Raw genomic sequence first — 56,789 nt, 5'->3', positions numbered from 1 at the left:
TGCGCCATCTGATGTTGTCCGGGCGTTGTGGGTAACGTGGTTGCTCGTGGATCGCTTTGGCTGGTGATAGCCAGATAGCGAAAGAAGCGCTGGGTTAATTGTCTGGTTAAGGGCGAGGCCATAGTGATTCCTTCTTAATTTATTATTTCGGGTGTTTGCAATCTGGCTTTAGTGTTATCTATGGGCAATAAAACAAAAAGCTATTCATTAGTCAAAAAATGAAAAGGGAAACGCATGCAACGCACATCTACTTCAATAGCTCTGACGATAGCGGCATTAGCGGTGAGTTCTGCCGTGAATGCGAAAACACTGGTTTATTGCTCTGAAGGCTCGCCGGAAAACTTTAATCCGCAGCTTTATACTTCCGGGACCAGCGTCGATGCCAGCGCGGTACCGATATATAACCGGCTGGTGGACTTTAAAGTTGGCACCACGGAATTGCAGCCCAGCCTGGCGGAAAGCTGGGAGGTGAGCGAAGACGGTAAAGTTTATACTTTTCACTTACGCAAAGGCGTTAAATTCCAAAGTAATAAATATTTTAAACCGACCCGTGATTTTAATGCTGATGACGTTATTTTTTCGTTTATGCGGCAAAAAGATCCGAATAACCCCTATCATAATGTCTCTAATGGCAACTACTCCAATTTTGAAAGCCTGGAGTTTGGTTCGTTAATTACCGCAATTGATAAACCGGATGAATATACGGTGCGTTTTACCCTCGCGCACCCCGAGGCGCCTTTTGTCGCTGACCTCGGCTGGTATTTTGCTTCAATCCTCTCTGCGGAATATGCCGATGCAATGCTGAAAGCCGGAACCCCGCAGCGCGTCGATATGGATCCCATCGGCACCGGGCCTTTCAAGCTGGCGCAATACCAAAAAGATTCGCGGATTTTGTTTACCGCATTTCCTGATTACTGGCAGGGAAAAGCGAAAATCGATCGTTTAGTATTCAGTATCACGCCTGATGCCTCGGTGCGTTACGCTAAGCTCGAGAAAAATGAGTGTCAGGTCATGCCATTCCCCAATCCCGCCGATTTACCGCGGATGAAAAAGAACCCGCAGATCAATCTGATGAGCAAAGCCGGGCTTAATACCGGTTTCCTCGCCTTCAACACGCAGAAAGCGCCGCTGGATAATGTGAAGGTGCGCCAGGCGTTGGCGATGGCGATCAACAAACCGGCAATTATCGATGCGGTGTTCCACGGTACCGGTACGGTAGCGAAAAACCTGCTGCCGCCCGGGGTCTGGAGTGCCGATGCCGATCTGCAGGACTACAGCTGGGACCTGGAAAAAGCAAAAGCGCTGCTGCGCGAATCCGGTGTGAAGAGTCCCATCACCATCGACCTGTGGGCGATGCCGGTTCAACGCCCCTATAATCCAAATGCGAAACGGATGGCGGAAATGATCCAGGCTGATTGGGCTAAAATCGGCGTGCAGACCAAAATAACCACCTATGAATGGGGCGAATACCTTAAGCGGGTGAAAGACGGCGAGCATCAGGCGGCGTTGATGGGCTGGACTACCGCGACCGGCGACCCGGATAACTTCTTTGGCCCATTATTTACCTGCCAGTCGGCCAACGGCGGTTCTAATTCGGCCAAATGGTGCTATGCGCCGTTTGATAAAATTATCGCCGAAGCTAAAACCATCACCGACCGGCCGCAACGAGAAGTTTTGTATAAACAGGCGCAGCAGATGATGCACGATCAAATGCCGGCCGTGATGATTGCGCACTCAACTATTTTTGAACCGGTGAGTAAATCGGTGACCGGGTATGAAATCGACCCATTTGGGAAGCATATTTTTTATCAGGTGGACGTAAAATAAGCATCGTAAATAAATCCGCCGCATTGGCGGATTTATTTTTTGCAAGGAGTTGACGGACCACCATTTTTGTCACAAAACTAAGCGTGAAATTTTGTTATAAACCTTGCCGACAAACTGCATTTACAGGGATTATCCATGCGTACAAAAATGTTATTTAAAGTAGCCGCTCTGGCCGGGCTACTGGCATTAACTGGTTGTGCATCCAAACTGGCGCAACCGGAGCAGTACTCCGGGTTTTTAAAAGATTATTCTAAGTTAAAAGAGACCACTTCGGCTTCCGGCAAACCAGAACTGCGCTGGATCTCCCCGGACTACAATCCGAGCAACTATGACAACGTCGTCTACCGTCCAATCACCTACTACCCGGTGCCGAAACCAACGACCCAGGTAGGGGAGAAAGCGCTGCAGGACATCCTTAATTACACCAACAAGCAGATGAAACAGGCCATCAGCGAACGTAAGCCGTTGGCGACCACGGCCGGCCCGCGCAGCCTGATTTTCCGCGGCGCAATCACCGGTGTTGATACCAGCAAAGAAGGGCTGCAGTTCTATGAAGTGATCCCGGTGGCGATGATTGTCGCGGGTACCCAGGCGGCAACCGGCCATCGCACGATGGACACGAATCTCTACTTCGAAGGCGAACTGATCGACGCGAAGACCAATAAGCCGGTTATTAAGGTTGTGCGTAAGGGCGAAGGTAAAACGCTGTCTAATGAGAGCACGCCGCTGACCGCTGATACGTTGAAGCAGGTGATTGATGATATGGCGATCGATGCGGTGAAATTCGATCCGTCGCAGAAGTAATTGATGCGTTAAGCCCGTCTTGCGAGTTGCCTGACGGGCTTATTATTAAGCCAGCCGGCGGCGCATAAACAGCTGTTCGGGGCGGGCGAACATCACCAGATTTCCTACCAGTATTAACGCCAGACCTATCACCGCATTGCTATGCCAGACGTAACCTTCGTAGAAGGTGGAGATAGTTAACGCCACCAGTGGGAAAAGCAGCGTGCTATAGGCCGCTTTGCTGGCCCCGATACGGCCTACCAGAGTGAAATAAGCGCCGAACGCGATCACCGAACCGAACAACGCCAGATACAGCAGGGCGCCCATATAACTCCAGGTCCACTGCGGCGTAAAGTTATCGCCGCGCAGCAGCGCGATCGCGCCCATGACCAGGGTGCCGTAAAACATGGCCCAGCTATTGGTGGTCAATGTCTCAAGCCCGCGGCGTTGGTGGCGAATACTCAGCATGTTGCCCAATGAAAAACCGTACGTTCCCAGGGCGCTCAGGCCGATTCCCCACAGCAGCGACGCGTTCAGACCATTGGCGAGGAGATCGTCCCAGAAGAGGGTGACAATTCCTGCGAGCCCCAGCGCCGCTGCCAGCCAAAAGCGCCCCGGCGGCTGCTGGCGGAAGAAAATAAAACTGTTGATCGCGTTAAATAAGACCGCCATCGAAAAGATGACCGACTCAAGGCCGGTATTGATATGCGCTGCGGCGGTATAAAAACACCAGAAGTTAAAGCAAAAGACGCAGCAGCCTTGCAGCATGCAAAAGAGATGATCGCGCATCGCCAGCGGGCGCAGGCGGCGGGTCATCAGCAAAATCGTCAGCATGGTGACGCTGGCGACGGCAAAACGCCAGAAAATCGATACCGGCGCGGCGACGGGGCCTTGTTGTAAAAAGATTGCAATCCATGTGGTACCCCAGATAACCACCACCAGCCCGTAGAGTAATGCGTTCAAAATGTCTCTCCTTTAAAATGCCTGGCGTAAGTGTGCGATTTTTCCAGGCAAAGCGCTGTCACCGTTTTGTTGCTGACTTGCAAAATCTTGCGCTTATTTTTCACAAGCTCATGGTCAATGCTGGTAAGCGGTGATGACAATTCATAGACTAAAGGTCTGCGGATTAAAAACGATGTGAAGGCTATGGCATACGGGACGTTCGAAACATTACAACAACAAAATGCGGTGCTGCGGGGGACCGTGGAACTCAATTCCGGGATCCAGCTTGCCGCGTGGTACAACGACCTTGACCGGATCACGGTGCGCAGCGACCACCACACGTTGAGCCTGTATGTCGCCGATGGTTACGAAAGCTACCAAAAAACACCGTACGGCTGGAAGAATGGCGGCGGGCCGGACCGTTTTTGTCTGATGCCAAAGGGCGATGAAAGCACCTGGGATATTCGCGGCGATCTCTCTTTCGTTCATCTCTATTGCACCGATGAGCATCTGCGTCGCGTCGGCGAGCAAATTTGGGATCGCAGCCCGGCGTCTTTCACCTTGCAGGAAAAAACCTTTGCCAGCGATGACAAAATTACCGCGGTGTATCGCCAGTTTCTGCTTGATAACGACTGGCGCCAGCAGGCTAATCAACTGCTATTAAGCTCCGCCAGTACGTTGCTGTTAACACATCTGATTCAAAACTATTCGAACGTGCAGTGGCGCCTGCCGACGGTTACCGGTGGCCTGGCGCCGCATCTTTTGCGTAATCTGTTGGCGTGGATTGAGGAGCACCTCGAGCAGCCGCTTACGCTTGCCGATCTTGCCGCACAGGCGTCGCTTAGCGAGTACCATTTTGCGCGGATGTTCCGCCAGTCAATGAATATGGCGCCGCACCAGTATGTGATGCAGCGGCGGATGATCAAGGCGCAAAATCTGATTTGCCACACCCAACAGCCGTTGACCGAGATAGCGCTGGCCTGCGGATTTAGCTCCGCCAGCCACTTTAGTCATCGGGTTAAGAGCGCCACGGGTCTTACGCCAAGCCAGCTACGTGCGGCGCAGCGTGGTTAACAGCATATAGCTGATACCGCCGAGGACCAGCCCCCAAAAGGCCGAGCCGACGCCTGCCAGAGAGACGCCGCTGGCGGTGACTAAAAAGGTTACCACTGCGGCATCGCGCTCGTTTTCTTGCCCCAGCGCTTGATAGAGGCTGCCGCTAATGGTTCCTAACAATGCCAGCCCCGCCAGCATCTGGATCCACACCGGCGGTAGCGCCGCCATAAGCGCGGTTATCGAACCGCCAAATAGCCCCGCCAACAGATAAAACACACCGGCCGCCGCTGCGGCGAGCCAGCGCTTATCCGCATCCGGATGCGCATCCGGACTTTGGCAGATGGCGGCGGTAATGGCGGCGATGCACACGGAATAGACGCCAAATGGTGAGAATAACAACGCCAGCGCGCCGGTAAATACGATTAGCGGCGAGACCGGAACCCGATAGCCTGATGCCTGAATGGTCGCCAGGCCGGGCGCATTCTGTGACGCCATGGTGACAAGGAAAAACGGTACACCGACGCTGAGCAGTAGCGAAGGGGTGAACTGCGGCGTAATCCACTGCGGAGCAACAAAAACCATATCGTTTGCCACTGGCGACAGCGCGCCGGTTAGCAGGGCAATGATCCCGCCTGCCGCTAACGCCGCAACGACCGCAAAACGTGGGTAGAGCGCTTTGCATAACAGCCAGGCGGCGAACATCCCGCCGCATAGCGGGAGATTATCCTGCAAACTGCCAAATGCCTGCAGACCAAAACGCAACAGGATCCCCGCCAGCATTGCCGCCGCCAGCGAATGCGGAATGATCTTCATGAGGCGGGCAAACAGTCCCGTCACGCCGCATAGCAGGATCAGCGCGTTGGCGAAAACAAATATTCCCACCGCCTGCGCTAGCGTCGCTCCCTGTAATCCACTGACCAGTAAAGCCGCGCCTGGAGTTGACCATGCGGTGAGGAGGGGGACTTTACGCCATAGCGTTAATACCAGCGTGCTGACGCCCATCGCCAGGCCAAGGGCGGTCATCCAGCCGGCTATTTGCCCGGCGTCGGCGCCAGCGGCGGCGGCCGCTTGCCAGATAATGGCGGCAGAACTGGCATAGCCTACCAGCACGGCGACAAATCCCGCGAGCAGCGTGGGGATGGGAAGGGTAAAGGAGCGCATGAACACCTCTTGTGCGTTATAACATACGACGAAGGTAGCATTGTGCGTTATAGCGTACAACTGGTAATATCAAGAAAATGATGAGGAGCCATCCATGAATATTGCGCAACATCTGGCAACGACGCTGAAAAGCCTGCGTCAGCAGCGCGGCTGGAGTTTGTCGCGGCTGGCGGAAGAAACCGGGGTATCGAAAGCGATGCTCGGGCAAATTGAACGTAATGAATCCAGTCCAACGGTCGCGACGTTGTGGAAGATAGCCACCGGCCTCAATGTGGCGTTTTCGACGTTCATCGTTGCCGATGAGACGGCTGCGCCCGCCGCCTTCGACCCGCAGCAGCAGGCGATGGTAGTGACGCCGATTTTTCCCTGGGATCCTGAGCTACGTTTTGACCATTTTTCAATTACCCTCGCCCCCGGCGCGCTGAGCGAATCGACGCCGCATGAGACCGGCGTCATTGAACATGTCGTGGTCATTAGCGGTACGCTGGATTTATGTCTGCAGGGGCAGTGGCATTCATTGCAGGCGGGAGAAGGGCGGCGCTTTGCCGGCGACCTGACGCATGCTTACCGCAATAGCGGCGCGCAGACGGCGCACTTTCATTCACTGATTCATTATCCAAAAGAAAAAGCCGCGGACTAATCCGCGGCCAATCAAGATGACTGAGACTAAAATTCACAACGTGACGAGGAAAATCCGGAATACGCAGCCACTGTAACCTTGCCGGGTTTTCATGAGAAATAGCTTTTTCTTCAATGCTTTGCCGATTTCTGCAAATTCGCTGTGCGGGCGCGGCGGAAAATGTTTTCGTCTACGCCCAGTTCTGACTACAATAGCCGCCATTTCGACCCCTATAACGGATAACGACGAGCGTATGCGCCTGCAAAACCATCATCTTGAACTTCTTAGTCCTGCCCGCGATGCCGGGATCGCCCGTGAAGCGATTTTACACGGCGCCGACGCGGTCTATATCGGCGGGCCGGGCTTCGGCGCGCGCCATAATGCCAGCAATAGCCTGAGCGATATCGCCAACCTGGTGCCGTTTGCGCATCGCTTTGGCGCTAAGGTGTTTGTGACGCTGAATACCATTCTTCATGATGATGAACTGGAACCGGCGCAACGTCTGATTACCGATCTGTACGAGACCGGCGTTGATGCATTGATCGTGCAGGATATGGGGATAATGGAGCTGGATTTGCCGCCGATTGAGCTGCATGCGAGCACCCAGTGCGATATCCGCAGCGTTGAGAAAGCGAAGTTTCTCTCTGATGCGGGCTTCAGCCAGATTGTTCTGGCCCGCGAACTCAACCTCGATCAAATTAAAGCGATCTACGATAATACCGACGCGACTATCGAGTTCTTTATTCACGGCGCCTTATGCGTAGCCTATTCCGGTCAGTGCTATATTTCTCACGCGCAAACCGGACGTAGCGCCAACCGCGGCGACTGCTCTCAGGCTTGCCGCCTGCCTTACACCCTGAAAGACGATCAGGGGCGCGTTGTGGCCTATGAAAAACATCTGTTGTCGATGAAAGATAACGATCAGACCGCCAACCTGGCGGCATTGATCGACGCCGGCGTGCGCTCCTTTAAGATTGAAGGGCGCTATAAAGATATGAGTTATGTGAAAAATATCACCGCTCACTATCGTCAGATGCTGGATCGTATTATTGAAGACCGCGGCGATCTCGCGCGTTCTTCCGCCGGGCGCACAGAACACTTCTTCGTGCCGTCGACCGATAAAACGTTCCATCGCGGCAGCACCGACTATTTTGTTAACGCGCGTAAGGGCGATATCGGCGCGTTTGATTCGCCGAAATTTATCGGCCTGCCGGTAGGCGAAGTATTAAAAGTCGGAAAAGATTATCTCGATGTTGAAGTGACCGACGCATTGACGAATGGCGACGGCCTCAATGTGATGATAAAACGTGAAGTTGTCGGCTTCCGCGCCAATACGGTGGAAAAAACGGGGGAAAATCGTTATCGCGTCTGGCCAAACGAAATGCCGGCAGACCTGCATAAAGTGCGTCCGCACGAGGCGCTTAATCGTAACCTCGACCATAACTGGCAGCAGGCGCTACTGAAAACTTCCAGCGAGCGCCGCATTGCGGTTGATATCGCGCTGAGCGGCTGGCAGGAACAGCTGGTGCTGACCATGACCTGCGAAGACGGCGTCAGCGTCACGCATACACTGGATGGCGAATTCGCCGAAGCGACCCAGGCGGAAAAAGCGCTGGCCAATTTACGTGATGGCGTGGCGAAGCTCGGCCAGACCATTTACTACCCGCGTGATGTGCAGATTAATCTGCCGGCGCTGTTTGTTCCGAACAGTATGCTTAACCAACTGCGCCGTGAAACCGCAGAGATGCTCGATCAGGCGCGCCTCGATGCCTGGCAGCGCGGAACGCGTAAACCGGTCTCCGTACCACCGCCGGTGTATCCGGAAACGCATCTGTCGTTCCTGGCGAACGTTTATAACCACAAAGCGCGCGCTTTCTACCAGCGCTATGGCGTTCAGCTGATCGATGCGGCGTATGAAGCTCATGAAGAGAAAGGCGACGTGCCGGTGATGATCACCAAGCATTGCCTGCGATTCGCCTTCAACCTGTGTCCGAAGCAGGCCAAAGGTTCGATAAAGAGCTGGAAGGCGACGCCGATGCAGCTGATTCACGGTGACGAAGTGTTAACCCTGAAATTTGATTGCCGTCCGTGCGAAATGCACGTGGTGGGTAAAATCAAAAATCATATTCTCAAAATGCCCCATCCGGGCAGCATCGTCGCCTCCGTCAGTCCTGACGAACTGATGAAAACGCTGCCCAAGCGTAAGGGCGCGTAAGAACCATTCTCACGGCGGGCAGTTATGCGCCTTTGCTTTGCGCGCGTACTGCCGGTGATAATGTTCGCGCAGCGAGCTGGCGGTGTCCTCAGCCCGGCTGCGTAGTTCATCGCAATCAGCCTCGTGCAGTAATCGCTGTTCGAGGCTTTGCACCGGGAAATAATCATGCCCCTGACGCTGGGCGAGCAGATGCCCGGAGAATAATCCGCACATCAGCACCACTGCCGCTATTCCTCTCCGCCACATATCATTTTCCATATCAATAGATAACGCGGGATTAATATGATTGATTTAATATTAGTTTTTTTATGGCGTTATCAAAGAAGCGCAAGGCTTTGTCAGGCGTGGCTGAAGAAGATGAAAAAAGCCTGACGCGATGAGCGCCAGGCTGGAGATGTGTTATATCAGGCACGAAGCCCGGCGGCGTTCATCAGCAGGCGGAAAATCATACTGACGGCGCCCAGCGCCAGCACGCTAGCGCCCCATATGGCTGCCAGCCATAGCAGACGTTTTATCCATGAATGCTCCATCAGTGATATCCCTCGCCAGTTTGAACTTTGCCGCGGAAAACGTAGTAGCTCCAGAAGGTATACCCAAGAATGACGGGAATAATCAGTAACGCGCCAACCAGCATAAAGCCCTGACTTTGCGGCGGCGCCGCGGCCTGCCATAACGAAATCCCTGGCGGAATAATATTCGGCCAAATGCTGATCCCAAGTCCGCTAAACCCAAGGAAGACGAGCCCCAGCGTCAACACGAACGGCAGGGTGTGAGCATCTCGTTGCCCAAGCGTGCGCCATAACCAGACGCTGATGGCGATAACCAATAGCGGCACCGGCAGCAGGTAAAACAGATTCGGCAGACTAAACCAGCGCTCGGCGATCGCCGGCTGGGAGAGCGGCGTCCATAGGCTAATCACGGCTATTATCATCAGTAAGGCCAGCAGCAGAAGGCGTGAAATTCTGCGCATGATATTCTGCAGCGGATTCTCGCTCTTCATTACCAGCCAACTAGCGCCCAGTAACGCGTATGCAACGGTGAGGCCGAAACCGCAGAATAGGGTAAATGGCGTCAGCCAATCCCACATTCCACCGCTAAAGCTGCGACCGCTGACCGGAAAACCATGAATGACCGCGCCGACGACCATGCCCTGGGTGAATGTCGCCAGTAGCGATCCGCCCAGAAAAGCTTTATCCCAGAAAGGACGGTGCGAAGGGGTCGCTTTGAAGCGAAACTCGAAGGCCACACCGCGAAAAATTAGGCCAATCAGCATCAGGGTTAAGGGTACCGACAGCGCGTCGATAATCACCGCATAGGCCAGCGGAAAGGCGCCGAAGAGACCAGCGCCGCCAAGCACCAGCCAGGTTTCATTGCCATCCCATACCGGGGCGACGCTGTTGACCATCACGTCGCGCTCATCGCCGCCGCGTACGGCGGCAAACAGAATGCCGATCCCTAAGTCGAAACCGTCCATGACGATATACATCAGGGTGGCAAACACGATGATAACAAACCAAATAACCGATAAATCAATACCCATTAGCGGGACTCCTTGTGCTGAAAACCATCCGTCGCGGCAGAAAGCGGACGCGCCGGCGTACCTGATGGCACAGGCGTCTGCTCTTGCGGGCCTTTGCGGATCAGGCGCAGCATATAGCTATAGCCAACGCCGAATACCGAGCTGTAGACGGCAATAAATGCCAGCAGGCTAATGGTCATATGCAGATCACCGTGAGCTGATACGGCCTCGGAGGTGCGCTGTATACCGTAAACGACCCATGGCTGGCGTCCGACTTCGGTGGTCACCCATCCAGCAAGAATCGCAATCAGGCCAGAAGGTCCCATCCATAACGCGAAGCGCAGGAAAGGTTTTGAGGTATACAGACGCTGCCGATAGCGCAGCCATAGGGCAATGACGCCGAGCAGAATCATTAACATTCCCAGACCGGCCATCAGACGAAATGACCAGAACACAACGGTTGAGTTGGGGCGATCTTCCGGAGCGAACTCCTTCAGCGCCGGTACCTGTTTATCGAGGCTGTGAGTCAGGATTAGGCTGCCGAGGGCAGGGATCTCCAGCCCATAGCGGGTACGTTCTTGTTGCATATCCGGCCAGCCAAAGAGCAGCAGCGGCGTCGGTTCGCCCGGCGGATTTTCCCAGTGGCCTTCGATGGCGGCAATTTTCGCCGGTTGATGTTTCAGGGTGTTTAGCCCATGCATATCGCCGATTAATGCCTGAATGGGGGCGACAAGCAGCGTCATCCATAGCGCCATAGAGAACATCGCACGGATGGCTGGGGTTTGATTGCCACGAAGCAAATGCCATGCGGCGGATGCGCCCACGAACAACGCACTGCTAAGAAACGCCGCGACGGACATGTGGAATAAGCGGTATGGGAAGGAGGGGTTAAAGATAACGGCGAACCAGTCAACGGGTACGACCTGACCGTTAACGATTTCGAACCCTTGTGGCGTTTGCATCCAGCTGTTTGAGGCAAGGATCCAGAATGTTGAAATGATAGTGCCCAGCGCCACCATGCAGGTGGCGAAAAAATGCAGGCCGGGGCCGACGCGGTTCCAGCCAAATAACATCACGCCAAGGAAACCGGCCTCAAGGAAGAAGGCGGTGAGGACTTCATAGGTCAGTAGCGGGCCGGTAATACTGCCGGCGAATTGTGAGAAACCGCTCCAGTTGGTTCCGAACTGGTAGGCCATCACCAGTCCGGAGACGACACCCATACCAAAGTTGACGGCAAAGATTTTCGACCAGAAATGGTATAGCGAGCGCCAGACTGGATTTTTTGTTTTTAACCATAATCCCTCAAGCACCGCCAGGTAGCTGGCAAGACCGATGGTGATCGCGGGAAAGATGATATGAAATGAGACGGTAAAGGCGAATTGGATCCGCGCCAGATGAAATGCATCAAGACCGAACATGCTGGACTCCACAAAAAAATTGATTCAACGCAATTTTAGGGGGAGGGAGATGGTGAAAGCAGAGGCAGAAATGATGTTTTTTATGATAACAGTTACTCACTGTTATTCTTTTTTATTTATGTGTTGAATTTATACTTTATTATTTTGCATTATTAAAAATGATAAATTTGCGGGCGTTATTTTATGTCTCTTAGTTCTTTCTTATTATTTTTAAGTTTTTTTGTGCGATTTTCCTTAATGTGCTGATGTTTTTTGTCATTGCTTCTGCTAGTTTATATCTTGCTGTGTTTTTCATCGCTTTTATGTCGCGATGCATTGAAACTGTTTATTGTTATTTTTATTTAATTAAATTTTTATATGACTGGTAATGAGAAGGGGGCGCATTTTGACAAGAAATGCTCTACGGAGTTTATTAATTGTAATTATGTTGATGATGGTTTTTTGGGCTGCTCTGTCTTATGGCGTATATTTAATGGTGAGCTAAATGAATTTACATGTTTAACAAAGGCATATGGAACCAGTAGTAAGGTCAGGTTTCAGGAAATATAATTAAACCATGGATATCCCTCGCAAGCAGACATTGACGTTGCTGATAAATATAGCGGCGACAGGCATTTGCACGCTCTTTGAATGCTGCAGGCCTGGCGCATCAGGCCTATGAGTGTGGGAATGTTTATATGATCTCAACCCAGGAAAATTTAGGGTGGAGAATCATAGTCGATATACCCAATTGATAACAACCCTGCGTAGGGGTTAACTATTTTCACCATAAAGCATATTAGCTTTTTCATTTGGCCATTGTTGAATTACCCCACATGGATAGACGTGGCTACCCAGAGACAGTGTATAAGAGATCTCTTTTTTTTCATTTTCCGTACGGCCCCAAAGTATATCGATAGCGTCATCATTTTGCACAATAAAATTTTTAGACAGTTGATCGTATTTTATTGGCACAAATTTCAAATACTGCCCTTGTGGCGATTGCGGGGTAGTGGATTGAAAAAGATCGAGATCTCCGCTTTTACTATTCATTAGCCCAATAATTTGCCTTCCATCGGGCAGGTATTTAATCTGGACTTCAATCGTTTTACCACAAAGCTGATGGGCATTCGCAGGAGTATTGCCCAGTATCGGCGCGCCAGCTGTACTGGCTTGCGCGGCGCAACATAATAAAAGTGTCGATGCGAGAAATAATTTGTTCACTGTATGAATGTATTCTTATGGAAGTTGAAGATATTCTAAATAGAATAATAACCTGTTCAAATTATTTGAAAAGATAAATTGCTGACAACTATTGCACTTTCAGAATTACGCCCACCTGCGATAAAAAGTCCGTTAATGGACTTGCTAAGGAGATGAAACTTACAGCAATGATTTATATCAGTTATAAAAACATGCCACTTTTTAACAGCTGATATATCATAGGGCGCAACGTCACTTTTTGGACCTTGCGATGAAAAAGTACCAGCAGCTTGCGCAACAATTAACCGACCAGATCGCCCTCGGCGTTTGGCAACCCGGCGATCGGCTGCCCTCCTTACGCGAACAGGTTGTCAGCAGCGGAATGAGTTTTATGACCGTCAGCCATGCCTACCAGTTACTGGAAAGCCAGGGACGAATTATCGCTCGTCCGCAATCGGGTTATTACGTTGCGCCGCAGCCGGTGAAGCAGCGCCAACCGGATCCCCCGGCGCAGGTGACGCGTAATGAATCCGTTGATATCAACACCTATATTTTCGACGTCCTGCAGGCCAGCCGTCAGGCGTCGATGCTGCCTTTTGCTTCCGCCTTTCCCGACCCGCGGCTGTTTCCTCTACAGCAGCTAAACCGTTCTTTGGCGCAGGTGAGTAAAACCGCCACCGCCATGAGCGTGATCGAGAACCTGCCGCCTGGTAACGATGAGCTTCGTCATGCGATTGCCCGGCGTTATGCGTTGCAGGGAATGAACGTGTCGCCGGATGAGATCGTCATCACCGCCGGGGCGTTGGAGGCGTTGAACCTCAGCCTGCAGGCGGTGACTGAGCCCGGCGACTGGGTCGTCGTAGAAAATCCGTGCTTTTACGGTGCGCTGCAGGCACTCGAACGATTGCGGCTTAAGGCGCTATCGGTGGCCAGCGATGTGAAAGAGGGGATCGATCTGGCCGCGTTGGAACAGGCATTACAAAATTATCCGGTTAAAGCCTGTTGGCTAATGACCAATAGCCAGAACCCGCTCGGATTTACGCTGACGGCAGAAAAAAAAGCGCAACTGGTGGCGCTATTGACGCGCTATAACGTGATGCTGATTGAAGATGACGTTTACAGTGAGTTGTACTTTGGACGGGAAAAACCGCTACCCGCAAAGTACTGGGATCGTGATGAGATGACGCTGCACTGCAGCTCATTTTCCAAATGCCTGGTTCCAGGTTTTCGTATCGGCTGGGTCGCCGCTGGCCGACATGCCCGCCGTATTCAGCAACTGCAGCTGATGAGTACGCTATCGACCAGTTCGCCGATGCAACTGGCGCTGGTGGATTATCTGTCTACCAAACGCTACGACGCACATTTACGCCGGTTGCGGCGTCAGCTTGCCGAGCGAAAACAGCTGGCCTGGCAAGCGCTACTGCGTTTTTTACCCGCCGAGGTCAAAATTCACCATAGCGACAGCGGTTATTTCCTGTGGCTTGAGTTGCCCGCCGGCGTCGATGCTGGCGAACTCAGTGCTCTGGCGTTACGGGATAACATCAGTATTGCGCCGGGTAAAATGTTTTCTACCACCGCTAACTGGACCTCATTCTTCCGTTTTAATACCGCATGGGGCTGGGGAGAAAAAGAGGAGCAGGGAGTCAAACGGCTCGGCGAACTTATACGTCAACTTTTGCCTTAGTTTATTCATCGCTGTTTTTTTAATTGCCGGTTTATTTTTCCCGGCAATTAATTTCCGGCATTCTCGTATACATTAATCAGGGTTAAATACCCGTTAACGCCGGGCTGTCATAGGGAATATGCATACTCAACCCTTTGCCATAACTCCTTGTCTATAATCCATATTATCGAATCGTGGCGGCGATTTTTGCGGAATGCGCCCCGGGTCACAACCTGAGTAAATTTCCCCAGAGCCCCGCAGGCCGCCGTCTACCCTTATTAAAGGAGATATTTTTACGGCACGGCTGCCGCTACCTTTATTCTGACAGGAGTAAGTTCAAATGAGCAAAAAATTTGCCCGTGGCAGCCTGTGCGTGCTGAGTATGGTTTTTGTTACTGCGCAAGCCGCAGAACCGCCGACATCGCTGGATAAAGGTGAAGGTCGGCTCGATATTATTGCCTGGCCGGGTTATATCGAACGCGGCCAGACGGATAAGAATTATGACTGGGTAAGTCAATTCGAAAAAGAGAGCGGCTGCCAGGTTAATGTGAAAACTGCCGCCACCTCCGATGAAATGGTCAGTTTGATGGCGAAGGGCGGCTACGATCTGGTCACCGCATCCGGCGACGCCTCGTTGCGCCTGATTATGGGCAAGCGTGTACAGGCGATTAATACCGCGCTGATCCCCAACTGGAAAACGCTTGACCCGCGAGTTGCTAAAGGCGCGTGGTTTAACGTCGGCGATAAAGTGTACGGCACGCCCTATCAGTGGGGGCCGAACCTGCTGATGTACAACACCAAAACCTTCCCGACGCCGCCGGATAGCTGGAAAGTGGTTTTCGTCAAACAGGATTTACCGGACGGAAAAAGTAACCAGGGGCGGGTTCAGGCCTATGATGGACCGATTTATATCGCCGACGCGGCGCTCTTTGTCAAAGCAACGCAGCCGCAGTTAGGAATTAACGATCCCTATGAACTCACTGAAACACAGTATCAGGCGGTGTTAAAGGTTCTGCAGGATCAGCATCCGCTGGTTCACCGCTACTGGCACGATGCGACCGTTCAGATGAGCGACTTCAAAAACGAAGGGGTGGTTGCTTCCGGCTCCTGGCCATATCAGGCCAATGGCCTTAAAGGTGAAGGGCAGCCCGTTGCTACCGTCTTCCCGAAAGAAGGCGTGACCGGCTGGTCTGATACCACGATGTTACATAGTGAGGCGAAGCATCCGGTATGCGCTTATAAGTGGATGAACTGGTCGCTGACGCCGAAAGTACAGGGCGATGTCGCCGCCTGGTTTGGATCGCTGCCAGTCGTGCCGCAGGGCTGTAAGGCGAGCACGCTACTGGGAGACAAAGGCTGCGAAACTAACGGCTACAACCAATTCGACAAGATTGCGTTCTGGAAAACGCCAATTGCCCAAGGCGGCAAATATGTCCCTTATAGCCGTTGGACTCAGGACTATATCGCGATTATGGGTGGCCGCTAAGCGCCTGGAGACTGAACATGACGTACGCGGTAGAGTTTAATGACGTTTCGCGTCTGTACGGTGACGTGCGCGCGGTGGATGGCGTGAGCATCGCCATTCGCGATGGTGAATTTTTCTCTATGCTGGGGCCGTCCGGCTCCGGCAAAACTACCTGCCTGCGCTTAATCGCAGGCTTCGAACAGCTATCCGGCGGTTCGATTCGTATTTTTGGCCAGCCTGCCAGCGAATTACCGCCATGGCAGCGCGACGTGAACACGGTTTTTCAGGATTACGCGCTATTCCCTCATATGTCGATTATCGACAATGTCGCCTACGGGCTGATGGTGAAAGGGGTGGGCAAAAAAGAACGCCATCTTCGCGCCCAGCAAGCATTAGAGAAAGTAGCGCTTGGCTTTGTTCACGCGCGTAAACCTTCACAGCTTTCCGGCGGCCAGCGGCAGCGGGTCGCCATTGCCCGCGCGTTGGTTAATCAACCGCGGGTGCTGCTCTTAGATGAACCGTTGGGAGCGTTGGATTTAAAACTACGTGAACAGATGCAGGTGGAGTTAAAAAAACTTCAGCAATCGCTGGGTATCACTTTCATTTTTGTTACCCACGATCAGGGTGAAGCGCTATCGATGTCCGATCGCGTGGCGGTGTTTAATAATGGTCGCATTGAACAGGTCGACTCGCCGCACGATCTCTATTTACGTCCTAAAACCGCCTTTGTCGCCGGATTCGTCGGCACCGCGAACGTTTTTACCTCTGAAATTTCTCAGAGGCTATGTGGCTTGTCCGGCGCCTGGTCGTTGCGCCCGGAACATATCCGCCTGAATAGCGGCGGTGATATCCAGGTACAGGGGACCGTCCAGGCGGTACAGTTTCAGGGCGCGTCTACGCGTATTGAACTGAAACTCGCTGCGGGCGATAAGCTGTTAGTCAGCCAGGCCAACGTCGATGGCGGGGCGGCGGTTGGCACACCGCAGTTGGGGCAACAGGTATCAGCCGGCTGGTCGCGTTCGGCGATGGTTTCCCTGGAAAACGGAGGCTGAGATGACGATGGCGCTTGTGCAACCGACGACCGGGCGAGTGTCAGGACTGTTCTGGCGAAAACCCTCATTGGGCCTGTTTTTACTGCTGCTGGGGCCGTTGATGTGGTTTGGCATCGTCTATCTGGGATCGCTCCTGACGCTGTTATGGCAAAGCTTCTATACCTTTGATGACTTTACGATGTCGGTCACCACGGATTTGACGCTCGCTAACCTAAAGGCGCTGTTCAATCCCGCCAACTACGACATCATTATCCGTACCCTGGTGATGGCCATCTGCGTGACTATGGCCAGCGCAATCCTGGCATTGCCGATGGCCTGGTATATGGCGCGTTATACCCGCGGCAAGATGAAAGCTTTCTTTTATATCGCGGTAATGTTACCGATGTGGGCAAGTTATATCGTCAAGGCCTACGCCTGGACGCTATTGCTCGCGAAAGACGGCGTGGCGCAATGGTTTCTCGGCCATCTTGGCCTGGAGAGCGTGTTAAATATGGTATTGACCATCCCGGCGGTCGGCGGCAATACCTTGTCGACCTCCGGGCTCGGGCGATTCATGGTATTTGTCTATATCTGGCTACCGTTCATGATCCTGCCGGTGCAGGCGGCGCTGGAACGTCTGCCGCCATCGCTGTTGCAGGCCTCCGCCGATTTAGGCGCCCGCCCGCAACAAACCTTCCGCTACGTGGTATTGCCTTTAGCCATACCGGGCATCGCGGCGGGGTCTATTTTTACCTTTTCCCTCACCCTTGGCGATTTTATTGTCCCGCAACTGGTGGGACCGCCCGGTTTCTTTATCGGCAACATGGTCTATTCGCAGCAGGGCGCGATTGGCAATATGCCGATGGCAGCGGCGTTCACGTTGGTGCCGATTGTTCTTATTGCACTCTATCTGGCGTTTGTTAAGCGCCTGGGAGCGTTTGATGCACTCTGAACACGCACCGTTGTTTCTCAAAATCGCCACCTGGGGGGGAGTGATATTTCTCCATTTTCCACTGCTGATTATCGCCCTGTATGCCTTTAACACAGAGGATGCCGCTTTTAGCTTCCCGCCGAAGGGGCTGACTTTACGCTGGTTCAGCGAGGCGGCAGCTCGTGCCGATATCATTGAATCGGTGACGTTGTCACTTAAAGTCGCCGCCTTATCCACGGCAATTGCGCTGGTGTTAGGTACGCTCGCCGCCGGGGCGCTGTGGCGGAGCACGTTTTTTGGTAAGAATGCCGTGTCGCTGCTGTTGCTGTTGCCGATTGCGCTTCCCGGCATTATTACCGGTCTGGCGCTATTGACGGCATTCAAAGCCGTCAATCTTGAGCCAGGGTTGCTCACTATCGTAGTGGGTCATGCGACCTTCTGCGTGGTGGTGGTGTTTAACAACGTCATTGCCCGATTTCGCCGGACATCATGGAGTCTGGTGGAAGCATCAATGGATCTTGGGGCAACAGGCTGGCAAACCTTCCGTTACGTGGTGCTGCCCAATCTGGGTTCGGCGCTGCTGGCGGGCGGCATGCTGGCCTTCGCTCTTTCCTTTGATGAAATTATCGTCACTACCTTTACTGCCGGACACGAACGGACGCTCCCGCTGTGGTTGTTAAATCAGCTGGGGCGTCCGCGCGATGTGCCGGTCACCAACGTGGTCGCGCTGTTGGTGATGCTAGTGACGACTGTACCCATCCTGGGGGCCTGGTGGCTAACCCGTGACGGCGAGTATAACGCCGAAAGCGGAAAATAATACACTTTACAGGATCATGCTATGCAACATAACCTTTTGATAAACGGTAAATTAGTGGCGGGTGAGGGCGAAGTACTGCCGGTATTCAATCCTGCCAACGGTGAAGCGATTATTGAGATTGCGGAGGCGACCGAGGCGCAGGTCGATGCCGCCGTCAATGCTGCAGATCGTGCGTTTGTCAGCTGGAGCCAGACAACGCCGAAAACTCGCGCCGAATGTTTACTGAAAATGGCTGACGTTATTACCGAACATGCAGAAACGCTGGCGAAACTGGAGTCCTTAAACTGCGGTAAGCCGCTGCATTGTGTTATCAATGACGAAATGCCGGCGATTGCCGATGTGTTTCGCTTCTTCGCCGGCGCCGCGCGTTGTCTGCCGGGAATGGCGGCAGGAGAGTATCTGGAGGGGCATACTTCGATGATCCGCCGCGATCCAGTCGGCGTAGTGGCCTCGATTGCACCGTGGAACTATCCGTTGATGATGGCGGCCTGGAAGCTGGCGCCCGCGCTGGCGGCTGGTAACTGCGTGGTCATTAAACCTTCGGAAATCACTCCGCTTACGGCATTGAAGCTGGCGGAGCTCGCAAAAGATATTTTCCCGGCCGGGGTCATTAACGTGCTTTTTGGCCGTGGTCCAACCGTTGGCGATCCGCTCACCGGCCACAGTAAAGTACGCATGGTTTCCCTGACCGGCTCGATCGCCACCGGCGCCCATATCATTGGTCATACGGCTTCTTCGATTAAACGTACCCATATGGAGCTGGGTGGTAAAGCGCCGGTTATCGTTTTTGATGATGCCGATATTGATGCCGTCGTTGAAGGCATTCGCACCTTCGGTTTTTATAACGCCGGCCAGGACTGTACTGCCGCCTGTCGTATCTATGCGCAGCAAGGCGTCTACGATCGGCTGGTTGAAAAATTAGGCGCTGCCGTGGCCAGCCTGAAAATGGGGCAACCGGACGATCCGTCTACGGAGCTGGGGCCGGTGAGTTCTCTTGCGCATCTGGAGCGGGTGACAGCAGCGGTCAACGCCGCACGCGCTTTACCGCATATTAAAGTGGTCACCGGCGGCAGTCGCGCTGCAGGGAATGGTTACTATTTCCAGCCCACGCTGTTGGCTGGCGCCCGGCAGCAGGATGCTATCGTACAACGTGAAGTTTTTGGCCCGGTAGTCAGCGTGACGTCGTTTAGCGATGAGGAACAAGTGTTAACCTGGGCTAATGATTCGCAGTATGGTCTGGCCTCCTCGGTATGGACGCAGGATGTGGGTCGCGCTCATCGTCTGAGCGCGCGCTTACAGTACGGTTGCACCTGGGTAAACACCCATTTCATGCTGGTTAGCGAAATGCCGCACGGTGGGCAGAAGTTGTCTGGATACGGCAAAGATATGTCGATGTACGGCCTGGAGGATTACACGGTGGTTAGGCATGTGATGGTGAAACATTAAACATTAACGTACCGGCAGAATTATCAGGCTAATAGTTGCAATAGCAACAAATGTTAAAACAGATAAGGGGTAATATGAGAGTATTCTTATACCCCTTCAAGAGCTAAGCCATTGTGAGTGCCGGAGATAAGCGCCGGATGGGGTGTAAACCATTAAGAGTCTGTTCTTAATCATTATGAGATCCCTGCAGATTAATGCGGGGATTTTTTTGCGAATCGCCTTTTATATCGATGCTACAATTAACGTTTGTCTTTTTTAGAAGGCAAACCCGAATGGCGGCGCTCACGAATATAAGAGAGAAGGCTGTAGATAGCTACAACCAATAAAATTAATGCTATTAATAGCGCTGCTATTCCTGACATAAGCAACCTCAAAATAAGTAAGAGAAAAAGCAAATACGTTATAACGAATAGTCATGAACCTATGCGGAAAACCGTGAATTTGCAAATAATAATTTCTATCACTTAATCGAATAAATAGCACAAATTAACAAATGAAAATGTCGAATCCGCATTACCTATATGGTTGGGGAAGTTGTTTGTTGATTATCTGCACAAGCCAATTTAAGAAAATTCTCACCCCTTAAGTCCATTGTAGCCAATTATCTATAACACCGTACGAGGAGTGTCAGATCATTTTGTTATTGCCAATAATATAAATATCCTTCCGCTGGCAAGAGGTCATAGGGCGGATAGCACTCGATGCTTTCTATACCGGAAGACAATAATTGTAGCGATAATGTTAAATTCACGGCATGGATCGTAGCAGTAGCGGTGACGGGTGTGTATGTGATTTGACTTTGTTGGGGCGCTCATGAGAAAATTTTACATAATTTGTTATTCTGAAGTTGAATTGGTTTGAAAAAGCTAGCATATCTCTTGTTACTCATCGGCGTAAGCGCAATGCTTTACGGTAATCTCCCTGCCCAGCGTATTAGTCGCTGTGAAAGCCAGGGGGCAACTGTGGGCGTTTGCGCAATGGTTGAATGGGATAGCGAAAAGCTAAATTTCTTACCGCAATATAACCCTGAAAATCATGAGATTATCGCGGTGCTTCAGCAACAAGATGCTGGGGAACGCGCGACAATAAAATCATAAAAAAAAGCAGCCATTGAAGCTGCTTTTTTAGGTTTAGTTGCTGAAAAAATTACTAAAGCCAACCAAAACGAACGGATAACAGGCTAATAAGCGCAAGCGCTGCGCCGACATTAATCAGAATTACGGTTTTGCTGGAAACATCCATAACGCCACCTTTATGAGTAAGCCCCTACATTTATAGTCGGTCGCATAGAGTTGCGCTATCGGACAACACTGAATCGATCGTTATTCCATGGTCTTTGCAGCGGTTTGTTTTGTGAGGTATTGATCTCTGACGTCCTAAGTGGTGCGGGAGATGGCGCGCATTGCGCGGCGTCTGACAGGGAAGGAAAAAAATGACTTTATACCAGAAAATGCTGGTTTTTTATGCCGTAATGGGCTGTATCTGCGCGTTGATAAGCTGGTTTTTAACTAAGGAAAGCCGTTGTATTCGCCTGCTGGCTGCGTTGCTGATTGGTGCCACCTGGCCATTCAGCTTCCCTATGGCGCTGCTGGTTTCTCTATTCTGAACAACAGAAATGGCTGGCCTAATTGTCTTGATAGCTGTATATAAATACAGTTAAAAATAATAAGGATGCCATCTGATGAACAGCTTCTATTCGCATTTAGCCGGTGCAACGGTCCGTTGGTTTGATTTCCAAGGCCAGGGGGACCCTATTGTGTTCATTCATGGGTTAGGTTGCGCCTCTTCATACGATTACCCGCCAGTGGTTTCTAACCCTATATTGAATAGGCGCCGGGCCTTACTAATTGATCTTCCAGGCTATGGTTACAGCGATAAACCGCTTCAGTTTGGCTACCGAATTGCTGACCAGGCTGCGGTCGTTGTGGAGTTGCTGAACAAATTGCAGGTCAACCGCTGCATTCTCTTCGGCCATAGTATGGGGGGCAGTGTGGCTATTGAGGCAGCGCAGCGGCTGGGCAAACGCGTTGAGGCCTTAATTGTCGCCGAGCCCAATCTCTATGCCGGTGGGGGATTCTATAGCTGTAAAATCGCCGGGCAGACGGAAGATGATTTTATCGCCAACGGCTATCAGTCGATGCTGGCGGAAGAAACGTCCCCATGGAAAGGTTGCCTACAAAATAGCGCACCGTGGGCGTTATGGCGGGGAGCTACCAGCCTGGTAGTAGGTGCTTCTCCCTCGTGGTTTGAGCGTTTTATTCACCTGCAATGCCGCAAGACGCTTATCTACGGTAGTTTATCGCTACCCTCACAGGAAGCGGAAGACGTCGAAACTGCGGGTATCGCATTGGCTGTCATACCACAGGCGGGGCATTCGATGGCATGGGAAAACCCGGCCGCGCTGGCGCGCGTGATTGCCGGGTTGCTCTGAATGCATCGCGGTAAATCAGAACGGTAATTCGCGCGGGCGAGTTTGCATGGTTATCCAGCGAAGTTCGGTGAATTCAGCGATCCCGGCGCGTCCGCCGAAGCGGCCATAGCCGGACGATTTACAGCCGCCGAAAGGCATCTGTGCTTCATCATGTACGGTAGGGCCGTTAATATGGCAAATACCGGTTTGCAGGTTCTGCGCCACATTCCAGGCGCGAGCGGTATCGCGACTATAAACCGCTGCCGCCAGGCCGTATTCGCTCTCGTTAGCGACGGCCAGAGCCTCTTCCTCGCCGTTGACCCTAATCACCGATTTGACCGGGCCAAAAGATTCTTCGTGCCATATTCGCATCTCACGCGTCACGCCATCCAGCAGGGTGGCGCGCATTTGCGTTGATTCCGCCTTTCCACCGCAGAGCAAACGAGCTCCCTTGTTCAGTGCATCATCAATCAACGCGTTGCAGCGTTGTACCGTTTTCATCTCGACCACCGGGCCGAGAAGCGTAGAAGGCAGCGCGGCGGCGCGTTGGCTGATTAATGCGACGAACTCATCCGCGATGCTCTCATCGACAATTATGCGTTCGGTGGACATACAAATCTGTCCGGCGTTAGCGAAAGCGCCAAAAATCGCGCCCGCCGCCGCCTGCTGAAGATCGGCATCATCCAGTACCAGTAGAGGCGCTTTGCCACCCAGCTCAAGTATTGCCGGTTTAAGATATTCTCCACAAGTGCGCGCAATAATGCGCCCAACGGGGGTCGACCCGGTAAAATTCACGCGTCGTACGGCGGGGTGAGCAATCAGCGTTTCCACTAGCGCAGGCGCGTCGGCTGGCGAGCAGGTGAGATAATTCACCACGCCGTCGGGAAAGCCCGCCGCGGCGAGGGCATCGATGATTAAGCTATGCGTCGCGGGCGAGAGTTCCGAGCCCTTGAGAATCACCGTATTGCCGCACGCAAGCGGCGTGGCGATGGCTCTGGTGGCCAGAATCAGCGGTGCGTTCCACGGCGCCATCGCCAATACGATGCCTGCGCCCTGACGCAAGCCCATTGCCAGATTACCCGGCACATCGGAGGGAATCACTTGTCCTTCTACTTGGGTGGTTAGCGCTGCAGCTTCGCGTAAGATATCTGCCGCCAGATGCACGTTAAATCCGGCCCAGTGCGCCGTCGCGCCGGTCTCCGCCGCCATGGTAGCAATAAATTTCGCCTCTCTAAGCTGCATTTGCGCGGCGGCTTCCAGCAACAGCCGGCGACGCTCGGATGGGGTGCTGTCCCGCCATGAAGGGAATGCGGCGGCGGCCCTATCTGCACAGCGACGGGCGTCATTGAGGCTTGCCGCTGCGGCGATAGAGGCTGTCTCGTTATTTTGCGGATGGCGACGGATAAAAGTGGCGCGGCCTTCGGCATCGTGCCAGCGGCCGCCGCTATATAAGCTGCAGGTTATAGTCATTAGCGTAACCTCATTGGTCTGCGGAGTGTCGAGTCTACCGCCATACCTCATTGCGCAGCGGCGAAAGGGCGGTTATCGCACAACTTTTTTGCAGATTTCTCAGCGGGTCACAACTTAGTACAATAATGAGAACGGCGAACATGGGCCGCAGCAGACACAATCCATTCGCCACGGCCCAAAGAGGAAAGTTAATGTAATGGTTGTACCTGTAGTGCGTCAGAATATTGTTTTAGCTTTTTAATTTTATCTTTTAATATCCAGCTTAACTCAGAAATATTCATTTTTATTTCGTCAATATCGACCGAACTGCCTTCCACGAAGGCAGGCGTTGTGCCGACGATGCCGCTCGCCAACGCTTTATTTGTTTCACAGCGATAGCCGATCTCATAAAGCTTATCGCTTAGCTTTTTCTCGAAAGCGTTGAGATTGTCATAGGCCCTGAGATAGTCCGTAATTTGGGCGGCGGAATGTAATATATAAAATCGTGATTTCACGGCCGGCGTTTTATCGAGGTCAATAGCAATTGAGTCGTCGGGAATAAACAGATTAACGGTAGGCACCGCCGCGGCTTGCGAACGTTGAGTCACATCATAGACACCACCATCGTCGGCCTGTAAGGCGGCATGATGTGTTGCGACCAGAAAACAGCCAGGCCAGTAGTTTATTTCCCAGCCCAGCAGCATTTTTCCACCGACCTGTTCGATCGCCGCGCTGACGTTCCAGTAGGCGTTTCCCTCGGGCCCCGGTTTATCAATGACCGGGAGATAGATCGGACTGGCGCCAGGATTCAACTGTTCGGCAAATTGCAACAACCGCGGATCGTTGAGGGTGATAGGCTGATAAATCGAATTCGTCATGTAACGCTCCTTTGACTGAAAAGGGACAATGCGGCACGCGAATGGATTTTAGTCGGAAAAAGGCATTTTGTCGTACCGGTGCGCGAGTCACTGGCTTTCGTTATGAGAAGAGCCGCAAATAGCGCTAACCTTATGAGTTAAAGTGTGAATCTAATAGCGATTCATTATTTGCTGGTTGTATTCCGCTGTGCTGTTATTAGTGGGCATATAACAAATTTATAAGGTTTATAACCATGTCTACAGGGAAATCACTACTTGCACTGGCACTAAGCGCACTGCTGCCAGCCGGCGCCGCGTTGGCTGGGGCCAACGACACGCTGGTCTACTGTTCGGAAGCCTCGCCGGAATCCTTTAACCCGCAAATCGCCAGCTCTGGTCCTTCATTCGTTGCCAGCTCACAGGTGCTCTATAACCGCTTGATAACCTTTGACCCGCTTAAAAACACACCGATTCCGTCGCTGGCGACCGAATGGAAAGTGTCCCCGGATGGTAAAACCTGGACCTTTACGCTGCGTAAGGGCGTGCAGTTCAACAGCAATAAATACTTTAAGCCGACCCGCGATTTCAATGCGGATGATGTGCTGTTCTCGGTGCTGCGCCAGCAGGATCCGCAGCATCCTTATCACAACGTGTCGCAGGGCAATTATGAATATTTCCACGACGTTGGCCTTGATAAGCTGATTAAAGAAGTGAAGAAGATCGATGATTACCACGTTCAGTTTGTGCTGAGCGAGCCCAATGCGGCGTTTCTCGCCGATTGGGGGATGGACTTCGCTTCGATTCTTTCTGCTGAATATGCCGATGCGATGTTGAAAAAAGGGACGCCGGAATACGTTGATAGTTGGCCTATTGGTACCGGCCCCTATGCGCTGCAGCAGTACAAAGTGGATTCACAAATCCGCTATATCGCCAATCCGCATTATTGGGAAGGTGAGGTGCCGACTAAACATCTGATCTTCTCCATCACGCCGAACGTTGAGACTCGTCTGGCTAAGCTGCAGACCAACGAATGCCAGATCATTCCCGCGCCATCGCCGGTACAGTTCCCGGTGATTAAAGGGAATAAAGATCTGGCGTTACACGCGGTGGAGGCGTTGAACGTGGGGTATCTGGCGTTTAATACGCAAAAGAAACCGTTTGATAACGTGCTGGTACGTCAGGCGCTGAACTACGCCACCGACAAGCAGGCGATTGTGAAAGCGGTCTTCCTGGATTCCGGCAACGTGGCGAAATCGCCGATCCCAGCCAATATGCTCGGTTACAAAAAGGATTTGCCGGATTACGACTACAATCCGCAGAAAGCGAAAGCGTTACTTAAGCAGGCCGGGTTGGAGCAGGGCGCAGAAGTGACCCTGTGGTCGATGCCGGTACAGCGCCCGTATAACCCGAACTCGAAGCGTGTCGCTGAAATGATTCAGAACGACTGGAGCAAAGTCGGCATTAAAGCGAAAATCGTCAGCTATGAGTGGGGCGAATACCTTTCCGGTATGCGCAAGGGCGAGCATGATAGCGCGCTGTTTGGCTGGATGTCCGATAACGGCGATCCGGACAACTTCGCTGGTACGCTGCTCAGCTGTGATAATATCAAAACCGGCTCCAACGTAGCGCGCTGGTGCGATAAGTCCTATGACGCTCTGGTGAAAAAAGCGCTTCTGGTGAGCGATCCGCAGGCGCGGGCTAAACTTTACCAACAGGCCCAGGAAATCTTCTATCAGCAGGCGCCGTGGATCACGCTGGCGACGGGGAAAACTTTCTACGCCACCCGCAGCAACGTCAGCGGTTATAGCGTGAGTCTGATGGGAAGCGATTTTTCCAAAGCTAAGCTGAATTGATCGAAAAGGAGAACAGGATGGCACATCTGGACGATGTCATTGCCAGGGTCGATGACACCATTGCCGGGGGCGTGATTGCCCCTATGAACGAGCTACTGATCGCGTTAAGCGACGATGTCGAGCTGGGCCGTGAAGAGCGTTATACCCAGCAGCAGCGCCTGCGGACAGCGATAGCCCATCACGGGCGGCAACATCATGAAGATCAGGAAGCGCGCCGCGAACAGTTAACCAAAGGCGGCGAGATCCTTTAAGGGTGAGCTCAAAACTGGCGTCTGGCCACCAGCCAGACATAATCAGGCAGACTACACTAAGCCTAACAAAGGTCAGAAGTGTATTGATATTTAAGAATACGTTTAACTGAATTTAAGTAGTTCTACAAGGCACTTAGACCTAAAACCCAAATCATTAACCCGCGCAATATGTGCGGGTTTTTTATTGGCCAAGGAAAACCAAAATGAAAATTAAAGCGCTATTAATCGCCACCGCTGTGATCATTCTGACATCTACTACAACTGCATACGCTTGCCCTAAAGGTGAGCACCCACACGGAGGGACGGGAAGTCATCATAAGGGGGGGTATTGCTCTTATGAACAGTAAGGCGTTGCCGTTAATTGTTGTTGTGATAACTCTTTCTGGGTGCTCTGGGCCGGGACAGGCAAGGCACACTCAATGCCAGGAACTCAAGGAAAATGCTTACGGTGAGAGTTGGGGGGCTGCCTTATCCGGTGGCGTAGGGCAGATAAGAGCCGACATTGACAAGGCTAGATATGAGCGCTGTGAGGAGATGTTTGATCTGGTTCAGTACCGTGCTCAACTGCAACAAGAGCAAGCTGAAGCGGCTGCAGAAGCTCAGGAGCGACAAAAGCTTTTGGTGGAAAGAGCGAATAGTCCGGAAATGCAAGCAAAGTTAAAGTCTGCCTCGTTGGGAGATTTGGTGAAATGTGAAAAGGCTTTGCAAAACAAAGATGATACTCATGCTGTCGATGTGAAAGCAATGGTTTCATACGTTTGTGAGAAGGAGGTCGACAGGAGAGTGGATGCTGGTTTGGTTAGCCGTAGCAAGGTAAATACAATGCTTAATCAGGCAGGTAATCAAGAGTCGTTATAATGAAAATTTTTTGCCTATTGTGTGCGATTTTTCTTATGGAACCAGTCTACGCAAGTTGCGAATCTGGTCACTGGATTCAAACTAAGAATGATGATGGGACGTTACTTACTCTAGAAGATGGATCGGTTTGGCGGGTTATTAATGGTGGTCAGGTTGACTCTCAACTATGGCTTGAAGTTGACGACGTCCTGCTTTGTGATGATGGAACTATGATTAATACGAGTGAACAAAACGAGCAAGTGTCGGTGGAACTTCTTTCTCGCTAAGCTGTTTCGAGTTTACATCACTTTTCGGGGAATTTTTCCAAGAGCTTAAAAGTGGATGCAAATAAGAATCTCTTATTATGTTCTTGAAGTTTAGACTTTTTACTTAGTACTAACTAGCGGTTAAGATGGCCTCTACTTTATTCGTATTCGATTCACAGTATTGAATATAATTTTGTGCAGGCAAGAGGTCTCACTGTAATTATTGCAAATGAAGAACGATAACATTCAATAATCAGACCCGTTTTTGCTCATATCTATGAAGTGCATGAGTTATATGTTTTAAAAGTTTTTGGGAGATTACTATTTAATCAGATATCAAAACTGGCGCCTGGCCACCAACCAGGCGCCGACCACCAGCATCACCGCCCCGCATACTGGCCCGATTAACGCCCTAATCGGCACGCCGTGGGCGCGAATCAAATCAATAATCAACCCGCCTACCAGTTGACTGGCCACCAGTACCGCAATGGTCGTCGCCGCCCCTACGGTTTGATAACCGCTGATGCTGGCGAAGACGAAAAACGATCCCAGTAGGCCGGGTATGAGGGTCCACCATTTGATATTCAGCGCCAGTTCCTGAAAACCTGCCGCGCCGTGGCGCAATAGCAAAATAGTCACAAAAATAACAATTCCCACCAGCGAATTGAGCAACATGGCGATAAGAATCGTCGAGGCGGATTGGGTAATGCGGACCATCAGGGTGTTTTGCAACACCAGACCGACACCCGCCGCTATCAGGCAGGCAAGGGTGAGCGACTGATTCATGCCTCGCCGTCCGGATCCAGGCGATCGTCGAGCTGCAGCTGCATAAAGGTCAGATCCAGCCAGCGGCCGAATTTAGTCCCCACCTGCGGCATCTGCCCACTGGTGATAAATCCCAGGGTTTCATGCAGATGCAACGAAGCGTGATTGCGGGATTCAATTCCGGCTACCATCACATGTTTGTGCAGACGCCGCGCTTCAGCGATAAGCGCGACTAACAACTTGCGGCCGATCCCCTTACCCTGATGATCGGGATGGACATACACCGAATGTTCAACGGTATGGCGGAAACCGTCAAATGCGCGCCAGTCGCCGAACGAGGAGTACCCGGTAATGACGCCGTTTTCTTCACTCACCAGCACCGGATAACCGGCAATCTGCCGGGCTTCAAACCAGGCAATACGGTTATCGGTATCGACGGTTTTGTCATTCCAGATGGCAGCGGTATGCAGTACGGCGTGATTATAGATTTCGGCGATCGCCGCGCAATCGTCTTTACTGGCATGGCGGATGGACATAGCAAGCCTCAAAGTCTGTACACTATAGTAGTACGGTATTATTACAATAATGAACGGCAGGCTGTCATCAGTTTTAGCAATAAATTTTACACAGAACGCGCAGTGTCGGGGATAGCGGACAGTTGTGTAATACGGTGGTGCACACTATATTGTTACGCCATGAATACTATAGAAGACAACCTCAATCAGCGCATTAGCGCACGCATTCGTATCGAACGCGAGTCCCGCGGCTGGTCGTTGAGCGATTTGGCTGAACGCGCCGGGGCCTCGCGGGCAATGGTGCATAAAATTGAACGTGGCGAGAGTAGCCCCACCGCGGCGATGCTGGGCCGTCTCTCTGGCGCGTTTGGCATCAGTATGTCGACGTTAATTGCGCGTGCAGAGATGCAGGATGGCAAGCTTTTGCGCTTTGCCAACCAGCCGGTGTGGCGCGATCCGCAAAGCCACTATTTGCGCCGGCACGTCTCGCCGCGTAGCGATCTGCCGATCGACCTGGTGCAAATAGAGTTGCCGGCCGGCAGCGATGTACCGATGCCCGCTTCTTCGTACGCGCTGGCGCGACAGCTCATCTGGCTACAGCAGGGTGAATTAGTTTTTGTTGAAGGGAATACTCGCCATCAGATGCAGGCGGGGGATTGTCTGGAACTGGGGCCGCCCAACGATTGCCGGTTTATCAATGAGTCCAGCGAGACTTGCGTCTATCTGGTGGTACGCCTGAATCAATCCGGCTCATAATGTTAAAGCGCGTTAAGCATAAAACGGCTAGCCTCAGTACAGGCCGTTAACAAGAGGAGTTTGCTATGACCGCTAATCCACAACGCCATCACCGCTGGATATTGGCTTCACGCCCGCACGGTGAACCTACCGCCGAAAATTTCAGACTGGAAGAGGGCGATCTGCCGACGCCGGGGGCGAACCAGATCCTGCTGCGGACTATTTATTTGTCACTCGACCCTTATATGCGCGGACGGATGAGCGATGCGCCTTCTTATTCGCCACCGGTGGAGATTGGCGCGGTGATGGTCGGGGGGACGGTAAGCCGTGTGGTGAGCTCTAATCACCCTGATTTTAAACCCGGTGAGTGGGTGCTTGGCTATAGTGGCTGGCAGGATTATGCGCTTTCCGATGGTAGCGATTTGGTTAAGCTCGGCGACAATCCTGAACACCCTTCCTGGGCGCTGGGGGTGTTAGGTATGCCGGGATTTACCGCTTATATGGGGCTGCTGGACATCGGCCAGCCGAAAGCGGGCGAAACGCTGGTGGTAGCGGCGGCAACCGGCCCGGTGGGGGCAACCGTCGGGCAGATCGGCAAACTTAAAGGCTGCCGCACCGTCGGCATTGCCGGCGGCGCCGAGAAATGTCGTTATGCGGTAGAGACGTTAGGCTTCGATGTTTGTCTTGATCACCGCGCTGCGGATTTCAGCCAACAGTTGGCGCAGGCCTGCCCACAGGGCATCGATGTTTACTATGAAAACGTTGGCGGCAAAGTCTTTGATGCGGTCCTGCCGTTGTTGAATACCGCGGCGCGGGTTCCCGTGTGTGGACTGGTTAGCGGCTACAACGCCACCGCGCTGCCGGATGGACCGGATCGGCTGCCGCTGCTGATGGCGACGATCCTTAAAAAACGTATCCGTATGCAGGGCTTTATCATCGGCCAGGATTACGGCCATCGCATTGCCGAGTTTCAGCAGCAAATGGGGCGCTGGGTACAGGAAGGTAAAATCAAATACCGTGAGCAGCAGATTGACGGCCTGGAGCAGGCGCCGCAGGCGCTGATTGGCCTGCTGAAGGGAGAAAACTTCGGCAAAGTGGTGATTAACGTCGCAGCGGAGGAGTAACGTTACCGCCTTCTCTAACGCCCCCGAAGATGCGTGCGGGGGCGGTTTCGTCGCCTCTAAGCAAAAAAATGACTAATCCATACTTTTATTAATGGTTTGCTTTTCCGTGAGCGGCTTTTTATCCTTAAGGAAACTTAAGAGGTTAATGCGATGAAAGATGTAGTTGATAAATGCAGTACCAAAGGCTGCGCCATTGATGTTGGCACCATTATTGATAACGAAGACTGCGTTTACCGGGTCGAGAAACTTTTCCCTACCCGTGAAGAAGCGGAGTCTGCGGTAGCGGCCATTCGCGAACGCGCCGTTGCCGCCGCCAGCGAAACGCCGAGCGTAGATTACACGATTGAGCCGGTGGGTAATGAGGCGAAACTGGACGCGGCGGTGAATTTCTCCTGCCAGGCGGAAAAAATTATTTTCGAATTGTCCTTAAGAAGCGCGTTCTAACAGAATGCGGCGGAATAAAAAGGGATCCCAATTGGGATCCCTTTTTTTATCATTACTCATTGGGCGGCGTCATCATTCGAAACGCCAGGCGAGATTCATACCGATGCCGAAGTTACGGCCCGGCGCCGGCTCAAAGTAACGCCCTTTGGATTCATTAACAATCACCGAGCCAACGTAGGTGCGATCGAACAGGTTATCGACGCGGCCGAACAGATCCATATCCATTTTCCCGTAGCTCCACTTATAGCCGGTGGTCAGGCCAACCACGGTCCACGATGGCGCTTTGGCGGTGTTGGCGTCGTTGGCCATAATGTCGCCCATATAACGGATATCGCTACCCGCGTACCAGCCCTGTTCCGGTTGGTAGCCGAAAGAAGCATAGCCCATATTGCGGGCAATACCCGGAATACGATTGCCGTTGCAGTCTGCGGAGCCGCAAACGTTCGTGCGATAGGTGGCGTCGAGCCAGGTCCATGCTGCTTTTAATTTCCAGTTGTCGCCAAACTGCTGGTCGAGACCAAGTTCCATTCCCTGACGACGGGTTTTACCGGCGTTTTTATAGCTGGTGCGGCCACCTGCGCTATCATCAGCAACAATCTCATTATCGGTATCGGTCTGGAATAAAGCTGCGGTAAGCAGGCCATTTGCGACACGCAATTTACTACCGATCTCAACGGTGTCGTTGGTCGCTGGTTTCAACCCGAGATTCAGCCCGGCAATATTCTTTGAGCGATAGGAAAGTTCAGTAATTGTTGGAGTCTCAAAACCGCGGCCGGCAGAAAGATAAACGTTCCACGCTTCAGTGACGGCATATTTCAAAGAACCCGCCGGTAACCATTTATGGTAACTGGTACTGTCACTACTGTCGGGATTATCTTCGGTAACGTAATGATCGTTGGAGTCAAACCATACGGAGCTGTAGCGGACGCCAGCATCGAATGTGAGCTTGTCAGTTAATTGCCACTGGGTTTGCAGATAAGGATCCACATTCCACATCAAATTTCGTTCATTACGACGTAAATTGCCTTTTTCTCCTAACTGCACACCGTCGTTTGTCACGACAAAATTCTCGTATCCTTTACGTTGCTCGCTCATATTTTCGTAATTAAGACCGGTCGTAAAGGTGACGGGAACCAGCAATTCGCCGCGGTGGGTCCAGCGGGTATCGATACCCTGGTAATGACGGGTGAGATCGATGACTCCGCCGGAATTTGAGGGGTTGTCCTGAGCTGCGACAGGGATTGACTGATACTGCGTAGTTTCGCGCTCGCCGGCATACATCATCACGCTCAGATCGTCCTGCTGGCTAAGCTGGCGCTCATAGCGTAAACCGGCCTGGGTCTGTTTCACCGTTTTACGCGTGTTGTATTGATCGCCGCGCGGCGATTGCTGAGGATTATTACGCCATTCATCATATGTCAATCCGCCCGGGTCGTTCGCTTTGATATCTACGCTATTGAACAGCAGCGTTAATTTACTGACGTCGTTTATACGCACGCCTAATTTGGCGTTGGCGAGATTTTTACGCGCCCCGCTATGGTCGCGTGAACCGTGGGTAGTAAAACGGTTGGTCGACACCGTGTAATCGACATCACCTGCCTGGGTGCCGTCGCCGACGGCGCCGGTGGCCTTCAGTCCGTAATGCCAGGTGCCGAAGCTGCCGTAGTAGCTGCTGGCCTCGATGGTCGGCGGCTGGCTGCCGGTTTGGGTATTGACGTTAATGACACCGCCGGAAGAGTTGCCATAGAGCGCGGAAAAAGGTCCGCGTAACACTTCCAGGCTATCGATGCTGCCGATATCGATATTCGATGTCTGCCCCTGGCCATCGGGCATGGTAGCAGGGATACCGTCAACGTATAGCCGCAGGCCGCGGACGCCGTAGGTGGAACGGGAACCGAAACCGCGAATCGACAACTGCAAATCCTGAGCGTAGTTTTGCCGGTTCTGCACCTGTAAACCGGGTACCGCGCCGAGCGATTCTGAGAGGTTAATTCGCGGGGCGGCCTGACGCATATCATCGCCATTCACTACGCTGACGGCGGCAGGGGTATCCAGCTCGGAAACCGCGGTAGGCGTCGCCGTGACGACCATGGTTTGTTCGTCGTTCGTGCTGGCGTGCACGTTGGCGACGAGAGGGAGTAATAAAGCGGGGAGCGCGACCGTGCGCATGGCAATAATCTTCATCAAAGCGACTCGCAAAGAGAAACGTACCAAATGGAACATATGTATATATGTTACACCGTTTGTAAATTCTTTGAAAAGAATTAACTAACCGGTCGTTAACTAATAGCAAGTAAAGGTGATTCTTTTCATCAAAAAAGCCAATTAACGCTCCACATTACGATAAATAATGATTACTATTCTCATTTACAAAAGGGGTGAAGTTAACCTTCACGCTGTGGAAGCCATCTCTAACCAGTAATTAATTGTTCTATAAAGGGAATCGTTATGTCATTACGTCAGTTATCCGCGCCGCGTCTGCGTCGTTCTCTGTTATTAACGTCGTTACTGTTGGCAGGCAGCTTCAGCGCCCACGCCGCCGAGGAGCTCTTGCGTAAAGCGGTCGGTAAAGGCGCGTACGAAATGGCGTATAGCCAGCAGGAAAATGCGCTGTGGGTTGCCACCTCGCAAAGCCGCTCGCTGGATAAAGGCGGTATCGTCTATCGTCTGGATCCGACTACGCTCGACATCACCCAGGTTATTCATAACGACCTGAAACCGTTCGGCGCCACCATCAATAACACCACCCAGACGTTGTGGTTTGGCAACACCGTTGATAGCAGCGTGACCGCAATAGATGCCAAAACCAGCGCGGTGAAAGGGCGACTGGTGCTCGATGACCGTAAACGTAGTGATACCGTGCGCCCGCTGCAGCCGCGTGAGCTGGTAGTGAATGAGAAAACCAATACCGTATATATCTCCGGTCTGGGTAAAGAGAGCGTCATTTGGGTGGTGGATGGCGACAAGCTGACGCTGAAAGATACCATTGCCAATACCGGCGCGATGGCCACCGGGCTGGCAATCGATGCTGACGCTAAACGTCTTTACACCACCAATGCCGATGGCGAACTACTGACTATCGATACCGATAGCAATAAGATCCTCTCGCGCAAGAAGCTGCAGGATGATGGTAAGGAGCATTTCTACCTGAATCTGAGCCTGGATACAGCCGGTCACCGTGCTTTCATTACCGACAGCAAGCAGCCGGAAGTGCTGGTGGTGGATATTCGTGACGGCAAAGTGCTGCAAAAAATCGCCGCGCCGGAATCCCTGGCGGTACTGTTTAACCCAGCACGCAACGAAGTCTACGTCACCCATCGCAAAGCGGGTGAAGTCAGCGTGATTGATGCTAAGACCTATAAGGTCGTTAAAACCTTTAAAACGCCGACTTTCCCGAATAGCCTGGCGCTGTCCGCCGATGGAAAAACGCTGTTTGTTAGCGTGAAGCAGGAGTCAACTCGTCAGAAAGAGGCCACCGCGCCGGACGACGTTATCCGCATTGCTCTGTAATCTCTCAAGGAGGGGGAGCCCCCTCCTTACTCCGGGTCTCATCCTCTGTTACAAACCGCTATTAGCCTGATTACTATAACGGTTATACACTTACTTTTTCCCGCGCGCGGCGGGAGAGTGGTAATCATTCTGGAGAAATTATGAAAAAGCCATATATGGTGATCTGTGCGGCGGCAATGCTGGCGCTTCTGGCTGGCTGCAGCTCTAATTACGTCATGACGACAAAAAGCGGGCAAACTATCGTGACCCACGGTAAACCGCAGTTGGATAAAGAAACCGGCATGACCAGCTATATCGATGAGTCTGGCAACAAACGTGAAATCAACAGCAGCGACGTTGCTCAACTGGTGGAAGATAATTAATTTTGCGGTGACGGTTTGCCCGCAGAGGGGCAAACCGTTATGGAGAAGCACTTAGCGTTTTTCAACGCCCGGCGCAGTGCTGTGAACATCAGCCACGCGTTTACGTACGCCGAACCAGCCAGCGATCAGCAGCACCGCCAGCAGCGGAATGGAACCGATGGTATAGGTGCCGTTCGGGTAGTCAAAAGCCATCAACACCAGAACGCTCAGCAAGAACAACAGCGTTAGCCATGAAGTAAATGGCGCGCCCGGCATTTTAAAGCTGACATCCGCCGCTTTTCCTTCCTTGATAGCCTTACGCAGACGCATCTGGCAGATCACGATAAAGCCCCATGAGGCGATAATCCCCAATGATGCGACGTTAAGTACGATCTCAAATACCTGCGACGGTACCAGATAGTTGAGGAAAACACCCACCACGTAGACCGCCAGCGTCGCGAGGATCCCGGCGTAAGGGACGTGATGACGGCTCATCTTTGACATAAACTTCGGCGCTGAGCCTCCCATCGACATCGAACGCAGAATTCGCCCGGTGCAGTACAGGCCTGAGTTCAGGCTGGAGAGGGCGGCAGTTAACACCACGATGTTCATCACGCTGCCGATGTACGGTACGCCGAGCTTCGAGAAGAAGGTGACAAACGGGCTTTGCCCTGCCTGATAGGCGTTCCACGGCAGCAGCAGCACCAACAGCACCACGGAACCGACGTAGAACAAACCGATACGCCAGATCACGCTATTAATCGCTTTCGGTACCATGGTTTCCGGGTCTTTACATTCGCCTGCCGCGGTACCCACCAACTCGATGGAAGCGAAGGCGAAGACGACGCCCTGAACCAGTACCAAAGCCGGCAACAGACCGTGCGGGAAGAAACCGCCGTTGTCGGTAATCAGATGGAAGCCGGTGGCATTGCCATCCAGCGGTTTGCCGGTACCGAGGAAAATCGTGCCGACAACCAGGAACGCGACGATAGCCAGTACTTTCACCAACGCGAACCAGAACTCCATCTCAGCGAACCATTTCACGCCGATCATATTCATGGTGCCGACGATCGCCAGCGCGCCAAGGGCGAAGACCCACTGCGGAACATCGCCGAAAGCGCCCCAATAGTGCATATACAAGGCGACGGCGGTGATATCGACGATACCGGTCATTGCCCAGTTGACGAAATACATCCAGCCGGCAACGTAGGCGGCTTTTTCACCGAGAAATTCACGAGCGTAAGAGACGAAACTACCGCTGGAGGGGCGATGGAGAACCAGTTCGCCGAGGGCGCGAAGGATGAAGAAGGAGAAGATACCGCAAACCAGATAAACCAGCGCCAGCGCCGGGCCTGCCATTTGTAAACGCGCCCCGGCGCCGAGAAACAGACCGGTCCCGATGGCGCCGCCAATGGCGATCATCTGTACCTGACGGTTGCCCATTGCTTTGTGGTAACCCGATTCGTGCGAGTTGAGCCAGTGGCGTTTCGCGGCATGATGTTCCGCCGCGTCAGTGTGTTTGTTATTCATTGATGTACCCATTTTCCTGTCAATGTCCATGAGTGGTTGTCGTATCGCGCAGCGGCGATACATCGTGCTGGCTTTCTCACTATTCTGTCGTAGAGATAAATCATGCACGGCGCTGCATCCTACACGTAACGTGATAGTGACGCACGTAAAACATTTCACAACAGCACTTACTTAAATATCAATGAGTTCAATGACGCAACGCGTCGACGAGTAGCGCAAACGCAGCGGTATGCTGACGACGGCTGGGATAATACAGATGATAACCAGGGAAGGTGGGTGTCCAGGCATCGAGTACCCGTACTAAACGACCGGCAACCAGCGCCTCCTCGACGCAATCATCCGGCACATAGGCCAGGCCGAGACCAGATTCAGCGGCATCAATGCGTTGCGGTAAGCTATTCAGCGTCAGTTGACCCTCTACATAAACCTGAAAGCCTTTACCATCGTCGGTGAATTCCCAGGCGTAAATCCCGCCGCGGGTTGGTAGCCGCATATTAATACAGCGGTGCTGATCCAGTTGATAAGGCGTCTGCGGGGTGCCGTAGCGTTGTAGATAGTCGGGCGAGCCCACGACGACCATGCGCATGTCCGGGGCGATGCGTACCGCAATCATATCCTTTGCCACCTGATCGCCGAGACGAACGCCGGCGTCAAAACGGCCATCGACGATATCGGCCAGGCCGTTATCGACGGTAATTTCGATATTGATATCCGGATAACGCAACATAAATGGCTTTAATGCCGGCCACAACACCGCGCTGACGGCGTGTTCACCGGCGTTAAGGCGAATATTACCCGCCGGAAGGGCGCGGCTATCCCTCAAGGCGCCGAGCTCGCGTTCAATTTCCGTGAGATGCGGACGTAAATTCTGGAACAATTTTTCACCCGCTTCGGTGGGGGCGACGCTGCGGGTGGTACGGGTCAGCAGACGAACATCAAGCCGGGCTTCGAGGTTGCGCATCGCATGGCTCAGCGCAGATTGCGATACCCCAAGTTGGGCAGCGGCGCGGGTGAAACTGCGTTCGCGGGCGACTACCATAAACGACAGGAGATCGTTGAAGTTATCCTTTAACATGCTGTTACCGTATTTAATTTAGCGAATTCATGGCAGGAAATTGAGTCTAAACGCGGTAGACGGCTTTCGCCACAAGGATCTACGCAGCTGAAGAGAGTATATGCTGACTATCGGGAGAAAAAGGGGCTTGAAATCATCATGAAAATCAATGTGGTAGGCACTAGCGGCGTAGGGAAGTCGACACTTGCGCAACGCCTGGCGGCAGCGCTTTCTTTGCCCTACATCGAACTGGATAGGCTCTACTGGCGGCCAGAGTGGGAGGGGGCGCCGGATGAAGAGTTTTTCGCCAGCATCGCGCAGGCAACGGCCTCTGCTGGCTGGGTTCTAGATGGCAACTATAATCGCAGTCGCGCAGTCAAATGGCGTGATATTGATCTGGTGGTATGGGTAGATTATAGCTTTGTTCGCACACTATATCAGGCCATTCGCCGTGCGCTGAGTCGCGCCTGGCACCAGCAGGAGCTATGGCCGGGTACCGGTAATCGCGAAACCTTTCGTCGCACCTTCTGCAATCGTGATTCGATAATTTTGTGGACCATGAAAACGTGGCGCTCTAATCGTCAGCGCTATTTAGCGGATATGCATTCTGCGCAGTATGGTCATATCCGTTTCGTCCGTTTACGTAATCAGCGACAAACAGAGCGCTTTATTGCTGAAATTGTCCATCAGCAGGCAATGGCTGGTAGGGTGCATATCTAATTTCCGGCAGAGTACATGTGAATAAATTGTTTCTCAGTACGCGCTGCAGATTCTAATAATGCAGGCATGTTAATTAAAACGAGCCTGCGAAATGTCTTATCGAATCAGTATCCTGGATAAAAGCCCCCTTGCTCCCGGTGAAACGGCCGCTCAGGCGCTGGCGCGTACGTTAACGCTTGCGCAACAGGCAGAACGCTGGGGATATCATCGTTTCTGGATTGCCGAGCATCACAACGCGGAACAGCTGGCGAGCCCGTCGCCGGAGCTATTGATTGCCTGGATCCTCGGGCAAACCCGGCAGATCCGCGTCGGCTCCGGCGGCGTGATGCTGCAGCACTATAGCCCCTACAAAGTCGCCGAGAATTTTAATCTGCTGGCAAGCCTTGCCCCAGGGCGTGTCGATCTCGGCGTTGGCAAAGCGCCAGGCGGTTTGCCGCTTGCCACTCGGGCATTACAGCAGGGCATTCATCAGCACGAAAAGGGCAGTTTTGCCGAGCAGCTTACCCAGCTTGATAACTGGCTAACGTTGACCGAAAGCCAGGGCGAGGAGAGCCTGCGCGCGACCCCCATTCCACCGCGCCGTGCGGACGGTTTCCTGCTCGGCGCCAGCGTCGACAGCGCCCGTCTGGCGGCCAGTCTGGACTGGAACTTTGTTTTTGCTGCGCATCTCAATGGCGATAAAAACTTGTTGCAGGAGGTGCTGACGAACTGGCGCGAATTGAGCCGCCGCGAGGTGATCGTGGCCGTACAGGTTATCGTTGCGCAAGACGCCGCCAGCGCGGCCGATCTGGCGAAGCAGGTAGAGGTCTGGGGCGTCGAGCTGGCAAACGGTCAGCGGGTGACGGTGGGCAGTGAATCTCAGGCGGCAGCTTTTGCCCGTCAGGCCGGTAGCCCGCCGACGCGCATTGAGCGCCGCGAGTCCTCGCTGTTGTTCGGTACCGCAGAAGAGGTTAAAGCACAACTCGATGCCCTTCAGGCGCAGTGGGGCATTGATGAGTTTATTATTGATACCCCTATTGCCGAAGGGCGTGCGCGGCTGGCTTCTTTGGGATTGCTGGCGCAGGCGCATCTTGGCGCGGAGGTAACGCCATGAATTTCGAACAACAGTTGATTAGCTGGCGGCGCGAACTGCATCAGAACCCGGAACTCTCATTACAGGAAGTGGCAACTACCGCGCGTATCCGCGACTGGTTGCAAAGCGGCGGCCTGCCGTTACTGCCTTACGAGTTAACCACCGGCGCGGTGACGGAAGTGGGCAGCGGCGATAAAATCATCGCCCTGCGCGCCGATATTGACGCGCTACCGATAGAAGAGGCCACCGGACTGCCGTTCCGCTCGCAAAATCCCGGCGTCATGCATGCCTGCGGTCACGATATACATACCAGCGTGATGCTTGGCGCGGCGTTGCTGTTAAAGGAACGAGAAGCGCAACTGCCGGGGCGGGTGCGGATCCTGTTCCAGCCAGCGGAAGAGAGTTTCGGCGGCGCAAAAACGTTGATCCGCGCCGGGGCGCTTGACGGCGTATCGGCAATCTTCGGCATGCACAATGAGCCCAATTTACCCGTTGGCGAGTTTGCCACCCGCGGTGGCCCGTTTTATGCCAACGTCGATCGCTTCGTATTCAAAGTGACCGGCAAGGGGGCGCATGCCGCCCGGCCGCATGAAGGCAAAGATGCCATCCTGCTAGCGAGCCAACTGGTGACGCTGCTACAGAGCGTCGCCAGCCGCGAAGTGAATACCCTGGATTCGGTGGTGCTCAGCGTGACGCGGATCCAGGGGGGAAATACCTGGAACGTCTTGCCGGAAAGCGTAGAGCTCGAGGGAACGCTGCGCACCCACAGTAGCGAGGTGCAGCAGCGGGTTAAGGCGAGAGTCAGCGAAATCGCCGCCGGCTTCGCCAGCGCCTTCGGCGCGCAAATCGATGTCTTCTGGTACGCCGGGCCAACGGCGCTGGTCAACGATGAACAATGGGCGGCGTTCGCCAGCGCGGCGGCCGACCGCTTCGGCTACCGCACGCATCACGCCGATTTGCATCTGGGCGGCGAAGACTTTGCCGTCTATCTGCAGCATATTCCGGGTGCTTTCGTCAGCATAGGGAGCGCCAGTGAATTCGGCCTGCATCATCCGGCCTTTAATCCGGATGAAAACGTCATTGCCCCAGCCGCGCGCTATTTCGCGGATCTGGCGGAACAGGCATTACACCATATTTAATTTTTGACAGGGTAAGGGGTCACTATGTCTGAAAAACGGCAATTACGTCTGGGGACGATTTTACATGGCGCCTCAGGAAATATGTCCGCCTGGCGTCATCCGGCGGCGCTGGCGGATGCCAGTATTAATTTTGAATTTGTGAAAGAAACGGCGCAAAAAGCCGAGCAGGGGAAACTCGATTTTATTTTTGTCGCCGACGGGTTATATATTAACGAAAAATCCATCCCGCACTTTTTAAATCGTTTTGAGCCGTTAACGGTATTATCAACGCTGGCGGCGGTGACCGATCGTTTGGGGCTGGTCGGCACGCTCTCCACCTCCTATAGTGAACCGTTCACGACCGCGCGACAGTTCGCCAGTCTTGATCATTTAAGTCACGGGCGCGCCGGCTGGAACGTGGTGACATCGCCGCTGGAAGGCTCGGCGAAAAACTTCTCCCGCGCCCAGCATCCCGATCATGCGCTGCGCTATCGTATCGCCGACGAATATCTTCAGGTGGTTAAAGGATTATGGGATTCCTGGGAAGACGGCGCTTTTGTGCGTAATAAAGAGAGCGGCCAGTTTTTTGATAAAAATAAACTGCATACGCTTAATCATCATGGCGATTTCTTTAAAGTCGCTGGTCCTTTGAATATTGCCCGCACGCCGCAGGGACGGCCCATTATTTTCCAGGCCGGCGCCTCCGATGACGGCAAAAAATTAGCCGCTCGCCACGCCGATGCCATTTTTACCCACCAGGAATCGTTAGCCGAGGCGCAGGCGTTTTATCAGGATGTCAAAAGCCAACTGGCTGCCTATCAGCGCAGTGCGGATCAACTGCATATTTTCCAGGGCGTCAGCGTAATCGTCGGTGACGACGCGGAGGATGCGGAGCGTCAATACCAGACCACGGCGGCGCTGGTCTCGATCGACGACGCGTTGAATTACCTGGGTCGTTACTTCGAGCATCATGATTTTGCGCAATATCCGCTGGATGAACCCTTCCCGGATATTGGCGATCTTGGGCAAAACAGCTTCCGCAGCACCACCGATGAGATTAAACGCAATGCCCGTGAACGGGGATTAACCCTGCGCCAGGTGGCGCTGGAGGCCGCCAGCCCGCGCCCGCGCTTCTCCGGCACGGCCAGCGATGTCGCCGACGGCCTGCAGCTGTGGTTTGAACAACGCGCCGCCGATGGCTTCATTATTCAGGGCGGCACGCCGGAAACCTTCCCGCGTTTCGTTGATGAAGTGGTGCCATTGCTGCAGGCGCGCGGATTGTTCCGCCGCGAATATTCAGGCACCACGCTGCGGGAAAGCCTGGGGCTGGATCTGCCCATTAACCAATTCGAAAAATAATAAAAGAGAACCGCGCTATGCAGAAATCAACGCTATTGCTGGCCTTCGCGTTGGCAATTAGCGCCCCGTCGTGGGCGCAGGACGTCAATATCAATGGCACCGGAGTTAGCCTGGAAGCCAATAAAACCCCGATTCATACGGCAAAAAATCCGCAGGCAATTGCGCTGTTGCCGAAAGACCTGCACCTGGCGGTGCCGGGGAAATTTACCGTCGCGGTTGCGGCGCTAAACTCGCCACCGCTGACGGTGTTTTCTGATGATAACAAAACGTTGCTCGGTAGCGAGGCGGATATTGCGCGTCTGGTGGCTGACAGCCTCGGCCTCGAAGTCAACGTTGTTCCGACCTCGTGGGAAGACTGGCCGCTCGGCGTCGCCTCCGGCAAATATGATGCCGCGATCAGCAATATTACCGTCACCAAAGAGCGCAAAGAGAAGTTCGATTTCGCCACTTATCGTAAAGATTCGCTGGGCTTTTACGTCAAAAGCACCAGCCCATTGAACAAGATCGACAAAGCGGAAGATATTGCCGGGCTGAAGATTATCGTCGGCTCCGGCACCAATCAGGAGGCAATCTTACTCGCATGGAATGCGGAAAACGTTAAGCACGGGCTTAAACCGTTTATACCGGTCTATACCAAAGACGACGCCGCGCAGACGCTGGCTCTGCAAACGGGGCGCGCCGATGCTTACTTTGGCCCTAACGTCATTGGCGCCTGGAAAGCGGCGCTAACCGGCAAAACTAAGCTGGTGGGGAGCGTGGACGGCGGCTGGCCGAAGGCGGCGCATATCGCGGTGACGTTGAAAAAAGGCAGCGGGCTGGTCAATGCCGTCCAGGCGGCGCTGAATGGCGCTATCGCCAGCGGCGATTATGCCAAAGTGCTCAATCGCTGGGGCGAAGGCGTGGAGAGCATTCCACAATCGGAAATTAACCCCGCCGGGCTGGGCGATTAACAGGAGGCGCTATGAGCGAAGCATTCCGTGATATCTCTCCGGACGCGCCGGAGATACAACCGATTATTAGCGGCCTGTTTGCCGAGTACGCCGCCCGTTACGGCGACTATTTTTCTCGTGATGCGGAAGTGGAGTTAACCGAATGGTATCTGCCGCCGCAGGGGCTGTTTATTGTGCTGGAGCGTGACGGCGAAATCATCGCCACCGGCGCTTACAAGCCGAAAGATCCGCACACCGCGGAAATTAAGCGGATCTGGACGCATCGTCGGCTGCGTCAACAGGGGCTGGCCGCCAGGGTTGTACAGGAACTCGAGCGCCGGGCGGTGCTGGCAGGTTATAGCCATATTTATCTCACCACCGGTTTTCGCCAGCCGGAAGCGGTAAAGCTCTATTTAAGCCAGGGGTACGAGGCGCAGTTTGACCTCACTCGCGACCCGGAAGAGTACAGCCGCCCGCCCTATGATGGGCGGTTGCGGTTCACTAAAGCGCTGGCGGTTAGCGCCCTCAGCCACAGCGCTTAAGGAGGCGTCATGCAATCATCTGAAACGATTAAAGTGGTTCCGGCTCGCTATCCGCTGCGCGTCGCCGGGGCGGTATTGGCCCTACTGGTGCTGGCGGTCGTTGTGCAGTCGGTCGCGTTCAATCCGCGCTGGGAGTGGGGGGTGTTCGCACACTGGTTCTTCGACCCGGTGATCCTTGAGGGGTTGGGGCAAACGCTGCTGCTCACGCTACTTGGTACCTTTTTAAGCGTCATCTTCGGCGGCCTGTTAGCGCTGGCCCGCTTGTCGTCGTCGTGGCTGCTCAGCAGCCTGGCATGGGGGTATATCTGGCTGTTTCGTTCGCTGCCGCTAATCGTGGTGTTGATCATTCTGTACAACTTTTCATATCTCTACGACAGCTTATCAGTGGGGATCCCCTTCACCGGCATAACCTGGGCGAGCTACCAGACTATCAATGTACTGGGGCAGTTCTCCACGGCAGTAGTTGGCCTGACGCTGGTGCAGAGCGCCTATACTGCCGAAATTATCCGCGGAGGCTTTTTGGGCGTGGATCACGGGCAATATGAGGCCGCCGCCGCGCTGGGACTCCCCGCCTGGCGACGTACGCTGCGGATCATTTTGCCGCAAGCGCTGCGCACCATTCTGCCTGCGGGGTTCAATGAAATCATTAGCCTGGCAAAAGGGACGGCGATGGTTTACGTGCTGGCGATGCCGGAATTGTTCTACACCATTCAGATGATCTATAACCGCACCCAGGAAGTGATCCCGTTACTGATGGTGGGCGCCGCGTGGTACCTGGTGATTACCAGCGTGCTTTCTGCAATTCAGTACCTGGTCGAACGCGCGCTGGCGCGCAGCGAACGGCGCTCAGCGGTGAACAGCGTGCGTAATAATCGCGTTAACCAACCGGCTCGTCAGCCGCAGGAGGCCGTCCATGCTCAACTCTCGTAATGGTCATATTTCGATAACCGGGGTCAGTAAATACTTTGGTCGTCATAAAGCGCTGGATGATGTCTCCCTGGAGATTGCGCCGGGAACGGTGACGGTGATCCTGGGGCCGTCCGGTTCGGGAAAATCGACGCTGCTGCGCACCATTAACCATCTTGAACGGGTCGATGAAGGGTTTATCCAGATTGATGGCGACTATATCGGTTATCGCCGTCAAGGCGACAAGCTGTATGAGCTGAAAGAAAAAGAGATCCTCCGCCAGCGGGTTAACGTGGGCTATGTATTTCAGAACTTCAATTTGTTCCCGCATCTGACGGTGCTGGAGAATCTGATTGAAGCGCCGATTGCCCATAAACAGGCCAGTCGCAAAGAGGCGATTGCTCGTGCGTATGAATTGTTGGACATTGTCGGTTTGCGCAACAAAGCCGATGCCTGGTCACGGCATCTTTCCGGCGGTCAGCAGCAGCGCATCGCCATCGCCCGCGCGCTGGCGCTCAATCCGCGCGTGATCTTGTTTGATGAACCTACCTCGGCGCTCGATCCGGAACTGGTTGGCGAAGTGCTTGATGTGATCAAAAAACTTGCCCGCTCCGGGACGACGCTTGTGGTGGTAACGCATGAAATCGGCTTTGCCCGCGAGGTAGCCGACCAGGTGGTGTTTATGGTCGATGGCAAAATCGTTGAACAGGGCAGCAGCGATGAAGTGTTAAATAATCCGCAACACCAGCGCACCCGACAATTTTTATCACGGGTGCTGGCATGAGGAAATTAGCTGCCGCTCTCATGCTGCTCCTGAGCATCGGCGAGGCGCGCGCCGAACTCGATTTGCGCGCCAATGAACGGCCATTGCCGGTGACGCGAGATGATAACGCGATTAGCAAAATTCCTCCGAACTATCGTTTTGTGGAGCCCGGCGTGCTGACGGTGGTGATTTCGGCGTTAAATTCGCCGCCGCTGGCGCTGCTGGCCAGCGACAACCGTACGCGCATCGGCAGCGACCCGGACATTGCCTGTTTACTGGCGGGTAGCCTTGGGCTGAAACTGAAGCTGGTGCCTACGGCCTGGGAGGACTGGCCTTTGGGGATCGCGTCAGGGCGTTACGATGTGGCGTTGATTAACATTGCGGTGACCGAGAAGCGCAAAGAGAAGTTCGATTTCGCCACCTACCGCGTTGACTCGCTGGCCTTTTCGGTCAAATCAACCAGTGAGATCACGCGGATTTCAAATGCGCAGGATCTCTCGGGGCGTAAAGTCATTGTCGGTTCTGGCACCAACCAGGAGCGGATCCTGCTGGGGTGGAATGCGGAAAACGAAGCCGCCGGCCGTCAGCCGGCGCTACCGGTTTATCTTACTGACGATGCCTCCGGCAATTTGTATATTCAGTCGGGAAGGGCGGATATCTTTTTTGGCCCGCAGTCGGTGGCCTCTTATAAGGCTGCATTAAACGGGAAAACTAAAGTCGTCGGGCTGGGACCCAAAAAAGCCTGGGTGGCGACGACTACTAAAAAAGGCAATGGGCTGGTATACGCGCTGCAGGCGGCGCTAAACGGCGCGATCGCTCGCGGCGAGTATCAGCAGGTGCTCGCGCGCTGGGGGGAACAGGGGGAGGAAGTCAGGCAATCGGAGGTCAATCCGCCGGGGATAACCTATTGATGCAATGATTATTCATAGCAGGGATTGCTATACTCATGGCTACATTGTGTGTCTTTTTAATGGATTAATCACTGTGGCTGAAAACCAACTCTTACTGGAGCAACGCTGGCAGCACCATCGTGAACCCGCGTTGCTCGCCGCTTCCGGCGGCGCTATCGACACCATCAGCTTCATCACCTTGTTTGGCCTGTTTACCGCCCACGTCACGGGAAACCTGGTGGTGGCCGGTGCAGCACTGGCCACCAACAGCGAAGGTATTTTATCCAAACTGCTCGCCATTCCTGTTTTTATGCTGGCAGTGGCGCTCGTTACGCTGGTTATCAAACGTCGAAAAATTATCACGCCACGCTTCCTTGGCGGCTTGTTCGTCGTCGAGATCCTGCTGTTACTGCTTTTCGGCCTGTTGGGGCTGCTGTGGCAGCCCTTTGTCGGCGCGGATAGCGCGACCGCGTTAATCACCGGCATGGCAGGCGTAATGGCGATGGGGGTGAGGAATGCAACCACCCGTTTATTATTACCCACCACCAGCCCGAGTACGATGATGACCGGCAACGTCACGCAGTTAACCATCGATGTGGTGAACTGGTGCCAGGCGCCTAACCGCGAGAATAGAGCGAAAATCAAAAAATCGGGGGCTTCGGTGCTCGGTTTTCTGCTGGGCGCAGGGCTCGGAGCGCTGGGCTACATCCTGGCGGGCTTTTACTCGGTACTTATTCCGGTGGTACTGGTGGCCATCGTCGCCTGGCGCGAATTCAGCGCCGCGCGGAATTAGTGCTACGCTAAAAGTTTTCTACGCGGGAGCTGACGATGATGAAATTGTATGGCGTGCCGGGGTGGGGCTCGGCGATAAGCGAGATGATGCTAACGTTGGCCAATATACCTTATCAATTTATCAATGTCGATGGCTTTGACCAGCCAGGCGCGCAGCGAGAGAAACTGCTGGCGATCAACCCGCTGTGTCAGGTGCCCACTTTGCTGCTGGCTGATGGCAGCGTAATGACGGAGTCGGCGGCGATAGCGCTGATGATCCTCGACGAGCGCCCGGATCTGGCGCCGCCAGCCGGTACGCCACAGCGCCGGCAGTTTCAACGTTTGCTGATCTGGCTGGTGGCAAACGTTTATCCTACCTTCACCTATGCCGATTATCCCGAGCGCTGGACAGCCTCAGCGCCTGACGAACTGCGTGAGAGCTGTCAGCAATACCGCAAATCACTGTATCTATGGCTGGAACAACAGCTGGCAGCCGCGCCTTACGCCTTGGGCGGGGATATCACGCTGTTGGATTGCTATATTGCCGCGATGTACAGTTGGGGGCCGCGCCGAGAGTGGTTCACGGCGCATACGCCAAAGTTTGCCGCCGTGGCGCAGGCGGTTTATCGCCGTACGGAGCTGCAGCAGGTACTGCGTGACAACAATCTTCTTTAAAGCACTAATTGTGACTTGCATCAGGAAACCTGTGATAGTTTTAAATTCCCAATAATAAGGAGCCTGCTATGCCACATGTTGATATTAAATGTTTTCCCCGTGAACTGAGCGAAGAGCAAAAAAATGCGCTGGCTGCGGAAATCACTGAAGTTCTGATCCGCCATCTTAGTACAAAAGACAGTTCAGTTAGCGTTGCGCTCAATCAGGTGCAGCAGAGCGACTGGCAGCAGGTATGGGATAATGAAATCGCGCCGCAGATGGATCATCTCATCAAAAAACCGGGCTATAGTATGTAATATTTCCTCTCCGGGTCGCGGCAAAAATAACCGACCCGGAGGGGGTTACCTGGTTTATTCAAACTTGAGGTTATTGATCATCATATACTCCCAGCTATCATTCGGCAGCAGGGGAAACCCTAAGCTCAGCGCATAGGGTGGGAGTGGGTGAGCATATCTCGCCTTTTCCGGCGGAATGAAATTTTCCGGCAACATACCAAAGCCGATTAACTCGGTCATCACCGTTTTTTGTCCACTGGTCAGTAGGTAATCGCTATCACCTGGAAGATAACTCGCTTTGCTACCTGTTTGCGCCGATTTTAATATTACGCGTGCGGCGGCAGGGGCGTACCAAAAGATCTCTTTTGTCGCCCCGGAAATCTCGCAATCGCTGGTTACGCATCTCATTTTGGACGTTGAGTGAGAAATCCATTCTGGATTTGACTTGGTCCAGTGGCTGGTTTTTTCAATGACCAGAGTGTCAAAAGTACCTGCTGCCACGGTGATTTTTGCTACACCAGCAACCAGCGAAAAGGTTTCCGCTGTGTAGGTATATTGCCACTGATCTTTGTTACCAACTGGCGCTTTTACCACGCTCTTTATATTTTCACGCCAACTCTTCCCTGGCGTTAAAGGGAATGAAAGTATACCTCGGGAAGGCGTGTTGTTGTCTGCTTTGAAAAACGCATAGTCACGAATACTTTCTTTCATGATGGTATTATCGAATTGGTAAGTGGCGATGTCGTTTTTTACCGCAGTCAATTTTAACCGATTGCTGGTTTTGCCGTTAAGAGTGTATTCCCATATTGTATCGACCGGTGGTAATTTTCTTTCGCTATAATCGAAAGGGAAGTGTGTCTGTGGCATCCCATCTTTATCATAACGAATGTAGTCCGGGGTAACATAATATGATGTGACGTATTTCCCATTATTATCATATTCGACAAAATCAATATTGCCTGTTGTTTCGTTATGGCGCAGGCCTGTGCCTACTGGCTTCCCTTTTTGGAAAACTCTACTGGATATGACTTTCCCATTTTTGATGGTTTTATATTCGCCTTCTAAAACACCATTTTTGTAGTGTGACCACGTCGTCTCACCATCAAGGGTCCTGATTTGCAGGCCTTCTGCGTGGTATCCATCATCAATATTGCGCTGAGAGAGGTCGGTTAAATTTCCTTGTTCATCAAAAGACTCCTGTTTTTCTATGCCGGTAGAGGGGTGATAGGTTATTTTTCCGGTCAGTTTACCCTCGGCGTTATAAGTCATTTTAACTTGTGGGTTGGTTCCGTATTTTTCAGTCCTCGACTCTAGCTTTTGTCGACTGTCATAACTTTCAATGACTTCTTTGATATCGGAGTTATGCTTTTTATTATACATTCGCTCAGTTAACTTGCCGTCTGGTGAATAACGCTTATATTCTTTGTAATGTGTGCCATCGAAGTTAAACCACTCATAGCTTACCTGACCATTTTCATAAAAACCTTTCTCGCTGATATAGGTTCCATCAGCCAGATAACGCTTCACGTCTTTTGGTTGACCGTTTAAATAATAATTCGTTTCAAGACCAACAGATCTCCCGCTATCATTCCATTGACCTGTTTTTTTTAATTTACCGCTCGGATAATAGTAGCGATATTTACCAATCACATTGTCCGTGGTAAACAGCTCTTTTTTATGCGGATCTTTAAGGGTCGCTTGTAAATGGAGATTACCATTAGTATCTCGTATGGTAAATGCAGTTCCATTTTTAGAAGTTATTAAAGGCCAATCCAGTAAATACTCTGTTTTATCGCCATCCTTTGCGAAATGCCAATCCAGGGTGAGATTGCGCGTCTCAGCTATGGCAGAATGCGTAAGTATAAGGAGTGGGATACAGCAGGGGGTAAATTTCATTCTTAATCCGTTAAGTTAGATAATATTTACTATCTGAAACATCCCACATTATTATCAAGTTTGCAAATGGAGTATGGAGCGATTATAGGCATAAGTAGAACTTGACTTAACTGGTTCGATCGCAACACGTGATAATGCGATGTTCAGCGTGTTTTTGATCAATTGAGGGTTTGATGCAGTTTTCGTTTCTCATTATGGAATAATTTTATTGATCTGGATCAATAAATGTTGATTTTTTAACTGGGCAATTTATATTAAATCACTTCATTTTATGAATGACCTGAATGTTTAAGAATAATCCTAACCACCATTGGCTTCTGTATTGCCTCTGTGATTTAGAATATATGACTAACTTTGTCTTGATTTGTAGATTTATCTTTTGATTGTTGTGGTGGTTAAAATTATTTTGTCGATTGTCATGCAGACATGTAACCTGCCATAGCAATGATGATTTTTATCATGGAGAGATGAATGATAATAGGTAGTGCATTACTTGGTTACCAAATAGGGGAGGATGTTTTTTACTTCTTGAAATACCGAGAAATAGCTACTGTAAGTGGTATCCGTAAAAACATTCGCCTACGTAAGACAATGGCCTGTTTAATCGAATACCTTTTCGAACATGGTCGGGAACGCATTGTAAGTGATGAAGAGTTAATGGTGCATGTCTGGGAGGCAAATAATCTAAGACCATCCTCACAACGTTTATGGCAAGTAATGCAGAATTTACGCCGTATCCTTAAAGATATCGGTATTGCAAATGATGTTATTTTAAGGGTGAAATCACAAGGTTATTCTATAAATAGCTGTTATGTTACAGGGATTTACTCTATAAAAAACAATCATTCTGAACGCGTGCCAGGATTATAAAATTGAAAGTGATAATTAATAGTAAAGATATCTGGTTTCGTTTGGGTGTTGAATGTTGTTTGCAACAAGTCTGTGCGGGGGTAGACAAATTTTTTAACGTTGGCGCTGCTAGCCGTAACGTTGCTATGGACAACGCGGACATTATCATTCTTCCGTTGCATAGTTATCGCGATTACAAACACTTATACGAATTATCAAATTTATTTCCAGGGCTCATTTTGGGCGTGAGTAGTTCCAGAAACATTCGGTCCGGTCGGTTGTATTATCGTGGGAACATATTATGGGTAAGCTGTCGTGAATCAATAGGAAATGTACAGCAGTTATTACATGCACTGTCACACACGAAATTGTATCGTCATGACGGTAAACCAGACTTTAGCATCATTAAAGCAAAGGAGGGTGTTCCCCTGAGCGAGAGAGAGATGATGATTATCGATAGAGTTGCTGCTGGAATGCCGATCACAGGCATTGCCAGAGATTTAGGATTAAGGGTTAAAACAATATATGCGCATTTGGATAAAATAAAAGGCAACTTTGGCATCCGGGGTGGAAACAACTTTCATCGCTTTATGATAAGCCCACTTTCATATTATCTGTGTTGGACATAAGTGAATAAGGATGACGGCGTGAAGGCCGTCATCACGATATACTTTCAAAACCAGATTTCTGTCTGTATGCCAAAATTCCAGTTGCCGCCGGCGGTAAAACCGGAACTACCAAAATCATCGTTAATAGCGTAGCGATCCAACGTTTTGTCCCAGTTCATCCATGTTGCGAAGAAACGGATCTCCGGGCGGGCTTTAATATCGAAAATGTCGCCGACTTTAAATGTGGGCGCGAAGGTGAGTTTGTAGAAGTCGCCGCTGACGGCCTGATACTGATAAACATTGTTGTTATAGCGATAGGTTCGGCCATTAGGATTCAAATCCATATATTGCCACGAGGCTTCATACAGCAGGGCAAAGTTGCGGGTGAGCCCTTGGGAAAGGCGCAGGTTAAAAGTAGCCCAGTCGTAGCGGTCGCCGTCACGATAACGGTTTTCGCTGTGTTGCGCGATGACCGATGGCGCTATTTGCCAGTTTTTACCGAGCGGCAAAATGCCGTAAGAAGCAAAACGCAGAGATTTCGCATTTTCGGTAAGATCGCCGTCGCTGCCCGGCTGGCGTGCTTCTGCGCCTAAACCCCCACCGTACTGCAGTGCGCTTTCCGAGATGCCGGGCACAAGGCCGTAGAACTGCTGTTTATCGTGATAAGCCAACATCGCGTAATAGCCATTCCTGGCGGTGTTGTCGCTACGTAGCGCATAACTGCCGGTTGTTGAGGTGTTGTCTTTTAGTGTGTCATTACCCTGCGCGGTCATTACTGTGGTCATTAACTGCCAGTTTTGCCAGAAATGGTTGGCGGTGAACATCAGGTTCTGAATATCGTTATCTTCATCGTTATCGCTACCCAAATCGCCAAAATTACGCGCGTAGAGCGAATAATCGCCGCGAAGATGCTGACTCCAGCGCACATCATTGATTCCGCCTCCGGTCCCGCCGAGGAACATGATGTCGCTATCGGTAAAGTGAATATCGAAGTTATCGCGGTCAAAGCGTTTCCCGGCCCAAATTGATGCCTGGTTAAATGGCCCGCTAAAGTCGGCAAAATCCCCCATCTCGACGTACAGCTGACGTACATTCAGATGGTGGCTATCGTTATCCTGCACCCACGGGTCCGGGTTAGTGGCGCCATCGGCGAGCATGGTTTTGAAATGCGCCCATGAACCGTCGCCAAAGGTCATTTTCTTGCCAAAGCTCAGTTCGACGTAGTTGTCTTTCTCATTGCCCAGACGACCGACGTGAGCGTCGCCGTTAAGCGAACTGGCCGGAGAAATACCGGGTCCGCCGCGCGCGCCTTTGCCGTGGCTGTTCACCAGCATTCCGGAACGGGCGTAGGCATTAAATTCAAAACCGTTATCGTCGGTGGATTTGGCCAGTTGATTACTGAGCTGCTGCTGTTTTTGTTCGCCGGCATCCGTACGCTTACTTAGGGTTTGGATCTGTTTTTCGGCGTCGCGGGCGCGTTGTTCCGCGACGGTGGTTCGCTGCTCGGCCTGCTGCGCACGGCGGTTTGCTTCGGCCGCCTGTTGTTCCGCATGGTTCAGTCGAGCCTCCAGTTGTGCGAGTCGCTGCTCGATGGTGAGCGGCGCGGCCAAAGTGTCGGAGGCCGAAAAAAGGGCGCAGCAAACCGCTGCGCTAATCAAAGAGAGTCGCATACTTATCCTTGTCAGTTTCAGAGGTAAAAGGGGAGACGAACTTAAATCGCCTGACGTGCTCCGTCTGCTGAATGAATATCGGGTGCCGCATAGCGCCCGGCATCGAGGTCCGCGCGTATCTGCTCGTAATGATCGTCAAGCCGATAAAAACGACCAATCCACAACATTGAGGCGAGGATGAGTAGCGCAGGGATATAGAGGTAGCAGGACTTGATAGCCAGCATGGCTGTTTCGCTTTGCGCCTGATTGGCGATATAGCCGCCGGAAGAGAGCAGTGCGCCGGTAACCGCGCCTGCGCCGGCCATGGACACTTTGCCAAGAAAACCATTGATTGAGGTGAGGATCCCAGCGGTATTAATTCCCGTTTTCCAGACGCCATAATCCACCGGATCCGCTTGCATCGAGAAGTAAATAGCCGTGCGTTGTCCAGCGCCGAGCGAGAGGATCACCGCACCCGTAACCAAACCCCAGCTATTTACCCCTGCCGCCATCATCACGATCATGCCAATGAGATTGATAGCACTGGCAATCAGATAGACATGGCGTTTTTTTAGCCGACTGGCGAGCAGCGGTACTGTCAATGTCCCCAGCAGCGGCACGAATGTCGAAATACCGGCGACGATGGATGTCAGACTGTTATTGCCGACGTAGTAATGGAAGAAGTAAACCAGTGCACCTGTCTGGAAAAAAAACGCGCCCCACATCAGGAAAATGTTAATCGCGAAAACCCACCACGGACGGTTGGCGCGCAGGCTGACCCAGGCGCGTTTCAAGGTCATTTTTTCTTGGCTGACGCTGATTGTTTCTTTGACATTGCGGAAACTGACCAGTAGAAAAAAAGTGGCAATCACGCCGAAAATCACTGCTGTATAGAAAAAACCGCGTGCCTGATCGCCCTGACCGAGAGTGCTGACAAGCGGCAGCGTGGCGACGGCTACAATGGTCGCCCCCAACGAACCAAGTAAGATTCGCACAGCAGAGAGCGTGGTGCGCTCCTGGGAATCATTTGTCAAAAACGGCAGCATCGCGCAAAACGGAATATTGACCAGCGTGTAAAGAAACGACAGGCACAGATAGGTGATAAAGGCGTAAACCAATTTGCCGGTAGTGGAGAAGTCGGGCACGTAAAACGCAAGGATACATAACAAACCGAACGGCATGGCGCCAATCAGCAGGTAGGGACGGCAGCGGCCCCAGCGGGTTGCGGTGTTGTCGATGACCAGTCCCATCAGTACATCGGCAACGCCATCCACCAGACGCGTCACAAGGAACATCACGCCGACGTACCAGGCTGGCAAGTTCATTACATCGGTGTAGAAGAACATCAGGTACAGAGAGATAAGCTGCCACACCAGATTGCAGGAGAGATCGGCGATGCCGTAACCCAGGCGTTGCCGCCAAAGAGAAAACATATTATTTGCCATAAAATTATGCTCGTATTTCGTTGTTATTAAAGACCAAATCGGCGGATAAACCAGGCCGGGGTGCAGCTCCACGCGTGACAGTAGCTATTAATCAGCTTGCTGCCGTAAGGTGAAAACTGAGGGTTGTCAGGATCAAACACTTCCCAGAAGGTATCCGCGCCGTAATCTATCATCGCGCCCCAGTAGGCTTTGATTTCGTTAATGGCTTCAGCGCGTAGCCCACATAGCAGCAGAGCGGAGACAAAATGATGGCGCAGATAGGGGGTGTTGATGGCGACAGACGGCGGGGAGGAAAGCAGATGGTGCATAAGCGTTTCTCGTTGCGCACAACTGCCGACTTCGGCTAGCACCATCCAGATTTGTGATGCCCAGGATACCTGACGCTGCGCGCCGCTAATGAAATATCCTTGCGCTTCGTCCCATAAACAGGCCAACGCAGCCGACTTTAGTTGCTGCAGATGCATCTGATAGCCAGCTACCAGTTCGGGCTGAAATTGCCCAGCGAGCAAGACGGCGCGCTGCAGGCAGTAAATTAAGACGCCCTGGGCCGAAGTCTGCTTGTTCAGCGTCTCTTGCCAGTCGATAAATACCCACCAGTCATCGCTATCGCGAACCAAATGCTGTTCATCGCAGCGTGCCAGCGCCAACTCGATTTGTTTTCTGGCGGTAGGCCAGAGCTCTTGCGCTGTGGTTACGTCGCCGGTGCTGTGGAGATAGTTGAACAGCGTATCAACAAAGAGCAGAGAATAATCAAATAGAAAGGTATCGTCGGCTATGACTTGCGGCTGAACGAAAATATTGGCGGAAACCATACCGTCTTGTCGGGTATGGCCAGCAAAAAGATACAAACAACGGCGAACCAACGAGTGATTCGCGAACGTGACATCGTTAACCAGCGCCTGCAGGCGTAGATCGCCAAGCCACAGACGACGGTCGCGCTTGGGCCCATCTTCGAACACGTCTTGCATACAATTCTTCAGCGTCAGTACGGCAGTCTGGTCGATAAGCTGTAAACGTGGATCTTGGGTAGTTGATGGGGGGCAAACACAGTGGGCCGAACTGACGGCATGGATGCGCAGTCGGGTGAAACACAGATTAAATTTTCTGGAAACCGCCTTGACCTCCACTTTGAGATAACGAAAGCAATAGCGTCGCGGCAGTCTGACTTCTCCAGGAAGTTCATCAATCCACAAATCCTGCTGCTGCAACCAGCTGCTGCTGAGCCAGCCCTGATATTCATCAAAGGATTCACACACCTCGCTCAGCGTTTCGCCGAAGATAAAATGTAGGTGCGCTGGGGCATCGGGAGGGCTGCCGACGCTTAAACATGCCAGCTCAAGATAGCCAACAAAGTGATTGCCGAAATCCACGATAACGCTGTCGCCGCTGGTGAGTTCACGCTGGTAAAATTGTTGTGGGGTGCAGAGCGGTACTGCCCGCCAGCCAAAGGGCGCACTGGCATCGGCCTGAGTCTCGATAATGGCCTGCGGTTCGCGGTATTCGCAATGCAGTACGGGTTTAAGCGACTCCGCGGTGCGTAAAAACTGCTGATGGCGGGTCATCGCGACTTGGGCGTTGTGTTGCATGGCTTGTGACATACTGCGTCCTCAAAGTTAGGGGACTCGCAGCATAAGATGCCGATGTCAGTCGCAACCACTCTGGCAATGCCAACGCAATGACCATCCTGGCAATGACAGTGGGATGGGACGGTTGGCGATCACAATTTGATAAATCTTGCCGGTAGCGGCTTTGGAAATGCATTATCGTGCTACCTACTGCCTCGCCGTATTGGATATTAACTGATGATGACGTTGACCGTTGACTCTTATTTCAGCAACCCACTTGCTAAACTGGCTATCTACGCCAGCGACCCGGAAGATAATAACCGCGAGCATGATCATGAATTTGCAGAGTTAGTGATCGTTGAGCAAGGTCACGGACTCCACGTTATTAATGGGCGGCCTTTGTATATTCAGCAGGGCGATGTCTTTTATGTTTCTCCTGGCGATACGCATTATTATGATGAGCTTGGGACGCTTAAGTTAATTAATTTATTAATTAACCCGCAGGTGGATTTTGTCTATTTGCGCGAACTTTCGCCGTTATTGCAAATCTTTGCCGCTACCGACGCCTCGTGCTACGGATGGTTGTCGCCTGAAATCCGCCAGCAGTGCAAATTATTGATTGAAAAAATATGTAGTGATGACTTCCAGGAATCTAAAAATAATGCTTTTCGCGAGGCGGATTTTTTTCAGCTAATTATGCTTATTCAACGTGCGGAAAGTGAAGCCGAATATAGCACCACT

56 protein-coding genes and 1 pseudogene (2 of these 57 cut by a window edge) are annotated in these 56,789 nt (G+C 52.5%); 36 read left to right on the top strand and 21 right to left on the bottom strand.

Annotation, left to right across the window (positions count from 1 at the left end; translation table 11 throughout):
- Positions 1-122, bottom strand: partial view of a peptidase T gene (gene pepT, locus ABLU80_RS05260; protein ID WP_015705572.1) — the start only. Its footprint begins 1,108 nt before the window's first position; only the first 122 of its 1,230 coding nucleotides appear in the window; it begins with the start codon at positions 120-122; its stop codon lies beyond the left edge, outside the window.
- A 112-nt stretch (positions 123-234) separates the two neighbouring features.
- On the opposite strand from pepT, the gene ABLU80_RS05255 reads away from it, so the two are divergent.
- Together ABLU80_RS05255 and ABLU80_RS05250 are read left to right on the top strand one after the other, a co-directional pair.
- Positions 235-1,827, top strand: coding sequence for an ABC transporter substrate-binding protein (locus ABLU80_RS05255; protein WP_348849791.1), 1,593 nt, complete (start codon positions 235-237; stop codon positions 1,825-1,827).
- A 135-nt stretch (positions 1,828-1,962) separates the two neighbouring features.
- Positions 1,963-2,631 carry a DUF3313 domain-containing protein gene (locus ABLU80_RS05250; protein ID WP_032708181.1) on the top strand — a complete coding sequence of 223 codons (669 nt, stop codon included), beginning with the start codon at positions 1,963-1,965 and terminating at the stop codon, positions 2,629-2,631.
- Between the two features lie 45 nt (positions 2,632-2,676).
- Here the strand turns inward: ABLU80_RS05250 and ABLU80_RS05245 are convergent, their stop codons facing one another.
- Positions 2,677-3,573, bottom strand: a complete 897-nt coding sequence (locus ABLU80_RS05245; protein WP_015366394.1) for an EamA family transporter — start codon at positions 3,571-3,573, stop codon at positions 2,677-2,679.
- 183 nt (positions 3,574-3,756) lie between these two features.
- Here ABLU80_RS05245 and ABLU80_RS05240 point away from each other — a divergent pair, with 183 nt between their 5' ends.
- Positions 3,757-4,626 (top strand): AraC family transcriptional regulator, encoded by an 870-nt coding sequence (locus tag ABLU80_RS05240; protein ID WP_032711739.1) that lies wholly within the window; start codon positions 3,757-3,759, stop codon positions 4,624-4,626.
- Here ABLU80_RS05240 and ABLU80_RS05235 read toward each other — a convergent pair.
- Positions 4,603-5,775 carry a benzoate/H(+) symporter BenE family transporter gene (locus ABLU80_RS05235; RefSeq protein WP_348849790.1) on the bottom strand — a complete coding sequence of 391 codons (1,173 nt, stop codon included), beginning with the start codon at positions 5,773-5,775 and terminating at the stop codon, positions 4,603-4,605. The two genes, ABLU80_RS05240 and ABLU80_RS05235, sit on opposite strands and share 24 nt — an antisense overlap.
- Positions 5,776-5,863: 88 nt before the next feature.
- Here ABLU80_RS05235 and ABLU80_RS05230 point away from each other — a divergent pair, with 88 nt between their 5' ends.
- Positions 5,864-6,409 (top strand): XRE family transcriptional regulator, encoded by a 546-nt coding sequence (locus ABLU80_RS05230; RefSeq protein ID WP_045414130.1) that lies wholly within the window; start codon positions 5,864-5,866, stop codon positions 6,407-6,409.
- A 232-nt stretch (positions 6,410-6,641) separates the two neighbouring features.
- Entirely contained in the window at positions 6,642-8,603 is a 1,962-nt protein-coding gene (locus ABLU80_RS05225) for a U32 family peptidase (RefSeq protein WP_015366399.1), read from the top strand.
- Positions 8,604-8,612: 9 nt separating this feature from the next.
- Here the strand turns inward: ABLU80_RS05225 and ABLU80_RS05220 are convergent, their stop codons facing one another.
- The 5 genes from ABLU80_RS05220 to ABLU80_RS05200 form a co-directional block, all read right to left on the bottom strand.
- Positions 8,613-8,849 (bottom strand): DUF2554 family protein, encoded by a 237-nt coding sequence (locus ABLU80_RS05220; protein ID WP_087876966.1) that lies wholly within the window; start codon positions 8,847-8,849, stop codon positions 8,613-8,615.
- Between the two features lie 158 nt (positions 8,850-9,007).
- Entirely contained in the window at positions 9,008-9,133 is a 126-nt protein-coding gene (locus ABLU80_RS05215; RefSeq protein WP_015705564.1) for a DUF2474 domain-containing protein, read from the bottom strand.
- Positions 9,133-10,143, bottom strand: a complete 1,011-nt coding sequence (cydB, locus tag ABLU80_RS05210; protein WP_015705563.1) for a cytochrome d ubiquinol oxidase subunit II — start codon at positions 10,141-10,143, stop codon at positions 9,133-9,135. Before cydB ends, ABLU80_RS05215 begins: the two co-directional genes overlap by 1 nt.
- A complete protein-coding gene (locus tag ABLU80_RS05205) occupies positions 10,143-11,540 on the bottom strand; it encodes a cytochrome ubiquinol oxidase subunit I (protein WP_110915909.1) in 1,398 nt (465 codons plus the stop codon). The genes cydB and ABLU80_RS05205 overlap by 1 nt, the downstream gene beginning before the upstream one ends.
- 753 nt (positions 11,541-12,293) lie before the next feature.
- Positions 12,294-12,743, bottom strand: coding sequence for a hypothetical protein (locus ABLU80_RS05200; protein WP_157195314.1), 450 nt, complete (start codon positions 12,741-12,743; stop codon positions 12,294-12,296).
- A 250-nt stretch (positions 12,744-12,993) separates the two neighbouring features.
- Here ABLU80_RS05200 and ABLU80_RS05195 point away from each other — a divergent pair, with 250 nt between their 5' ends.
- The 6 genes from ABLU80_RS05195 to patD all read left to right on the top strand — a co-directional run bounded on the left by ABLU80_RS05195 (position 12,994) and on the right by patD (position 20,075).
- Positions 12,994-14,406, top strand: coding sequence for a PLP-dependent aminotransferase family protein (locus ABLU80_RS05195; RefSeq protein ID WP_032705828.1), 1,413 nt, complete (start codon positions 12,994-12,996; stop codon positions 14,404-14,406).
- 319 nt (positions 14,407-14,725) lie between these two features.
- On the top strand, positions 14,726-15,871 hold the full coding sequence (ydcS, locus tag ABLU80_RS05190; RefSeq protein WP_015366405.1) for a putative ABC transporter substrate-binding protein YdcS: 1,146 nt from the start codon (positions 14,726-14,728) through the stop codon (positions 15,869-15,871).
- Between the two features lie 17 nt (positions 15,872-15,888).
- On the top strand, positions 15,889-16,902 hold the full coding sequence (locus ABLU80_RS05185; RefSeq protein WP_042897256.1) for an ABC transporter ATP-binding protein: 1,014 nt from the start codon (positions 15,889-15,891) through the stop codon (positions 16,900-16,902).
- Between the two features lies 1 nt (position 16,903).
- Positions 16,904-17,833 carry an ABC transporter permease gene (locus ABLU80_RS05180; RefSeq protein WP_015366407.1) on the top strand — a complete coding sequence of 310 codons (930 nt, stop codon included), beginning with the start codon at positions 16,904-16,906 and terminating at the stop codon, positions 17,831-17,833.
- Complete coding sequence (locus tag ABLU80_RS05175; protein ID WP_348849789.1) at positions 17,823-18,629, top strand: ABC transporter permease; 807 nt, start codon at positions 17,823-17,825, stop codon at positions 18,627-18,629. The genes ABLU80_RS05180 and ABLU80_RS05175 overlap by 11 nt, the downstream gene beginning before the upstream one ends.
- Before the next feature lie 21 nt (positions 18,630-18,650).
- Positions 18,651-20,075 (top strand): aminobutyraldehyde dehydrogenase, encoded by a 1,425-nt coding sequence (gene patD, locus ABLU80_RS05170; protein WP_015366409.1) that lies wholly within the window; start codon positions 18,651-18,653, stop codon positions 20,073-20,075.
- Between the two features lie 239 nt (positions 20,076-20,314).
- Here the strand turns inward: patD and ABLU80_RS05165 are convergent, their stop codons facing one another.
- Positions 20,315-20,437 (bottom strand): small membrane protein, encoded by a 123-nt coding sequence (locus ABLU80_RS05165; RefSeq protein WP_074167285.1) that lies wholly within the window; start codon positions 20,435-20,437, stop codon positions 20,315-20,317.
- A gap of 495 nt (positions 20,438-20,932) precedes the next feature.
- On the opposite strand from ABLU80_RS05165, the gene ABLU80_RS05160 reads away from it, so the two are divergent.
- The gene (locus tag ABLU80_RS05160) at positions 20,933-21,172 is read left to right on the top strand and encodes a hypothetical protein (RefSeq protein WP_042897265.1); all 240 of its coding nucleotides are present in this window, start codon (positions 20,933-20,935) and stop codon (positions 21,170-21,172) included.
- Between the two features lie 52 nt (positions 21,173-21,224).
- On the opposite strand, the gene yncL is transcribed toward ABLU80_RS05160, so the two are convergent.
- Positions 21,225-21,317 (bottom strand): stress response membrane protein YncL, encoded by a 93-nt coding sequence (gene yncL / locus ABLU80_RS05155; RefSeq protein ID WP_015705556.1) that lies wholly within the window; start codon positions 21,315-21,317, stop codon positions 21,225-21,227.
- 190 nt (positions 21,318-21,507) lie between these two features.
- Between yncL and ABLU80_RS05150 the strand changes: the two genes are divergently transcribed.
- Positions 21,508-21,681 (top strand): GhoT/OrtT family toxin, encoded by a 174-nt coding sequence (locus tag ABLU80_RS05150; RefSeq protein WP_015366412.1) that lies wholly within the window; start codon positions 21,508-21,510, stop codon positions 21,679-21,681.
- A gap of 75 nt (positions 21,682-21,756) precedes the next feature.
- A complete protein-coding gene (locus tag ABLU80_RS05145) occupies positions 21,757-22,506 on the top strand; it encodes an alpha/beta hydrolase (RefSeq protein WP_348849788.1) in 750 nt (249 codons plus the stop codon).
- A gap of 15 nt (positions 22,507-22,521) precedes the next feature.
- Here the strand turns inward: ABLU80_RS05145 and ABLU80_RS05140 are convergent, their stop codons facing one another.
- Both ABLU80_RS05140 and ABLU80_RS05135 read right to left on the bottom strand, forming a co-directional pair.
- A complete protein-coding gene (locus tag ABLU80_RS05140) occupies positions 22,522-23,955 on the bottom strand; it encodes an aldehyde dehydrogenase (RefSeq protein WP_348849787.1) in 1,434 nt (477 codons plus the stop codon).
- A gap of 188 nt (positions 23,956-24,143) precedes the next feature.
- A complete protein-coding gene (locus ABLU80_RS05135) occupies positions 24,144-24,812 on the bottom strand; it encodes a hypothetical protein (RefSeq protein ID WP_020078678.1) in 669 nt (222 codons plus the stop codon).
- Positions 24,813-25,045: 233 nt separating this feature from the next.
- Between ABLU80_RS05135 and ABLU80_RS05130 the strand changes: the two genes are divergently transcribed.
- The 3 genes from ABLU80_RS05130 to ABLU80_RS05120 all read left to right on the top strand — a co-directional run bounded on the left by ABLU80_RS05130 (position 25,046) and on the right by ABLU80_RS05120 (position 27,753).
- On the top strand, positions 25,046-26,644 hold the full coding sequence (locus ABLU80_RS05130; protein ID WP_348849786.1) for an ABC transporter substrate-binding protein: 1,599 nt from the start codon (positions 25,046-25,048) through the stop codon (positions 26,642-26,644).
- A 17-nt stretch (positions 26,645-26,661) separates the two neighbouring features.
- Positions 26,662-26,895 carry a YdcY family protein gene (locus ABLU80_RS05125; RefSeq protein ID WP_063445727.1) on the top strand — a complete coding sequence of 78 codons (234 nt, stop codon included), beginning with the start codon at positions 26,662-26,664 and terminating at the stop codon, positions 26,893-26,895.
- 336 nt (positions 26,896-27,231) lie between these two features.
- A complete protein-coding gene (locus tag ABLU80_RS05120) occupies positions 27,232-27,753 on the top strand; it encodes a hypothetical protein (protein WP_221694496.1) in 522 nt (173 codons plus the stop codon).
- A gap of 581 nt (positions 27,754-28,334) precedes the next feature.
- On the opposite strand, the gene ABLU80_RS05115 is transcribed toward ABLU80_RS05120, so the two are convergent.
- Both ABLU80_RS05115 and ABLU80_RS05110 read right to left on the bottom strand, forming a co-directional pair.
- Positions 28,335-28,784 carry a DMT family transporter gene (locus tag ABLU80_RS05115; RefSeq protein ID WP_047048744.1) on the bottom strand — a complete coding sequence of 150 codons (450 nt, stop codon included), beginning with the start codon at positions 28,782-28,784 and terminating at the stop codon, positions 28,335-28,337.
- Positions 28,781-29,299 (bottom strand): GNAT family N-acetyltransferase, encoded by a 519-nt coding sequence (locus ABLU80_RS05110; RefSeq protein WP_221694495.1) that lies wholly within the window; start codon positions 29,297-29,299, stop codon positions 28,781-28,783. The genes ABLU80_RS05115 and ABLU80_RS05110 overlap by 4 nt, the downstream gene beginning before the upstream one ends.
- Before the next feature lie 159 nt (positions 29,300-29,458).
- On the opposite strand from ABLU80_RS05110, the gene ABLU80_RS05105 reads away from it, so the two are divergent.
- The 3 genes from ABLU80_RS05105 to ABLU80_RS05095 all read left to right on the top strand — a co-directional run bounded on the left by ABLU80_RS05105 (position 29,459) and on the right by ABLU80_RS05095 (position 31,581).
- Positions 29,459-30,034: an XRE family transcriptional regulator gene (locus ABLU80_RS05105; protein WP_348849785.1), complete on the top strand. Its 576-nt coding sequence runs from the start codon at positions 29,459-29,461 to the stop codon at positions 30,032-30,034.
- A 65-nt stretch (positions 30,035-30,099) separates the two neighbouring features.
- Entirely contained in the window at positions 30,100-31,137 is a 1,038-nt protein-coding gene (locus ABLU80_RS05100) for an NADP-dependent oxidoreductase (protein ID WP_348849784.1), read from the top strand.
- Between the two features lie 150 nt (positions 31,138-31,287).
- Positions 31,288-31,581 (top strand): DUF406 domain-containing protein, encoded by a 294-nt coding sequence (locus tag ABLU80_RS05095; protein ID WP_015705548.1) that lies wholly within the window; start codon positions 31,288-31,290, stop codon positions 31,579-31,581.
- A gap of 72 nt (positions 31,582-31,653) precedes the next feature.
- Here the strand turns inward: ABLU80_RS05095 and pqqU are convergent, their stop codons facing one another.
- The gene (gene pqqU / locus ABLU80_RS05090) at positions 31,654-33,765 is read right to left on the bottom strand and encodes a TonB-dependent receptor PqqU (protein WP_348849783.1); all 2,112 of its coding nucleotides are present in this window, start codon (positions 33,763-33,765) and stop codon (positions 31,654-31,656) included.
- A 264-nt stretch (positions 33,766-34,029) separates the two neighbouring features.
- Here pqqU and ABLU80_RS05085 point away from each other — a divergent pair, with 264 nt between their 5' ends.
- Positions 34,030-35,091 carry a YncE family protein gene (locus tag ABLU80_RS05085; RefSeq protein ID WP_032714590.1) on the top strand — a complete coding sequence of 354 codons (1,062 nt, stop codon included), beginning with the start codon at positions 34,030-34,032 and terminating at the stop codon, positions 35,089-35,091.
- Positions 35,092-35,231: 140 nt separating this feature from the next.
- Positions 35,232-35,453: a YgdI/YgdR family lipoprotein gene (locus ABLU80_RS05080; protein ID WP_015366425.1), complete on the top strand. Its 222-nt coding sequence runs from the start codon at positions 35,232-35,234 to the stop codon at positions 35,451-35,453.
- Between the two features lie 51 nt (positions 35,454-35,504).
- Here ABLU80_RS05080 and ansP read toward each other — a convergent pair whose 3' ends face one another.
- Both ansP and ABLU80_RS05070 read right to left on the bottom strand, forming a co-directional pair.
- The gene (ansP, locus tag ABLU80_RS05075; RefSeq protein WP_015366426.1) at positions 35,505-36,962 is read right to left on the bottom strand and encodes an L-asparagine permease; all 1,458 of its coding nucleotides are present in this window, start codon (positions 36,960-36,962) and stop codon (positions 35,505-35,507) included.
- A gap of 187 nt (positions 36,963-37,149) precedes the next feature.
- Positions 37,150-38,037, bottom strand: a complete 888-nt coding sequence (locus ABLU80_RS05070; protein WP_015366427.1) for a LysR family transcriptional regulator — start codon at positions 38,035-38,037, stop codon at positions 37,150-37,152.
- Between the two features lie 138 nt (positions 38,038-38,175).
- On the opposite strand from ABLU80_RS05070, the gene ABLU80_RS05065 reads away from it, so the two are divergent.
- From ABLU80_RS05065 to pptA, 11 genes and pseudogenes are all read left to right on the top strand, one after another.
- Complete coding sequence (locus ABLU80_RS05065) at positions 38,176-38,736, top strand: adenylate kinase (RefSeq protein WP_015366428.1); 561 nt, start codon at positions 38,176-38,178, stop codon at positions 38,734-38,736.
- A gap of 91 nt (positions 38,737-38,827) precedes the next feature.
- On the top strand, positions 38,828-39,829 hold the full coding sequence (locus tag ABLU80_RS05060; RefSeq protein ID WP_032708156.1) for an MsnO8 family LLM class oxidoreductase: 1,002 nt from the start codon (positions 38,828-38,830) through the stop codon (positions 39,827-39,829).
- On the top strand, positions 39,826-40,947 hold the full coding sequence (locus tag ABLU80_RS05055) for an amidohydrolase (protein ID WP_045361011.1): 1,122 nt from the start codon (positions 39,826-39,828) through the stop codon (positions 40,945-40,947). The genes ABLU80_RS05060 and ABLU80_RS05055 overlap by 4 nt, the downstream gene beginning before the upstream one ends.
- A 24-nt stretch (positions 40,948-40,971) precedes the next feature.
- Positions 40,972-43,235, top strand: a pseudogene (locus tag ABLU80_RS05050) (NtaA/DmoA family FMN-dependent monooxygenase).
- Positions 43,236-43,246: 11 nt separating this feature from the next.
- Positions 43,247-43,756: a GNAT family N-acetyltransferase gene (locus tag ABLU80_RS05045; protein ID WP_047080863.1), complete on the top strand. Its 510-nt coding sequence runs from the start codon at positions 43,247-43,249 to the stop codon at positions 43,754-43,756.
- A 9-nt stretch (positions 43,757-43,765) separates the two neighbouring features.
- On the top strand, positions 43,766-44,686 hold the full coding sequence (locus ABLU80_RS05040; RefSeq protein ID WP_045366173.1) for an amino acid ABC transporter permease: 921 nt from the start codon (positions 43,766-43,768) through the stop codon (positions 44,684-44,686).
- A complete protein-coding gene (locus ABLU80_RS05035) occupies positions 44,670-45,446 on the top strand; it encodes an amino acid ABC transporter ATP-binding protein (RefSeq protein WP_015366435.1) in 777 nt (258 codons plus the stop codon). The genes ABLU80_RS05040 and ABLU80_RS05035 overlap by 17 nt, the downstream gene beginning before the upstream one ends.
- A gap of 20 nt (positions 45,447-45,466) precedes the next feature.
- Positions 45,467-46,336: a transporter substrate-binding domain-containing protein gene (locus tag ABLU80_RS05030; RefSeq protein ID WP_348849821.1), complete on the top strand. Its 870-nt coding sequence runs from the start codon at positions 45,467-45,469 to the stop codon at positions 46,334-46,336.
- Positions 46,337-46,409: 73 nt separating this feature from the next.
- Positions 46,410-47,108, top strand: a complete 699-nt coding sequence (locus ABLU80_RS05025) for a YoaK family protein (RefSeq protein WP_045360989.1) — start codon at positions 46,410-46,412, stop codon at positions 47,106-47,108.
- A 35-nt stretch (positions 47,109-47,143) separates the two neighbouring features.
- Positions 47,144-47,761: a glutathione S-transferase gene (locus tag ABLU80_RS05020; protein WP_047080861.1), complete on the top strand. Its 618-nt coding sequence runs from the start codon at positions 47,144-47,146 to the stop codon at positions 47,759-47,761.
- Between the two features lie 68 nt (positions 47,762-47,829).
- Positions 47,830-48,057: a tautomerase PptA gene (pptA, locus tag ABLU80_RS05015; protein ID WP_047080860.1), complete on the top strand. Its 228-nt coding sequence runs from the start codon at positions 47,830-47,832 to the stop codon at positions 48,055-48,057.
- A 54-nt stretch (positions 48,058-48,111) separates the two neighbouring features.
- On the opposite strand, the gene ABLU80_RS05010 is transcribed toward pptA, so the two are convergent.
- A complete protein-coding gene (locus ABLU80_RS05010; protein ID WP_348849782.1) occupies positions 48,112-49,932 on the bottom strand; it encodes a hypothetical protein in 1,821 nt (606 codons plus the stop codon).
- Between the two features lie 471 nt (positions 49,933-50,403).
- Between ABLU80_RS05010 and ABLU80_RS05005 the strand changes: the two genes are divergently transcribed.
- Together ABLU80_RS05005 and ABLU80_RS05000 are read left to right on the top strand one after the other, a co-directional pair.
- Positions 50,404-50,802 (top strand): winged helix-turn-helix domain-containing protein, encoded by a 399-nt coding sequence (locus ABLU80_RS05005; protein WP_063446729.1) that lies wholly within the window; start codon positions 50,404-50,406, stop codon positions 50,800-50,802.
- Positions 50,803-50,810: 8 nt separating this feature from the next.
- Positions 50,811-51,410: a LuxR C-terminal-related transcriptional regulator gene (locus tag ABLU80_RS05000; RefSeq protein WP_227513510.1), complete on the top strand. Its 600-nt coding sequence runs from the start codon at positions 50,811-50,813 to the stop codon at positions 51,408-51,410.
- A 44-nt stretch (positions 51,411-51,454) separates the two neighbouring features.
- On the opposite strand, the gene ABLU80_RS04995 is transcribed toward ABLU80_RS05000, so the two are convergent.
- From ABLU80_RS04995 to ABLU80_RS04985, 3 genes are read right to left on the bottom strand one after another with little or no spacing between them, the layout of a single operon-like run.
- Positions 51,455-53,059, bottom strand: a complete 1,605-nt coding sequence (locus ABLU80_RS04995) for a carbohydrate porin (protein WP_063446731.1) — start codon at positions 53,057-53,059, stop codon at positions 51,455-51,457.
- Between the two features lie 41 nt (positions 53,060-53,100).
- A complete protein-coding gene (locus ABLU80_RS04990) occupies positions 53,101-54,483 on the bottom strand; it encodes a glycoside-pentoside-hexuronide (GPH):cation symporter (RefSeq protein ID WP_063446732.1) in 1,383 nt (460 codons plus the stop codon).
- Positions 54,484-54,509: 26 nt separating this feature from the next.
- Positions 54,510-56,081, bottom strand: a complete 1,572-nt coding sequence (locus ABLU80_RS04985; protein ID WP_213795926.1) for a sugar hydrolase — start codon at positions 56,079-56,081, stop codon at positions 54,510-54,512.
- Positions 56,082-56,285: 204 nt separating this feature from the next.
- Here ABLU80_RS04985 and ABLU80_RS04980 point away from each other — a divergent pair, with 204 nt between their 5' ends.
- Positions 56,286-56,789 carry the 5' portion of a helix-turn-helix domain-containing protein gene (locus ABLU80_RS04980; RefSeq protein ID WP_348849781.1) on the top strand. Its footprint extends 327 nt past the window's final position, so only the first 504 of its 831 coding nucleotides appear in the window; the start codon lies at positions 56,286-56,288; its stop codon lies off the right edge, out of view.

Source organism: Klebsiella sp. CN_Kp104 (genome assembly GCF_040064515.1).
GTDB lineage: Bacteria > Pseudomonadota > Gammaproteobacteria > Enterobacterales > Enterobacteriaceae > Klebsiella > Klebsiella aerogenes.
Note: the sequence above shows the minus strand (reverse complement) of the source record. Positions and strands in the feature narration are given on the sequence as shown.

Excerpts from the sequence above, each read along its gene's own strand:
- ABLU80_RS05225 (WP_015366399.1), top strand. The coding sequence starts at position 6,642 with ATGCGCCTGCAAAACCATCATCTTGAACTTCTTAGTCCTGCCCGCGAT.
- yncL (WP_015705556.1), bottom strand. The coding sequence starts at position 21,317 with ATGGATGTTTCCAGCAAAACCGTAATTCTGATTAATGTCGGCGCAGCG.
- ABLU80_RS05175 (WP_348849789.1), top strand. The coding sequence starts at position 17,823 with ATGCACTCTGAACACGCACCGTTGTTTCTCAAAATCGCCACCTGGGGG.
- ABLU80_RS05065 (WP_015366428.1), top strand. The coding sequence starts at position 38,176 with ATGAAAATCAATGTGGTAGGCACTAGCGGCGTAGGGAAGTCGACACTT.
- ABLU80_RS05240 (WP_032711739.1), top strand. The coding sequence starts at position 3,757 with ATGGCATACGGGACGTTCGAAACATTACAACAACAAAATGCGGTGCTG.
- ABLU80_RS04995 (WP_063446731.1), bottom strand. The coding sequence starts at position 53,059 with ATGCGACTCTCTTTGATTAGCGCAGCGGTTTGCTGCGCCCTTTTTTCG.
- ABLU80_RS05095 (WP_015705548.1), top strand. The coding sequence starts at position 31,288 with ATGAAAGATGTAGTTGATAAATGCAGTACCAAAGGCTGCGCCATTGAT.
- pqqU (WP_348849783.1), bottom strand. The coding sequence starts at position 33,765 with ATGAAGATTATTGCCATGCGCACGGTCGCGCTCCCCGCTTTATTACTC.
- ABLU80_RS05125 (WP_063445727.1), top strand. The coding sequence starts at position 26,662 with ATGGCACATCTGGACGATGTCATTGCCAGGGTCGATGACACCATTGCC.
- ABLU80_RS04990 (WP_063446732.1), bottom strand. The coding sequence starts at position 54,483 with ATGGCAAATAATATGTTTTCTCTTTGGCGGCAACGCCTGGGTTACGGC.
- ABLU80_RS05195 (WP_032705828.1), top strand. The coding sequence starts at position 12,994 with ATGAAAAAGTACCAGCAGCTTGCGCAACAATTAACCGACCAGATCGCC.
- ABLU80_RS05115 (WP_047048744.1), bottom strand. The coding sequence starts at position 28,784 with ATGAATCAGTCGCTCACCCTTGCCTGCCTGATAGCGGCGGGTGTCGGT.
- ABLU80_RS05030 (WP_348849821.1), top strand. The coding sequence starts at position 45,467 with ATGCTGCTCCTGAGCATCGGCGAGGCGCGCGCCGAACTCGATTTGCGC.
- ABLU80_RS05180 (WP_015366407.1), top strand. The coding sequence starts at position 16,904 with ATGACGATGGCGCTTGTGCAACCGACGACCGGGCGAGTGTCAGGACTG.
- cydB (WP_015705563.1), bottom strand. The coding sequence starts at position 10,143 with ATGGGTATTGATTTATCGGTTATTTGGTTTGTTATCATCGTGTTTGCC.
- ABLU80_RS05105 (WP_348849785.1), top strand. The coding sequence starts at position 29,459 with ATGAATACTATAGAAGACAACCTCAATCAGCGCATTAGCGCACGCATT.
- ABLU80_RS05165 (WP_074167285.1), bottom strand. The coding sequence starts at position 20,437 with ATGTCAGGAATAGCAGCGCTATTAATAGCATTAATTTTATTGGTTGTA.
- ABLU80_RS05035 (WP_015366435.1), top strand. The coding sequence starts at position 44,670 with ATGCTCAACTCTCGTAATGGTCATATTTCGATAACCGGGGTCAGTAAA.
- ABLU80_RS05255 (WP_348849791.1), top strand. The coding sequence starts at position 235 with ATGCAACGCACATCTACTTCAATAGCTCTGACGATAGCGGCATTAGCG.
- ABLU80_RS05135 (WP_020078678.1), bottom strand. The coding sequence starts at position 24,812 with ATGACGAATTCGATTTATCAGCCTATCACCCTCAACGATCCGCGGTTG.
- ABLU80_RS05215 (WP_015705564.1), bottom strand. The coding sequence starts at position 9,133 with ATGGAGCATTCATGGATAAAACGTCTGCTATGGCTGGCAGCCATATGG.
- ABLU80_RS05140 (WP_348849787.1), bottom strand. The coding sequence starts at position 23,955 with ATGACTATAACCTGCAGCTTATATAGCGGCGGCCGCTGGCACGATGCC.
- ABLU80_RS05130 (WP_348849786.1), top strand. The coding sequence starts at position 25,046 with ATGTCTACAGGGAAATCACTACTTGCACTGGCACTAAGCGCACTGCTG.
- ABLU80_RS05070 (WP_015366427.1), bottom strand. The coding sequence starts at position 38,037 with ATGTTAAAGGATAACTTCAACGATCTCCTGTCGTTTATGGTAGTCGCC.
- ABLU80_RS05145 (WP_348849788.1), top strand. The coding sequence starts at position 21,757 with ATGAACAGCTTCTATTCGCATTTAGCCGGTGCAACGGTCCGTTGGTTT.
- ABLU80_RS05045 (WP_047080863.1), top strand. The coding sequence starts at position 43,247 with ATGAGCGAAGCATTCCGTGATATCTCTCCGGACGCGCCGGAGATACAA.
- ABLU80_RS05220 (WP_087876966.1), bottom strand. The coding sequence starts at position 8,849 with ATGTGGCGGAGAGGAATAGCGGCAGTGGTGCTGATGTGCGGATTATTC.
- ABLU80_RS05005 (WP_063446729.1), top strand. The coding sequence starts at position 50,404 with ATGATAATAGGTAGTGCATTACTTGGTTACCAAATAGGGGAGGATGTT.
- ABLU80_RS05010 (WP_348849782.1), bottom strand. The coding sequence starts at position 49,932 with ATGAAATTTACCCCCTGCTGTATCCCACTCCTTATACTTACGCATTCT.
- ABLU80_RS05080 (WP_015366425.1), top strand. The coding sequence starts at position 35,232 with ATGAAAAAGCCATATATGGTGATCTGTGCGGCGGCAATGCTGGCGCTT.
- ydcS (WP_015366405.1), top strand. The coding sequence starts at position 14,726 with ATGAGCAAAAAATTTGCCCGTGGCAGCCTGTGCGTGCTGAGTATGGTT.
- ABLU80_RS05150 (WP_015366412.1), top strand. The coding sequence starts at position 21,508 with ATGACTTTATACCAGAAAATGCTGGTTTTTTATGCCGTAATGGGCTGT.
- pptA (WP_047080860.1), top strand. The coding sequence starts at position 47,830 with ATGCCACATGTTGATATTAAATGTTTTCCCCGTGAACTGAGCGAAGAG.
- ABLU80_RS05120 (WP_221694496.1), top strand. The coding sequence starts at position 27,232 with ATGAACAGTAAGGCGTTGCCGTTAATTGTTGTTGTGATAACTCTTTCT.
- ABLU80_RS05110 (WP_221694495.1), bottom strand. The coding sequence starts at position 29,299 with ATGTCCATCCGCCATGCCAGTAAAGACGATTGCGCGGCGATCGCCGAA.
- ABLU80_RS05205 (WP_110915909.1), bottom strand. The coding sequence starts at position 11,540 with ATGTTCGGTCTTGATGCATTTCATCTGGCGCGGATCCAATTCGCCTTT.
- patD (WP_015366409.1), top strand. The coding sequence starts at position 18,651 with ATGCAACATAACCTTTTGATAAACGGTAAATTAGTGGCGGGTGAGGGC.
- ansP (WP_015366426.1), bottom strand. The coding sequence starts at position 36,962 with ATGAATAACAAACACACTGACGCGGCGGAACATCATGCCGCGAAACGC.
- ABLU80_RS05230 (WP_045414130.1), top strand. The coding sequence starts at position 5,864 with ATGAATATTGCGCAACATCTGGCAACGACGCTGAAAAGCCTGCGTCAG.
- ABLU80_RS05185 (WP_042897256.1), top strand. The coding sequence starts at position 15,889 with ATGACGTACGCGGTAGAGTTTAATGACGTTTCGCGTCTGTACGGTGAC.
- ABLU80_RS05100 (WP_348849784.1), top strand. The coding sequence starts at position 30,100 with ATGACCGCTAATCCACAACGCCATCACCGCTGGATATTGGCTTCACGC.
- ABLU80_RS05020 (WP_047080861.1), top strand. The coding sequence starts at position 47,144 with ATGATGAAATTGTATGGCGTGCCGGGGTGGGGCTCGGCGATAAGCGAG.
- ABLU80_RS04985 (WP_213795926.1), bottom strand. The coding sequence starts at position 56,081 with ATGTCACAAGCCATGCAACACAACGCCCAAGTCGCGATGACCCGCCAT.
- ABLU80_RS05250 (WP_032708181.1), top strand. The coding sequence starts at position 1,963 with ATGCGTACAAAAATGTTATTTAAAGTAGCCGCTCTGGCCGGGCTACTG.
- ABLU80_RS05040 (WP_045366173.1), top strand. The coding sequence starts at position 43,766 with ATGCAATCATCTGAAACGATTAAAGTGGTTCCGGCTCGCTATCCGCTG.
- ABLU80_RS05060 (WP_032708156.1), top strand. The coding sequence starts at position 38,828 with ATGTCTTATCGAATCAGTATCCTGGATAAAAGCCCCCTTGCTCCCGGT.
- ABLU80_RS05085 (WP_032714590.1), top strand. The coding sequence starts at position 34,030 with ATGTCATTACGTCAGTTATCCGCGCCGCGTCTGCGTCGTTCTCTGTTA.
- ABLU80_RS05055 (WP_045361011.1), top strand. The coding sequence starts at position 39,826 with ATGAATTTCGAACAACAGTTGATTAGCTGGCGGCGCGAACTGCATCAG.